This window comes from Mesorhizobium sp. PL10 (assembly GCF_053714315.1).
On the sequence record NZ_JBSKBR010000004.1, the window covers coordinates 1 to 53,276 of the forward strand.

Here is a 53,276-nt window from a genome sequence, read left to right on the forward strand (position 1 = left end):
AGCACCCCTCATCCGTCTCGGCGCTGCGCGCCGATCCACCTTCTCCCACAGGGGGAGAAGGCAGAGGCGCAGCCCTTACTCTCCCGGCCCCTTGCAAGCCACGATCTGCTCCTTCGTGTAGGTCGTCCACTCAGGGATCGAGATCGAGACAGGCCATTCCGGGCTGAGCGAAGGGTCGGCGGCGGCTTTCAGTTTGGCCTTGCCTTCGTCGGTGGCGTTGTCCCACAGCTGTGGGTCGACCAGCACGGTCTGCTGCGCCGGCTTCTTGCCGTCGAGGATCTGCAGCGCCAGCGTGACGCCCGCACCGCCGATCGAACCGGGGTTGGTGACGGCGGCGCCGACGAGGCCCTTGACCGAGCTGAGCTGGCCGACGAAGCCGGCGTTGTCGGCGCCGACCACCGGCACCAGCGGCGCCTGCGATTCGACCAGCGCGTCGACGATGACGTTGTCGATGCCGGAGGTCCAGATGCCGTTGATCGGCGTGCCCGTGGCCAGGAACGACAGCATCTGCTGCTTGGCTTGGTCCTGCTGCCAGCCGGTGAAGACCTCCTGCGCGACCTTCACGTCGGGGTTTTCGGCCAGCGCCTTCTTGAAGCCTTTGTCGCGGTCGCTATCGGCCGAGGCGCCGGCGGCGCCGCGCATGTAGAACACCTCGCCCTTGCCGCCCATCTGCTGGAACAGCCACTTGGCACCGAGATAGGCATACTGTTCCTGGTTGTTGGAGATGATGTAGGCCGACGGCTCGGTGACCGCCTGGTCGACGGCGACGACGACGATGCCGGCCTTGGTGGCTTCTTCCAGGCCTGCCTTGATGCCGGCCGGATCGGCCGGGTTGACGACGATGGCGTCGACCTTGGCGCTGATCAAATTGCGGATGTCTTCGAGCTGGCCGGCGGCGTCGGTGTTGCGGTGGGCGATGTTGAGCTTGGCGACTTCACCGGAAGCCAGCGCCTGCGCCTTCATCGCGCAGACCATTTCCTCGCGCCAGCCATTGCCCTGCACGGTGTTGGAAATGCCGATCGTGTATTTGCCTTCCGCCGACGAGACGCCCACCGAGGCCAGCAAGGCAGCGCCCGCAAGCAGCGGGACCATGGTCAGTATTTTCTTCATGTCAGTACTCCTCCACATTGTTTTCAGTTTCAGGGCCGGACCCTCGGAAGGATCAGACCAAGACGTTTTCATCATCATTTGACGAAGGGTCGCAGGACGTCGCGGGCGAGCAGAAAGCCGCGCTTGACCCGATCGTCGCTGCCTTCAAAGCGCCTGTCCTCGTGCTCGATGATGACCGAGCCGTCATAGCCGGCGCGGTAGAGGCCGGAAAAGAAGCCGCTCCAGTCGACATCGCCCAGCCCCGGCATGCGCGGCACTTGCCAGCCTATCCCGGCTGACAGGATTCCGCGCTCATACAAACCATCATGATCAATCATCAGATCCTTGGCGTGGACATGCAGCATGTAGGGGCCGAATTCCCGGATGAAGCGGCTCTGGTCGATCATCTGCCAGACCAGATGCGAGGGGTCGAAATTCATGCCGACATCGCCGCCCCAGGCCTCCAGGATGCGGCGCCAGACCTGCGGCGAGTAAGCGATGTTGTGCCCGCCCGGCCATTCGTCATAGCTGAAGATCATCGGGCAATTCTCGAAGGCGAGCTTTACGCCGTGGTCACGCGCATGAGCGACGATTTCGGGCCAGACGGTGAGGGCGTCCTGCCAGTTGACGTCGACGGCCTTCGAGGCATCGCCGCCGCAGAATGTGTTGACCACGGACACACCCATATTGGCGGCCAGCACGATGACCTTCTTCAGATGGCCGATGACCGCCTCGCGGTGTGCGGGGTCGGGATGCAGCGGGTTGGGATAATAGCCGAGGCCGGAGACTGTCAGTTGCTTCTGCGCCAACTCGGCGACGATGTCCTTGGCTTGTGCAGGGGAGGTGGAAGCGGCATCGATATGGCTGGTGCCGGCATAGCGTCGCGTGGCGCCGGAGGTTTTCGGCCAGCAGGCGATCTCCAGCGCCTCGAACCCGGCCGAGTGCGCCCAGCCGGCGACCTCACCAAGCGGCGTCTCCGCGAAGGGCGCGGTGAGCAATCCAAGTTTCATAGTGCCTCCCCTGGTCGTGGCTTCACGACCGGTACCTATAATGCCGATTGTTTGGATCGCTTCAACCTCGCGACCTCATCTTGTTCCAGACTGTGTCGGACCGCCGCCATCGGATCGTCCGAAAGCAGTTCGCCAAGCGCTGAAGTGACAGCTGCGCGGAAGGTCCCGTCAGCGGCAAGGCCGGGGTCGAATATCCCGTCGATGGCAAGGATTGCGGACGCCAGCGCCTGCGCATCATGGCCGGTGGCATCGGCGATCGCCGCGACCTTATCCGCATAGGGATCCGACACCGGCCAGCGTCTGCCGAAACGGTCCGAGGCCTGGATGAGATAGGCCATCCAGCCGGCGACCGGCACCGACAGCAGGCCGATGCTGGCGCCCTGGCTCAGCCGGTCGCGGATCGGGTTGAGCAGGCGCTGCACGATCTTCTGCGAGCTATCGGTGGCGATCTGGTGGTTGCGGTGGCGGATCGCGGTGTTCTTCAGCCTGCCGAGGCTCTGCTCGACATAGGCAAGCGGCAAGATGCCAGGCACAGGCATCAGCGTCGGCACAGTCTCTTCGACCAGCATGCGCCTGATGAAGTCCGACAGCAGCGGGTCGGCCATGGCATCCGATGTGTGCTCCAGCCCGGCCAGTACGCCTAGCGTCGCCAGCGATGTCTGGGCGCCGTTCAGCACCCGCATCTTGAGATGCTCGAAGGGCGTGACATTGTCGACGAACGTAGCGCCGACCAGATCCCAGCGCGGCATGCGGCCGGCGAATTTTTCCTCGATCACCCATTGCCGGAACGGCTCACTGACAGCGACTGCGCCATCGCGGTAGCCGAACCATTGCTCGACGCTGTCGAGGTCGGCCTGCGTTACCGCCGGCGCGATGCGATCGACCATGGCCGAGGGGAAAGCGACATTGGCCGCAATCCAGTCCGCCAGCCCATTGCCGCGCCGTTCGGCAAAGCTGCGCACGACATTGCCGAGGATGATGCCATTGGCCGGAATGTTGTCGCAGGAGAGCAGCGTGAGTGGCCTTCCATGCGTGGCCATGCGCAGCTCCAGCGCCCGCGCCAATACTCCGGGCGCGCTGCGCGGTGTCTCGGGGTTGGCGAGGTCATGGACAATATCGGGATGGTCGAGGTCGAGGTCGCCGTTCGATGGGATGTGGCAATAGCCTTTCTCGGTCACCGTCATCGTCACCAGTTCGATGTCGGGAGACACCAACACACCGAGCGCGGGTGCGGCACTTTCCTGGCTGTCGACCACCCTGACGATGCTGCCGATGACGCGCGCCTCGATGTGGCTGTTCTCGCGGATCAGTCGCGTGTAGAGGCCGCTCTGCCGTCCCAGCGTGCCGGCAAGGCTTGGCGGGCGGATGTTGATGCCGACGATGCCCCAGCGGTCGAAGCGCAGCGAGATGAGATCGTCGATGTATTCGGCCTGATGGCAGCGGTGGAAGGCGCCGACGCCGAGATGCGCCATGCCGGGCGCCAGCATCGTGCGGTTATAGGACGGCGTCTGGACCGATGCCGGCAAGCGGTCGAGCAGCGCCGGCCCAAGCGTTTCGATGGCGCTCACCGGTTCGCCCCGATCACCGCCTGCTCCTGGTCGATCACCGCGCCGGTCATCGGCCCTGCGGCGTCGGAGAGCAGAAAGACGGCGAGACTGGCGATATCGTTCGGCGTCAGCAGCCGGCCGAAAGGCTGCGCGGCATTGGCCTTGTCGAGCCAGCCGGGGCCGTTGCCCAGCGTTTCGGCCTGCATGATGCGTTCGGCCGGCGTGTCGGTCCAGCCGACATTGATGCCGTTGACGCGGATGCGGTCGAAGCGGTGGGCATTGGCGGCGTTCTTGGTCAGCGTCGCCAGCGCGCCCTTGGTGGCGGAATAGACGGCAAGCTCCGGCGAACCGCAATGGGCGTTGATCGACAGGATGTTGACGATCGCGCCGGGCTCTCCGCGCTTCTTCATGTCGGCGATCGCCGCCTGCATCAGGAAGAACGGCGCGCGCGCGTTGACGGCGAACAGCGATGCCCAATCGTCGAGGCTGGCGTCGAGGAAAGAAGCGCGGTCGGTCAGCCCGGCGGCGTTCACGAGGGCGTCGATGTGGCCGAAGCGCTCGATGCAGGCCTGCGCCAGGAGGGCAGGGGCTGCCGGATCGGCGAGATCGGCGGCAACGAAGATCGTCGGCGTGCCCAATTGTGAAAGCTCAGCCGCGACGGCATCGCCGCGCGCCCTCTCACGGCCGGTGACCAGAAGGCCAGTGGCGCTGGAACGCGCCAGCGTCTCGGCTATGGCGCGGCCAATGCCTTGCGTCGACCCGGTGATCAAAGCCACCTTGCCGTCCAGCCGGATCTCCATTCCTACTCCCGGAACAAAGTTTCTATTTTTCCGAATATGGAACGGCAATTCCCGATAGTCAATTGGACCAGCGGCGCCTCATTCGCCACGCCTTGACGCGACACCGTGGACCAGTGCCATTCCCACGGCGAGCGAGGCCGCCAGCGAGCGGAAGCCGGCAAAGTCGGATTCCACCACTTCCAGCCAGCTGTCCGAAAGCCGGATCAGCGGGCTGAAGGTGCTGTCGGTGACGGTGACGATGCGCGCCTTGCGCTCATGCGCCACCGCGACGAGGTCGGGCGTGATCGAATTGTAGGGACTGAAGGAGACCGCCAGAACCGCATCCCGCCCGCCGATGCAGCCGATCTGGTCGAGCGCCGAGGAGCCGACATTGTCGACCAGCACATTGCGCACGCCCTGCTGCGACAGGGTCAGCGACAGGTAAGCGGTGACGGGAAAGGCGCGCTTGGAGCCGATGACATAGATCAGGTCGGCCGCCGCCAGCAGCGCCACCATCTTGTCGAAACTCTTGACGTTGAAGCCGGCCTCGATGCGGCCAAGCGAGGCCTGCGATGCGCCGACCATGCCGTGCAGGAAATGCAGATTGGGCTCGGTCTCGGTGCGCGGCTCGCCGCGTCCCTCCGGCCATGATCCCTTGATGTGCTCCTTGAACAGGCCCTGGAAATCGGAAAAGCCGGAATAGCCGAAGATCTGGGCAAAGCGCACCAGCGTCGAGGGTTGCACGCCGGCCTGCGCCGCCACCTGCGCGATGGTGCCGAGCGCCACGTCGCTCGGATGCTGCCACAGGAAGATCGCCACCTGGCGCAGCCGCTTGGGAAAATGCACCGTACCCGACGACAGCACCGCGCGCAGCTCCTCATAGGTCTGCGGCTGGATGTAGCCGAGTGCCGCCAGCGAGCGTCCGCGCTTGCGCGTCGCCGCCTCGTCGGCGATCGATCGTCCGGATCCCTTGCTTGCCCCACTCATGATTTCAGGCTAGCGCGATACGATCGTTTTACAATATGAAAATTGGAACATGTGTTCGAAAGCGGTCTGCCGGGAGGAGCTTGAAAATGGTCTATGCAACATCGGACGGATCGGCGGGCAAGCGGCTCAGGGTCGGCATGGTCGGCGGGGGCCGCAACGCCTTTATTGGGGCCGTGCATCGCCTCGCCATGCGTCTCGACGATCAGATCGTTCTGGTCGCCGGCGCGCTGTCGTCCGATCCGGAGAACGCAGCCGCCTCGGCCGCCGAGATCGGCATCGCGCCGGAACGCAGCTATGCCGATTATCGCGCCATGGCAAAGGCTGAAGCGGCGCGGCCCGACGGCATCGAGGCGGTCGTTGTCGTCACGCCGAACCATCTGCACGCGCCGATCGCCACCGCCTTTCTTGAGGCCGGCATCGACGTGATCTGCGACAAACCGCTGTCGACGACGCTGACCGATGCCGAGGCTCTGGTGGCGCTGGCGAAGGCGAAAAAGCGCCGCTTCGTCGTCACGCTGAACAACACCGGCTACGCCATGGTGCGGCAGGCACGCGAGATGGTGGCGGCGGGCGCGCTCGGCCGCATCGTTTCCGTGCACGGCGCCTATATCCAGGATTGGCTGACGAAGCCGATCGACGCCGAGGGCCAGAAGCAGGCGGAGTGGCGCACCGATCCAGCGCGCGCCGGGCAGTCGGCGGTGCTGGCCGATATCGGCGTGCATGCCTTCAACCTGGCAAGCTATATCTCCGGCTGCGAGGCCGGGGCTGTTTCGGCCGATCTGTTCACCGCCGTGCCGGGACGCCGGCTCGACGACAATGCGCATGTGCTGGTGCGCTGGACCGGCGGCGCGCGCGGCACGATCCTGGCCAGCCAGACCTCGCCCGGCCACTACAATGACCTCTCCGTGCGCATCTACGGCGACAGAGCCGGGCTGGAATGGTCGGGCGGGCGGCCCGAGGAATTGCGCTTCTCGCCATATGGCGAGGAAACCCGCACGCTGGTGCGCGGCGGCCATGGCTCGACCGCCGAAAGTCAGCGGGTCTCGCGCATGCCGGCGGCGCATCCGGAAGGCTATATCGAAGCCTTCGCCAATTTCTACCGCGACGCCGCCGACATTATTCGCGCGCATCGGTCGGGCGGTGTGGTCGATGCAGCAAGGGCCGCGCAGGTGCCGGATGTTATCGATGGCGCGCGCGGGGTGAAGTTTGTTGCGGCGGCGGTGGAGTCGAATGCGGCGGGTGGCGCGTGGACGGCGGCGCGGTTTGGGTGAAGTGGACCGATGACTGCCGTGGTCTAGCGGCAGTGGCGCCACCCTATGCGATTGCTTTGGGTCCAGCAGCGAACCGATCCGCATTGCTTTGCGAATTGCGCGCTCAACGCCGCTTTGGGCGACCGCCGGGAGATTTGTTGCCGCGCGGCCCGGTCTGAACCGGCGTATTCCCCTGGTTCTCCTCGGACAGTTTGCGCCAGCGGGCAAGGCGCTCGGGATCGAGCGTACCGGCCTTCAAGGCAGCCTGCACGGCGCAGCCTGGTTCGTGGACATGGGTGCAGTCGCGGAACTTGCACAGCGGGGCGAGCTCGGTGATTTCGGCAAACAGCGTGTCGATGCCGGAAGCGACGTCACTGACATGCAGCGTGCGCATGCCGGGCGTATCGATCACCCAGCCGCCACCGGCAATGGCGTGCAACGATCGCGCCGTGGTGGTGTGGCGTCCCTTGGCATCGTGCTCCCTGATGCCGGCGGTCTGTTGCGGCGATTGCTGCGCCGAGCCGGCCAGCGTGTTGACCAGCGTCGATTTGCCGACGCCGGAGGAGCCGACCAGCGCCACCGTCTGGCCCGCGCCGCACCAGGGGGCGAGGGCCGTTGCGGCATCGGCGACGCGCGGGTTCAGCATCACCACGGCCAGTCCGCGCTGAAGGGACGCGGCCTGGCGTTGGTACGCCTCGGCGTCGTCAGCCGTATCGGCCTTGGTCAGCAGGAGCACCGGCGTCGTTCCGGCCTCGTTGGCCAGCGCTAGATAGCGCTCGAGCCGGGCGATGTTGAAATCGGCATTGCAGGAGGTGACGATGAACAGCGTGTCGACATTGGCAGCGGCCAGCTGCGGCACCCTGCCGCCCTGCGTGCGGCGCTCCAGCACCGTCTTGCGGGTCAGGCGGCGGCGCAGCAGATGCGTATGGGGTTCGACCAGCACCCAATCGCCGACGGCATAGTCGCCGGTGTTGGCATTGGGCGGTAGCGTCAGATCCGTTGGCCCTGCCAGAGACAGGCCGGCCAGGCGGTCACGATGCACCGAGGCGATGCGCGCCGGGATGAGGTCTTTCTCATCAGGTTCAAGCTGATCGCCGAAAAACTCCACCCATCCGAGGCTGGCGAGGGTAGCGCGATCTGTCACAGCCTTGACCAAGGGGACGGTGTCGCAGGCATCGGGGGTATCCTTGGCAAATGGGCCGACAACAGCCCTTTGAAGCAGGGCGATGATCTGAGCCGTTCTATGGGGGCATGGCGGTGTTTGGCAAGCCGGGCCATCAAAAGCTCGGGAGGCCAGGCATCCACAACCGCCGGCAGCCTTTCTTCCCCGCGGCGGACGTCGGGACGTGGAGCGATCTGGCGGCTACCGATCCCGATCCGTTTGCGGATGAAAGGAACGCGCCGCGGCCAAGAAAAAGAAGAAACCGCCGCAGGCGTGAGCGGAGTTCGCGCGCACCGAGGCGCGCTGTCTTCCTTGCGAGGGGAGGGGATGGCCGGCGCCACAGGGGGCGGGGGGTTGGGATGGGGTTGCCTGAAGCACCGGCCAAAGCGGGACAAGTCCCACGCCCAACAAGCTAGCAGAGGTTGGATCGGTTCATATGGTGTGATCGCGGAACTGGCGCAAAAGCGCTTTCGCATCGCCGCTTCGGCGCCGCCAAAGGCGGCGCAACCGGGGGTTTCCAGTGGGTTGCGTGGGTTGCGCAAGCGCCGGTTGAGGACGTTCGGGCAACTGCCGTTTTGAGTGTTGGTTCGAGCGCCAAGTGGGGCGCTACGAGCCGCGCGGCCCTGCATCGCCGCGCCCGGCAGATGCTAGCGGCTGATGTACTCGCGGCTGATGTATTTGACGAAGACCGGCTGCGACAGGATCTCGCGGCGGATCTCGATGCTGTCGATGGCGCGTTCCAGATCGCCGGCGAACGGGTTGGGATCGATGATCGGCGCGTCGCGCAGGTGGGCTGATTTCAGCGTGACGCTGCCGCGTGGGTGCACTATGCGATTTCACGCCGATGATGGCTCCACCAGCGATTCACCATGCCGTGGCCCCACCCCACCGCGCTATTTCAGCGGCAGAAAAAGCTCAAGCACCACTTCGCGCAGCGGCCCGTTCGGGAAGTAGGACAGATGTCGCTGGCAGTAGATCGGAAAGTCGCGGGCTTCCTCGCCGCTGGCCGGAAGCCATTCGCGGTAGAGGTAAAGCGCTGCCGGCTCGAGATTGTTGGTGTTGCCGGGATAGCGCAGCACCGCGCAGCGTCCGCCGGGTATCACGCCGGCCTTCATCTGCGGGTCCTCGATCGGCTGGTCGGTTCCGGCACAGATGTCCATGCTGTAATCGGCCGCGACCGCCGGCTCCCTTTCGGAACGGAAGATGTTGAAGGTCGGGCTTGTCTCGGGCGACAGGCCGGCGGCCTTGCGCCAGGCGATGAAGCGCTGGATGGTGTCAGGAAGCGTCGCCCGGTCGCCGCGATGTTCCATGATCGCCACCGGCGTCGGCGGTACATCGCGGATCGTCACGTCGTCGGGTTCGAAGATTATTTGCATGAGCGTTGTCCTTGCTTTTTCGAGCGGCCCGAAGGCCATGAGCCACGACCCCCAGTCGGGAGACTTCCGGAACGACGAAGGCGATTGTCCGAACCGTTGCCGAAAGGCACGGGCGAAGGCATCCGGTGCGTCGTAGCCGGCATCCATCGCTATATCGGTGACACTTTGGGCATCGCTCTCGGCAAGCCGGTACGAAGCGCGCTTCAGGCGGGCGAGCTGGACATAGCGATGCACGGACACCCCGAAGGTTGAGGTGAACTGCCGGTGGAAATGGAATTTCGAGAACGCCGCAACGCTGCTCAAGGATTCCAGATCCAGATCGTCGTTCAGATGCTGGTCGATATAGTCCAACACCCGCTGCATCCGGGCATGGTCGTGTTCAAGTGCCGCCTTCATCGTCTCGTCCTGCGTGGCGACACCAGATAGGCCCGTTCGGACATCTCGCGCTCGACCGATCTTGCGGTTTGACATGGATGGATGGGTGCGACTAGCGGGCTCACGCAGTCGAGCATGATCGGCAGCGGCTTGGCGACCGCGTTGCTGGCCGCCGCTCAGCGAGCCTTCCGGGTCGCGCCGCCTGGTGGCAAGGATCGGGAAGAAGGAGAGCATTGGTTTCGAAATCGGCCCCGACGGCTGCCTCGTCGCGGCGGGCATAGGCGCCGAGGCGGAGGTTCTCTTCGACCGTCATGTCGACGTAGATTTTTCGACCTTCCGATGAGTTTTCATAAGACTGATCCTTTGTTAGGGCACGGATGTGCGAGTGATTATCCCAGGGCGATTCAAATCCGGAATCCATCGGCCGGAGTTGCCTCACCCTGCCTTCCCTCGCGCGACGTGGCCGGCGCGGAACTTTCCGCCCGCACGTCAATTTTTCTACTGCTGGCAGACACGCCCAGCCACTCCAGAAGCTCTGCCCGCTGGCTTGCGCCAGCGGGCCTTTTTTTGCGCGCCTGGCTTTTGAAGTCGGTGGCTGGCGAGCCGGGTGTTTCGTGGCTGGTGATTGGAACTTAAATTTCCGGGACGTGTTTTGCCTCGAGCAGAAAATCCGAGAGGGCGGCACGCATGGATCTCAACTATCGAGCCCAGGTAAATCGACGCATGAACCGGTTTCTATTCCTCGCGGCTGACTTCCTCTCAAGGCCTCCCGGTTTCTATGTGATGATCTTTGCCATGATCATCTGCACGGCCCTGGTTCCGTTCGGCCTCACCAATGTGGTGACCTACGCTCTATCCGTAGCGGCCATAGTCATCACCGGCGTGGTGCTGATCCAGGGCTACCGCGATACGGCAGCCATTCATGCCAACGAAACGCGCCCTATGCCGCTTCCGCCGCGACGTTGACCGCGGACTCCGCGAGTTGGGTCAGCGTCGTATCGGTTTCCTTTTCTTCGCTCAGCGTGAGGTCGAGCAGTTTGACCGCGTCGTTGTAGCCGAGTTCCGAAGCCCAGGTGCGCAAGGTGCCGTAGCGCGAAATCTCGTAATGCTCGACGGCCTGTGCTGCCGCCAGCAGGCCGGCGTCGAGTGCCGCGGCGCCTTTGTACTCGTCCATGATCTCGGCACCTTCCTCAGTGATGCCCATGATGGCGGCGCAGGTCTTGCCGACCGGCTTCCTGCCGATGACTCCGAACACGCCCTCCAGCCGGGTCACGTGCTCTTCGGTCTGGCCGCGGTGCTTTTCGAAGGCTGCCTTCAGGTCAGAGCTTTGTGCTGCCTTGGCCATTTTCGGCAGGGTCGCGAGGATCTTCTTTTCGGCGAAATAGATGTCCTTCAGCGTGTCGTGAAAGAGGTCGCTCAGGTCTTTGGATGTCTTGCTCGGTGCCATTTGATATCTTCCTTGTTAGAGGCGCCTGTTAGGCGGGATACGGGGGGTCAACTCCTCCGCCATACACAGGTTCCTGCAACCGATGAAGAAAGGCGGCTGCCCTCACTGCCTGGGCGGCTCACCGCTTTTTGGAACGGCGACCGAGCGGCACTGTCAGACTTGGCTAAGCTCGCCGTAAAGCGCGTCTTCCTCAAAGACACCGCGCCTGAAAAGCTCCATCGCCGCCGCTGCGAGCTCGGCGGCCTCCGCGCAACCTTCGTCCAGGCTGCGCTCGGCGCGGATGCGGTCGTACACTTTTTTCAACAGCGTCAGGTCGTCCGGATATCCGATGCCGCTCTTCGATATGAAATGCTCGACCAAAACCCGCCTCCGCCCTGTGTGTGTTGGCTAGAGCAGCTCACCGTTTCACGACAATGGCGAACTACTCTATCTTTGTCCTTGCGCAGTTCCGGACGGAAAACCGTTTCACACCCTTCCTGGAATTGCTCTAGTCACGCTGCCACTGCCTGTTGCGCATCGCCACTGCCTCAACGAAAGCGCGTGCCGCCGCATCGCATGCGATCTTGGACGGCCCGTTGGCACACAGAACGATCTCCGCGGCGCGCATCGAGAGTCCAAATTTTTCTGCGAAGCTTTCCGTGTCGTAAGGCAGGTCGACCGGAATATCGTTTTCAGTTTTCATCACAAGTTTCCCAACGGCACTGATCTAGAAATCGGCGGATGTTTCGCTGTCGCCCATCGTTGGCAGGCCGCTGACGATGGCATTGCCATACCAGGCTTCGCCTGTCCTTGTGGTTATGGCAGCAACCAGCTTGGCATAAGTATCTGCGCCGGAGCCGTGCGCCCGCAGAATTTCCCACGCCAGATCGTCGCGCGGCAAAGGATCGACTATGCCGTTGGATTTGGACCAATGCCGGAAAACACGCCTGCAAAGCGCAAGCTCTTCGCTGTTCAAGACGCCGATCGGCATAGGGCTGCCCTCCTGCGGAGCGGGCGCTGCGCGCCTGCCTCGGCATGCCGCGTCCGGATTTGATCCCGTGGAGTGATTATGCCCTTATTTGGATTGTTCGCTTCAACGTATGTTAAGCTCGGGCGCTCCATTTTGCCAACCTTGCGCTGTTGGGCAAGTCATTCCCGCTTTTCGACAACCCTCATGAGAGGTGGTCCTGTTGCCGCCTTTTGGGCCACAGGTTATCATATGTTAGTGCTGCTTCCGGACCGGGCTTGAACCCTGCAGGGGATTTCACCGCAAGTTGGACTAATGGGCGTGAACTTTCTCAGTCGAAAGCTTCTCAATTTCGGGCGCCTCGACGAAGCCGATCTTTCTCTGCTTGACTCGATCGTGAGCGAGACCCGCACCGTCCGGGCCTATGTCGATCTGATCTCGGAAGGAGACAGGCCGGGCGACGTCCATCTGGTGCTGAGCGGATTTGCCTGCCGCTACAAGATCTTGCAGGACGGCCGGCGCCAGATCATGGCTTACCTCGTGCCTGGTGACCTCTGCGATCTGCATGCCTATCTGCTCGATCACATGGATCATTCCGTCGGAACGCTTGCCGCATGCCAGGTTGTGGATGTCAGCCGCTCGGCCATCCAGCAACTGCTTGACCGCCCGGCGATCGCCAGAGCCATGCTGATGAGCACGATGGTCGATGAGGGTACCTTGCGCGAGTGGCTGGTCAACATCGGCCAGAGACAGGCCGAGCCGAGAATTGCGCATCTGCTGTGCGAATTGCTGGCGCGGTTGCGGTCGGTCGGCCTGGTGTCGGACGACAGATACACGCTGCCGCTCACGCAGGTCGAGTTGGCCGACACAATGGGCGTCACGCCGGTGCATATGAACCGGGTCCTGCAGTCGCTTCGCCGCAAATCCTTGATCAGCCTCGAAGGCGACCAGCTGACGGTGCTCAACCCCAAGGGGCTCGAGCAGGAGGCCGGGTGGAACCCGAACTACCTGCATCTGCGCAAAAAACCTGCGTTCAGCGACTGAGCCTTTGCGCGGGGCCTCAATGCATAGGGGCCTTAACGCATGTGAATGCGGGTGCGGCAAATTTGCTGTCTTATGGCAAGACCAGCCCATCCCGGGTTGCGGATAGAACTTCGAGGCAGTCCCGATGCCCAGATATTTCTTCGACACCGGTTATGAACCGCTGCTGCGCGACGAAGACGGCGTCGTACTGGTCGATATCGAGGCTGCCTGGGAACAGGCAACACAGACCACCGGACACATATTACGCGATCTGGACGGCAACTTTGAACGCGATCGGGAATGGCGCATGGAAGTCAGCGATGGCGAGGGCCGGAGGCTGTTTACCCTGCACATCTCGACCACAGTCCACAGGGACTGGGCGCCGGCCGTCAGAGGGTGAAGGGATTCGGGGACGCTAGGGGTTCGCGCAGTCCCGTCAACCGGGGAATCGTGTACCTGGCCGGTCTTGATTCACATATGTGGTTGACCGCGCCATCAGAAAGCGGAGGATCGCTTGTCGCCCGCCTCTAACGGCATACGGGTGCTTGGTAGCCACATCAGGTGCTCCCGCCACAATGCGGGGCTCCCATGGCAAAACTCCACTTCCGCGATTCCGTTTCCGCCTTCGACTGCGATGTGATCCGCGAGGCGTTCAAAGCCTGGGTCCTGCAGGAGAATATTCCAGAGCATAAATGGCGCGACGGCGCCGCGCAGATGGTGCGGTCGATGACCGACCACGATGACGCGGATCCTGCCATGCTCGACTGGATTGTGCGGAAGTAGGCGCTACCCAAACTAAGCGCGTCGGGTCGAACCGGATTCATGCGACGCGCTTGAGGTCTTTCGTTTGATGCATGTCGTTGCCGCAAAACCGAGCTCATTTTGCCCGACGTGCAACAAGGGACTTGCCGACGCGCCTATTTTTTGTCCTGGCGCTTTTCGATCTCGTAGGTGAGCCAGCGGCAGAACATGCCGACGATCGATGCCACGGCACCGCCGAGCAGGCAGGCGACCAGCAGTGGATTTTGTGAAGCGCTCGACCAGCTCACGATGGCCAGCAGGACGACACTGGCGGTCGAAATCAGATAGCCGACGCCCTTGAGCAGATGCAGAGCAGCTCTTGTCATTCCCCTGAAATCTCCCTGTCAGAATCTCCTTAGCGGCGGCCTGTCCTCCGGAACATTCTTCCTGTCCTGAAGTTCCATCCAAGCGAACCGGATTCGAGAGAAGCACGCCGATGCCCGACTACCTGAAACTGCCGACCACGACCAAGGGTATGGTCAGAGTGGTGATCGAGACCCCGCGCGGGGCTGCCGCCAAAATGGCCTATGACCCGGCCATCCAGGCTTTCGCCTATGTTCGCCCGTTGCCGGTCGGTATGACCTATCCCTACGACTGGGGCTTTATCCCTTCGACACTCGGCGAGGATGGCGATCCCCTCGACGGGCTGGTCATCCACCAGGCGGCCACAGCCCCCGGCATCGTCATCAATTGCGATCTGCTGGGCGCCTTGCGGTCAAGCAAAAGGAGAAGGGTGGAGCGGCCCTGCGCAATGACCGCTACATCTTTTGCCCACGCAAGGAGGATGCCGAAGACGAGCCGGTCGCCGCGGACCAGGTGCCCGAGCATCTCAGGCGCGAGATCGAACAGTTCTTTCTGTCGTCGGTGCTGGGAACGGGCAAGACGATCAGATTCAAAGGCTGGCAGGACGCCAACGCGGCGCGCAAGTCCATCAAAAAGGGAATGAAGGCCTTCACGACCCGCAAATGAACACCGCCCTCGGTGGCCTATCGAGGTTCAGCGATCGTTGCGTTCGAGGCTGCGCGCGACCTCGGTCTGGGCGACCTGCAGCAGCGTGTCTATTTCGAACATCGCCACGGCATGCCCGCTATCGCGGATGACAATCCGGGCGCGGTGGACCAGGTCCGAGACCGCTCGCAGCGTTTCAGAATGGCTCGATGGATTCGACAACGGCGTGCCCTCCATCAGACACAACCTTTGGATCGGGAGACTGTTCCCAAAAAGCATGTCGCTGTCGTTTTGCAGGGGCTCGGCCGCCAATGAGGGAAGTGTCTTCGTGCCGATCAAGCATTCGCAGCCAATGCTAAATCCGCGTCACCGCCTCCAATCCCAGCCGCATTCGCTGGCCTTCGGCGAAAGTCAGGGCGAACGCCTTGAGTTCGAACGACGTTGTGGTTGCCTTGCCGTCTTCGACCACACGGACGAACCATTCGCCGCAGGCTTCGACCACTTCGATGGCGGATGGCTCAACTTTGTTGCTGTGGACGTTGTCCATCGCAATTCTCCTCAAGAGCAATGGGAAACGTCTATTTTTATAAGTCTCGCGCGAAGCGTTTTTCAATATCAAAAGTTAGCGGTGGCCAAGCGAATAGCGGTGAGCGCGGGCAGCGGAACCATCCTTGTCCGTTGGCCGTTCAACTTACTTCAATGAAAGGAACAGCCATGGCCGACAACGAAACCCCGAAGATTTCCACCCGAGAAGCCCAGGAAGCCCTGGAGAAGCAGGTCGCATCGCTGAAGCGCGAGATCAGCAAGATAAACAGGACGCTTGCCGACCGTGCCGAAGAAGCCGTCGAAGAGGCAGGCGGCTGGTATGGCGGCGCCACCGAACGCGCGGCACGAGCAGCCCAGCAACTGAGATCGCAGGCGCAGACAGTGTCCGAAACCGTCCAGCAAAATCCCGGTACCATCAGCAGCGCTTTCGTACTCGGTGGCATTGCCGGGCTGCTAATCGGCCTGCTGCTGGGGCAAACCCAGGAACGTGACCGCCGCTGGTTCTAGCGGGGCAGCCGGAGGTGAATTTGGCGCGGTCTGTCCCGTTGCGGGATGGACTGCGGGATTATCGCACCTGCCGGCTTAGCCGGCGGGCTTTCATTCTGGGGTGGATTGCCAGATCGGTCGCAGGCCTTGGCGTATATTTCCTTGCTTTGAAATTCGGGATTGACAGCTGTCCTACTAGTAGGTAGGTAAGCGCCATGACCAATCTTGTGATGACCTCCGATCAAATTCTGGCGTCGGCGCGAAACTTCATCGTGTCGGGCGGCTACAACGGATTCAGCTATGCCGACATCGCCGGCGAGGTGGGAATCCGCAAGGCGAGTATCCACCATCATTTCCCCAGCAAGGTCGATCTCGTCCGGACGCTTGTTGCCCGCCATCGCGAGCGTACCGAACTCGCCATGGCAGATCTGGAAAGTAAGGTCCCTGACTCGCTTGCACTGCTTCGAGCCTATGCCGGGCACTGGGCAAGATGCATTGAAGACGCGAGCGTCCCGTTTTGCGTTTGCGCGCTGCTTGCCAGCGAACTCCCGGCACTCCCGCCTGAAGTTGCCGTCGAGGTGCGGACTTACTTTCGCTTTCTGTCGTCCTGGTTGACCAAGGTCATGGAGCAGGGCGCTGAACAGGGGGTTCTCAGATTCGCCGGCTCTGCCGGGCTGGAGGCCGAGGGGTTCATGGCGACTGTCCATGGCGCGATGCTGTCGGCGCGTGCCTATGGCAACCCTGCCGTCTTTGACGCCATCCTGACGCCGACCGTGCAACGTCTATCGGCGAAGGTTCACTAACAGGGAATTCGCGCCGACAGAGGAGCGAAACCTCCACCGAATTATTCCCGCAACTCATCCATCATGCCTACCTTCTAGTAGGTATACTACGTCAAACACGAAGGAAATCAGAATGCTTGCCAAGACAAATGAAACCAACCAGTCCACCTGGCTCAAGAGCTACTATTTCATACGCTTTGCCGTCGCGGCCGCCTGGGTCCTCCTGGCGTTCACGGTCGCCAAGGCAATGCCGTCCCTGGCCGCCATCATGCTGGTCGCCTATCCCGCCTGGGATGCGCTGGCCAATTTCGTCGACGCCCAGCGCAGCGGCGGCTTGAGCCGCAACAAGACGCAGCTGCTCAACTTCGTCATCAGCGTCGTCACCACGGTGGCGGTCGCCATTGCCCTCGGCAAGTCCATGAATGCGGTCCTGGCGGTGTTCGGCGTCTGGGCGGTCCTGTCTGGCCTTTTCCAGCTCGCCACCGCGATTCGACGCTGGAAGTCCGGCGCGCAGTGGGCGATGGTGCTGAGCGGCGCCCAGTCGGCGCTGGCCGGCATCTTTTTTGTGAAGATGGCGGGCACTGCGGCGGTGATCGACATCACCAACGTCGCGCCCTATGCCGCGTTCGGCGCCTTCTACTTCCTGGTCTCCGCGGTCTGGCTGACGGTGAGCGACGCGCGGCGCAAGTCGGCACCGGCCGCTGGCTGAGGGCCTCACCGGTCCGAAGCGGTATTGAGATCCGCGCCGCCTGACGGCGGCCCCCAACAGTTCAGTTGAGTTTCCTGGCCGCGGTCGTATGTTTGTTGACCGCGGTGGAGGATCACACGTGACCATTCGAAGCAAGGCCACGGAGGCTGGAATTCTCCGGCCATCCGAACTCGACCTGTTGGGGCGTGTATTTCAGCAGCTCAAGCGCGACGGTCAATCGCCGGAAGCACGCGATGCTCTCGCATCCCGGATTATCGCGAACTATATGGCCGGCGTGATCGACGAAGCCGAGCTCGTCAGTCTTTCGAGGCAACCGCTGGGCCGGTAGCGCCTTCCAACCCGCGTTCCAGAATGATGGGTTTCAGTTCGTCAAATCAGAGGAATAAGCCAGTGCCGACTGACCCACCAGTAGAGCGACGGTCGCATATCCGGGACCTTGTTCTGAAGGAAGCGACGATCCAATCCGGCGACGCCACTATCAATTGCCTGGTCTGTAACCAGCACGCCCACGGTGCGGAGTTACGGGTGAAGGCCGATATCGCAATTCCCGACCGTTTCGTGCTTCACGTGCCCGTGGATCAAACCAGTTATCGCGCCGTGGTGCGGTGGAGAAGGAAGGAGCGACTTGGGGTGCAACTCGATTCGGGAAGGCAGACGTAGAGGCGGTAGCCACCAGCCATGCCTGCATGCACCGCCTCGGGTGGATGTCATCCGCTTCCGCGCAATCGCCGCTCGGATTGGCCAGCCGTAATCACAACCGGCTACGCTGATGCGAACGCGATTGCCGATCGACCCAATGTCCACGCCGGCCCCAGCCAATCAATTAGGCCGGGGTTACCTCAACCGGCTGACTTGGCACCGGCAAAAGCCGCCACTCCTGAGGTGACCAGTGCCCGTCGCACTGAAAAGGCTCGCCACATCGACGTGGCGACCCTTTCCATAAGATTTGCCGATGAAATCAGCTGTCGGCGAACGGAACCAGAAAGGCCGTTCCGCGTCATAAGGGAGGTCCTGTGCAGCTCCGGAGTTGACTCGATGTTTAGGCTCCTTCTTTTCGCCGCCGCGCTCGCCCTCGCTTGCGACGGGGCGGAGGCGGCCAAGCTGGACCAAACCGCCGTCAATCAGGCCCAATTCGGCGTCGGCCAACCCAAAGGTGACAATCCAACTATACTGAAAGCGCAGATTCTTCTGGATCGCGCCCGATTCTCGCCGGGCCTGATCAACGGCCGCCTCTCCGAGAACTTCGCCAAGGCGGTTAGCGCCTTTCAGACGGCGAACGGATTCCAGTCCGATGGCAAGCTCACGCGGGAGACCTGGGATAAGCTGATGACAACCTCCGCCAGCCCGGTTCTGGTAGCCTATGAGGTGACACGTAAGGATGTGCGCGGACCATTTACCAAGCGGATTCCGGCCCGCATGGAGAGGATGGCCCGGCTGCCGCGGCTGGGCTACCGCAACGCGGTAGAGAAGCTGGCGGAGCGCTTCCATATTAGCGAACAATTGCTGAGAAGACTTAATCCCCGCGCCGGTTTCGGGAGGGCCGGCGTGACCTTGATGGTGCCAGATGTTGGCCGGGGCGATGCTCCTGCGGGCGTTGCCAGTGTCGAGGTCGACAAGGGCGCCCGCCAGGTGCGCGTGCTCGATCCTTCCGGCAGATGGCTCGCAGTCTACCCCGCATCGATCGGGAGCGACGAGAAGCCGGCGCCAAGCGGCATGACAGAGATCAAGCGCGTAGCGCATAATCCTACCTATCACTATGATCCGGACTTCGCCTTCAAGGGAGTAAGGACCAAGCGGCCCTTCACCATTGCCGCAGGGCCGAACAACCCCGTTGGGTCGGTCTGGATCGATCTCTCTATCGAAAGCTACGGCATTCACGGCACGCCCGAACCCGGCAAGATCGGAACGACGTTCTCGCATGGCTGCATCAGGCTGACCAACTGGGATGCCGAAGACCTCGCCTCCATGGTGCAGAAGGGCACGAAAGTCAATTTCAAGGACGAGACAGCGGACGCAGAAGTCAAGCGCGCCGATTAGACCATGCGCACCGCGATGGGCTGCCTAAGGGGCTTGAGCTCTTGAGGGCGGCAACCCCTCAAGAAGCCGTAGTTGCCGACGGCTTCACTGCTGTCTCGGTAACACACCTGGTCGGTCACTGCTTCGACTTCGGAGTAACTCTTTGATCCGGACCTTGTCGCCGATCGACGCGCTCACCTCGCCACCCACCAAACGATGACGGCACACAGCAAAAACACGAGCGCGGCACACGTAATCAATATACCTCTTCGTGATTGCCATCTCGGCGGCTCAGCGGGCACAGGCGTGAACTGCTGGGCATGCTCCGTAGCGATTTTCAGGAGGGAGGAAGCCGTTTCGTGCGGCGTCCACCCTTGCGCTTCCGACGCAGTCACCAGCGCTGCGAATGCGGCTTCCAAGGCGACTTCACAGTTGGCCGCCCGGTCTGGGCTATCCTTTGGCAATATGGGTGGTTCGACGGCTCGGGACATGCAGACAAATCGACTCGCCGATAAAAGGTTCCCGCGTGATCAGGGCAACCTGTCGATCAGCTGGCAAGGGTCAGCGCGTTGACCCAGCGCAGAGGCCTTTTTTGTTTTTCGCCCCCCAGCTGGCTAGTGCATACAGGCCTGCCAGTGGCCAATGCCCCTCTATCACCTTGGGGAGGCGTCCAGCCGTTTGCCTGATACAAGGCTACAGGTGTCTACAATCGCCTGAAGTCCGCAAGCCCCAACCGTATGCGCTGACCTTCCGCATAGGCCAGTGCGAACGATTCCAGATCGAATGATCGGGTCAGTTCCTGGTCATCCTCGACCACGCGGACGAACCATTCGCCGCAGGCCTCGGTCACTTCAACACAGGGGCAAGCCCAGACGTTGAATGTTACATCATCCATTTCGCACTGCCTCCCGCGCAATGTGGACAATCACGAATTTATGGGACCGCCGAAATCAGTTCTTCAAGTCACAAAAGTCTTTAGGGCCCCGACCAAACTTAACCGAGGACCCGCGCCTTCTCCCTATACGGAAGAAGCGCGCAGGCCGCCGGCTACCCACCCCCGCCAAGCAAAGGGATTATCTGCCGGGGGACCGTTGCCAGCAATAAAGTTTGACATAGTGGCGCGAAAATCCTGCGACGAGGCAAATCTCGCGATAACCCACCCACCTTTGCGATCAGCGGGTCCAGCGCCTGCGGGACGACTGCGGACGAACATCGCAACATCGCACGCGGCAGGAGCATGGTCGCGGGTCAAGCAACCGCTTGCCAAGTTGCGTTGTCGGTCCGGCGGTCAAGCTGACCTTGGTTTGATCACGGTGGCAAGTACGATGCCGGCGACGATGAAGGCGGCACCGACCAGATCGTAATCGTGCAACTCCTCGCCCAGCAGAAGATAGGCGAGCACAGCGACGAACACCGTCTGAAGGTAAAGCAGCATGCTCGCCCGGCTCGCGCCGAGCGTTTCCACGCTTTTGTTGTAGAGATAGTACATCAAGGCGCCGCCGGGGCCTGCCAGATAGGCGAGCGCGAGAATGCTGTGGACGTTCATGGCGGAGCGTTCGTCGTTGAACAATTCCCACACATGGAAAGGCAAGGCGACCAGCGCACCGGCGCCGAGCAGCAGCACGACCATCGGCAGGAGTTCGATGCCGAATTTGGCGCGGCGCAAAAGCACGGTGTACAGGCCCCAGCAGAAGGCGCTGCCGACGATCCACAACTCACCGGCGTTGAACTTGAGTTGCAGCAGCGCCGTCAGGTTCCCGTGCGCAACGATGAAAATCATCCCGGCGAGCGCAACCAAGGCGCCAAGCGACTTCCACAGCCCGAGCGGCTCGCCAAGCACGAAACGGGCGAGCACCATCGTCATGACAGGCGACAGCGCCATGATGATACCGGCTGTGGTGGCGTCGGTGTCGTCGAGGCCATGGTAGATCATACCCTGGCACAGCGTGAGGCCGATCGCCCCCACGGCGACGACCTCCACAGCGCGCGTGCGCAAAAGCCCTATCATCGCGTCGTGATGACGGTGCACAATCGGCAGCAGGATCGCGCAAGCAAGCGTCAGCCGCCACAAGCAGAGGCCCCAGGGCGGCATTTCAGGCGCCACCCATTTGGCCGCGATATAGACACCGGCCGAGAGCAGCCAGCACAGGACGGCGGCCGGATAGCCGGTCAAGGAGGATATGGGCCTGACCTCGGGTTGCGCGGCTTGATGCGCTATCGGCATTGCCTGCATGTCATGCCCTCCCCTTCGATGACGTAGGCCCGACGGGGCAACATAGCCTGCGTTGTTGGGTTGTGCATCCGTTTTGAAAGGATGAGGCCAAAAGGAAACTGCGCTCGGCCACCACATGTCTTTGATGGAGCGAGGAGGTTCTTTCGGGCGAGGGGATGCGACGACCGGAACGCGTCAACTCACGACACTGGAAGTTCAACGTCCGTTAGTTGTTCACTCCACTACAAGCGTGCCTACTGCCTCAAGGCTGATCGAATAACGATGTCAGTCCGCCTTGTCGCCGGAAGGCATGGCGGAAACATCCATCCACATCGCGCCCACGGCATGGCCATCGGGATCAGCGAGGTCGCGCGTATACATGAACCCATGATCTTCGATTGGATTGATGTCGGCGGTGCCACCGTTCGCAGCAGCTGCAGCGGCCATCGCATCGACCGCCTCGCGGCTGTCCAGGGATAGCGCCAGCATTACCTCGCTGGACGTTGATGGCGGGATGGGGCGAGTGGTCATGGTCTGCCATTTTTCACGGCTCAGCAGCATGAAGTTGATTTCTTCACTCCACACCATCCCGGCAGCCGTCTCACTGGTAAACCCGGGATTGTTCTTGAAGCCGAGAGATTCATAGAACGCCATGGATGCCTTCACGTCGGTCACCGGCAGGCTCACAAAAATCTTCTTGCTCATCGATCATTCCTTGGGTTGTTGAGATCCGGCGAGTCTCGCCTTCTTCAAGACGGTTGGCCGCCCACAGACCCGACACAGCATCTCAACTTTTTTAGATCGCCATGCGGCGCTCCAGATCGGCAGAGAGTTCGGCCGCAAGGAGACCGAAGTCATGCTCCTGCCGTCCGTTGACTACGAGCGGCACCCGATGCCAAGGAACGAAGCTGAGTTCGGGGAGGTATAGGACTGCTCAATCTGTTTGGTCGATCCGGCCCCATGCGAATAGCGACGCACCTGCCGCTAGGCATCGGGTGAGGGTCCGGGACGAAAAAAGGATCGCCCGCTTCCAGCATCGAATGCAAGGAAGGAGCCTGCCCTGCGCACACGTATGGACGTTCCTGCCGAGGCCAGGCGCCAGATTGTTGCAGCTTTGCGGTCAGCCCTGCGTTATCTGATTAATGACGGTGTTCGACAGGGAGTTTTGACCAATTGAGCGTAGCATTTGCAAAGGAGGAAAGCGCAGAGGCAGCGGCGGAAACCATATTGCCGGCTCGGCCTATCTCCGATCGGATCAACCTCGTCACTGAGGCGGGGCTCAAGATGTTGCAGGATGAATTGGCTCACGCCCAGCAGGCTCTCGAGGCCGCCAACGCGCTGGACGATGTCAACGAAAGGCGGCGGCAGTCGGCGGTTCCGGTCCGAGATATACGCTATTATACCGAACGCGTCCGTACAGCCCAGCTTATGTCTGCACCGACCTCCTATGAAGTGATCACCTTCGGTCACACCGTTACCTTCGAGCGGGACGATGGCCGCACTCAGACCTTCCGCATCGTCGGTGAGGATGAGGCCAACCCATCTCAGGCCTCCATGTCGCATGGTTCACCGGTTGCCATCGCGCTGATTGGCAAAACCGTTGGAGATGTTGTCCATCTAGGGCAGCGCGAACTCGAGATCCTGTCCATCTCCTAGCTGGACATCGGGGGAAGTGCAGATGTTTTGCCCCTTCGGGTGATGCGCAGGGAGTTCTGCGTAGGCAGCGTCAACTCGGGGCCACCAAGGGCTAAGAGCAGCTATTTGTGGGCTCCGATGAAGCGCAAAAGCGCGGTGCGCGTCCCGCACTTCAAGCAAACAGCCTGTTGGCGAGCCATAAAGTGGGTCTCTACTAACAGTTTTCTATCAGGTTGATTTTAATCAGTTTTATTGAATAGCTGGCGGAGAGAGCGGGATTCGAACCCGCGTTACGGTCTCCCGTAAACACACTTTCCAGGCGTGCGCCTTCAACCACTCGGCCACCTCTCCGTCCTTGCATTCGCGCCGGCCGGTTTTGCCGCGCGGGTTGGGGAGATGCATCCCTTTGGGAAGTGCGGGGAGACCCGCGTCACGGGCGCCGCCAACCAGCGGATGCCCTTCCCGGCGCCCGTCAATCAAACAGGCGCGGGGCTCATCTAGTCGATCCGGCGGCGAATGCCAAGCCATAACGGCAGTCTATTCGCTTTGCCGGCATGCATTGTTTCGCGGGACAGCCAACGCCTCGGCTTCAACGGCGCCTCGGTTGCAAATGGTGTGCACAGGCAAGGCCGTGGGGACGGCTTCGCTTGACTTCGCCCCGGGCCAGTTGTCGAGTGAGGCGGAGGCTTTGCGGGGGCAACGTCCGGACATGACATCGAGCAATGAACAGCCGGCCAGCGGAACGCCGGCCGGAGGCGTGCAAGGCAGCGGCGTGCCGGGCGGGCTGCCGCCGCCCGGGCGTTCGGACCTGTCCTTCATCCCGGTGGTCTGGCTGGCCTTCGTCATGGCGTTGTCGGTCTATGGGCTGGTCTCGGCCTGGTGGCTGGTGGGCAGTTCCGGCCTGCCGGACACGGTCTTCTATTTCGTCCTTGGCGCGCTGGCCTTCGACATCATCACCATCCTGTGGGGGCTTTATCTGCTCGGCCTCGCCTTCGGCCGTTCGGCGCACTTCCCTCGCCAATTCACCTTCTGGCAGATCGCCGTCATCGTCTTTCTGCTGGCAAGGCAGGCCTATGTGCTGGCCGTGCCGGAATTCGTCTTCTCCGCCAGAAGCCTGGCCATCACCGCAGCCGAAATCGGCATCGGCCTGTTTTGCATCTACCTGCTGCGCCGCGATGCCGGACCCGCGGCCGTCTATACCGCGCGGCAAGGGCAAGCACCGTCAGCCTTCGCCTCGATTGCCGCAGCCCTGCTCGGCATCATTCTTGGCGCGGTCGTCGGCGCCGTCGCCGGCTTCGGACTGGGCGCGGGGATTGCCGAACTCACCGACATCAGCTGTTTCGAGGGCGGCTGCGGCTATTTTGCCGTGTTCATCGGCCTTGCCGGGCTGGTGGTCGGCGCCATTGCCGGCGGCATCCTTGCCGTCTGGCTCGTCCACCGGCGCAGCCGAAAGGCGGCGATATAGGCGGACGGGGGCTTCAAATTCGCGTAGGCCGATTGCGCGCTGGGCCTACGCATTCTATTCCTCGTCTTGACCGGAAGGTCCTCGGGAGGAGCTTGAGGACCGGAGGAAGATTTCGATGTTCCGTTTTCTGTTTCGCCTCGCGGCCATGGTCGCACTTTCGGTCGCCGTCATCATGGCGGTGCTTGATGCGACGCGCTCGGTGGCGGCCTCCACACTGGTCATGACCCCGCTCAATTCGAGCTGGCTCGCCGTTTCGCCCGACACTCGCGCCGCCTTCGAGACCTTCGTGCGCGCCAAGGCCAATCCGATGGTCTGGGATGGCGGCATCGCCTGGGTGCTTGCCCAGCCTGGCTTTGCCGTGTTCGCAGTACTTGCCTTGCTGCTCTACGCGATCGGCTACCGGCGCCGGCGGCGAGGCGGAGAATTCGCCCCGGGATGACGGCTTGTTCCCGCGGACTTGCGACGCCACCGGGGCAACCGTCGATGACCGTCACTGCCTTGGGCAATGCTTTTCCAAAAGGTCAAAATTCCGCGTGAATTTTGTTTCGGGCCGTGCCAGATTGCCTGGAGCGGGAGGGGAGTACGCTCCTGGCTGATGTCGCATGCCTGCCGGAGAACCGGGCAGGCGGGCGGCGCGTAACGGAAAAAAATAACCGACAGGGTGTGGATCACATGAAACGTATCGTTCTCGGCCTCCTGGCCGCTACCGCAATGGTTCTTCCGGCTTTCGCCGCGGATGTCCAGCCGGCCATCCTCTACGATCTCGGCGGCAAGTTCGACAAATCCTTCAACGAGGCTGCCTATCACGGCGCCGAAAAGTTCAAGACCGAGACCGGCACTCCCTATGTCGAGTTCGAAGTGTCCAATGCCTCGCAGCGCGAGCAGGCGTTGCGCCGCTTCGCCGAGGACGGCCGCAACCCGATCGTCATGGCAGGCTTTGCCTGGGAGGATGCGCTGAAGGTGGTCGCGAAGGAATATCCCGATCTCAACTTCGCCATCATCGACGATGCTGTCGATATGCCCAATGTCCGCTCGCTCGTCTTCAAGGAAAACGAAGGCTCCTATCTCGTCGGCATCATGGCGGCGATGGCCTCGAAGTCCAAGAAGGTCTCCTTCATCGGCGGCATGGACATTCCGCTGATCCGCAAGTTCGAATGCGGCTATGTCGGCGGCGCCAAGTCTGCCGGCGCGACCGACGTCATCCAGAACATGACCGGTGACACGCCGGCGGCGTGGAACGATCCGGCCAAGGGCGGCGAGATCGCCAAGACGCAGATCGACCAGGGCTCCGACGTGGTCTATGCCGCGGCCGGCGGCACCGGCGTCGGCGTGCTGCAGGCGGCGGCGGATGCCGGCAAGCTCGGCATCGGCGTCGATTCCAACCAAAACGGCCTGCAGCCCGGCAAGGTGCTGACCTCGATGCTGAAGCGCGTCGACGTGGCCGTCTACACCGCCTTCATGGACGGCAAGAACGGCACCTTCAAGGGCGGCCTGCAAAATCTCGGCCTCAAGGAAGGCGGCGTCGACTACGCCATGGACGACAACAACAAGGCGCTGGTCACCGACGAGATGAAGGCGGCGGTCGAAAAGGCCAAGGCCGACATCATCGCCGGCACGATCCAGGTGCACGACTACACCGCAGATAATGCCTGCCCGTATTGATCGGTAACCACTGACGTTTCGAACCGCCGGGTGCAAGCCCGGCGGTTTTGTTTTGGGGGGTTCAGTTGTCATGCCGACGACAATCGAAGCTATGGAGGAGGGCGACGTGGAGGCGGTCGCAAGGCTGCGGCTTGCCGCGTTCTTCGCTGGTAGCGGACGAACATTCGCGGAAGACGCGGCCGGGCTTCGCGAATTGATGGCCAGCGACGGGTTCGAGGCCGCGTTCGTTGCGCGAGACCAGGGCCAACCGATCGGCAGTTGTCTGCTGGTCCGTAACGAGATCGATCCGGCGCACGATTTGACGCCATGGCTTGCCGGGCTGATCGTTGACCAAGACCATCGACGGCGCGGTATCGGCACGGCGCTGGTCGGAGCAGTCGAAGCCCATGCGATATCGGCTGGTGTGGCCAAACTCTATCTCTACACCTGGCAAGCGCGCCGCTTCTACGAAGCGCTCGGCTGGGTGGAGGTGCAGACCTTCGCGCAGGATGGCGAACCGATGGCTCTGATGTCGCGCGCGCTATAAAGTGCCCACGAGATAACCCAGCGCAAACACCACGATCAGTGCAATGGCGATGGCGAAGCCTCGTCGGCCGCCAAGCGAATGCACGCCGACACCGTAGGGGCGGCGCTCCAGCCTGCTGATCACCGGCGTGGGCTTTATCTCGTCCTGGCCGACAACGCGCATTTGCGGCATTTCGGCGATGCGCTGCGAGATCAGTCGCCAGCGGTCGCTGCCGCCCGACGGCCGCCCCGTGCGATCGAAGACATGCATGCGCTCGGCCAGCCGCATCACCGTGTCGCGGAAGGCAGGATCGATCTCGAGGTCGCGCTCGGCGCGTTCCCGGTCGCGCTCGTTCATCAGGCCAAGCACATAGTCGCCGGCACGCGCAACGCGATCGCTTTCACTGGCCATCGGCCTTCTCCTTGCTACCAGTGCGGTGGTCTGGTTATCGGCACATCAGGCGCCGACTGTTCCTCCAGCGCCATGAAGCGCTCGGTCAGGACATCGAGCTTGCGCTGCATGCGCTCGATCACCTGCCACTGCTCGGCGATCTGGCCCGACAGTTCCTCGATGGTCTTTTCCTGTTCAGTGGCGCGGATTTCCAGCGTCGTCAGCCGGTCGGCAGGCATGATCATTTAAAAAATCCTTCGGTCCTGGCGTACACGGTTGCAGAATGCTGCGGACATTGAGCCTTGTATATTAGTGAATGCGAAGGTCTCCGGCCACGTTCGAAATTGACAATCGCACCGGGATTTGTCGAGAGTGGTCACTGCGCCGCCAATTGGCACAGACGGGGCATCATGCTAGGCGTTTTGACCAAGCGATAAAAAAATAAGAGTGGGACAGGCTGCATGGCGCAAGCCGCAATCGAACTGATCGGCATCAACAAGAGTTTTGGCGCCGTGCGCGCCAATCGCGACATCAATCTGGAGATCGCGCGCGGCACCATCCACGGCATCGTCGGCGAGAACGGCGCCGGCAAGTCGACGCTGATGTCGATCCTCTACGGCTTCTACCAGGCTGACAGCGGCGAGATCCGCGTCGGCGGCAAGCCGGCGTCGATCAAGACCTCCAATGATGCCATCGCGCTCGGCATCGGCATGGTGCACCAGCACTTCATGCTGGTCGACAATTTCACGGTACTGGAAAACATCATCCTCGGCGCCGAGAGCGACGCGCTGCTGAAAAAGAGCATCGCCAAGGCGCGCTCCGAACTGGAGCGCCTCGAACGCGAATACGGGCTGGAAGTCGATCCCGACGCCATCATCGAGGAATTGCCGGTCGGCCTGCAGCAGCGTGTCGAAATCCTCAAGGCGCTCTATCGCGGCGCCGAGATCCTCATCCTCGACGAGCCGACGGGCGTGTTGACGCCGGCCGAGGCCGACCATTTGTTCCGCATCCTCAAGCAGTTGAAGGACCAGGGAAAAACGGTGGTGCTGATCACCCACAAATTGCGCGAGATCATGGCCATCACCGACAATGTCTCGGTCATGCGCCAGGGTACGATGGTGGCGACGCGCGAGACAGCAAAGACAACTGTGGGGGAACTCGCCGAACTGATGGTCGGCCGGCGCGTGCTGCTGCGGGTCGAAAAGGGCGAGGCGGAAGCCGGCGCCGTCAAGCTCGCGGTCAAGAACCTGACGGTGAAGGATTCCCGCGGCGTCACCATGGTCGACGACATCTCCTTCGATATCAAAGCCGGCGAGATCGTCGGCATTGCCGGTGTGGCCGGCAACGGCCAGTCCGAACTGCTCGAGGCGATTTCCGGCATCAGGCACGCCGTGTCAGGCTCGGTCATGCTCGACGGCAAACCGATCGACTTGACCGGCAAGGCCGATCCCGGCGAATTGCGCGATCGGGGCTTGGCGCATGTGCCGGAGGATCGCCACCATGTGGGGCTGGTGCTGGCCTTCGAGGAGAACGAGAATTCGATCCTCGGCTATCATGACGACCCGCGCTATCTCAAAGGGCCGTTCCTGAACATCGATGCGATCATGGCCGACGCCAAGGACAAGATCGAGAAATACGACATCCGGCCCGGCAATCCGCGCTTGAAGACGGCGAATTTCTCCGGCGGCAACCAGCAGAAGATCGTGCTGGCGCGGGAAATGGAACAGGACCCGGGTGTTCTCATCGTCGGCCAGCCGACGCGCGGCGTCGATGTCGGCGCCATCGAATTCATCCACAAGCGGCTGATCGCCATGCGCGACCAGGGCAAGGCGGTGCTGGTGGTGTCGGTCGAACTCGACGAGATACGCTCGCTGTCCGACCGCATCCTGGTGATGTTTGCCGGCCGCATCGTCGGCGAGCGCGGCCCCGAGGCGACCGAAGGCGAGCTTGGCCTGCTGATGGCCGGTGTCGAGCGCCAGGAGGCGGCAGAATGAGCACGCCTTACGCCAAATTGCCCGCCTGGGCCGATTATGGGCTGATCCCGCTGATCAACCTGTCGGTGGCCTTCATCGTTGCCGGCTTCGTCGTCATGCTGGTCGGCGAAAACCCGTTCCGCGCCGCTGTCATCCTGGTCGAAGGCGCCTTCGGCAAGGGAACCGGCATTGCCTTCACGCTGTTTTATGCCACTACCTTCATCTTCACCGGCCTGTCGGTGGCGGTGGCTGCGCATTGCGGCCTGTTCAACATCGGCACCGAGGGCCAGGCCTACATTGCCGGCCTTGGCGTTGGCGTGGTCTGCCTCGCCTTCGACAGTGTGTTGCCATGGTGGCTGACCTTCCCGCTGGCGATCGCCGCCGGGGCCGCGGTCGGCGCGTTGTGGGCGCTGATCCCGGCCTATCTGCAGGCCAAGCGCGGCTCGCACATCGTCATCACCACCATCATGTTCAACTTCATCGCCGCCTCGATCATGGTCTACCTCCTGGTCGGACCATTGAAGCCGACTGCCTCGCAGGCGCCGCAGACGCGCAACTTCCTTGCCGGGGCCGAGTTGCCCAAGCTCAACTGGATCATCGAACTGTTCGGCGCCAAGATACGGTCGGCGCCGTTCAACATCTGCTTCCTGCTGGCGCTGGTGATGGCCTTCCTGGTCTGGCTGCTGATCTGGCGCACCAAGCTCGGCTACGAGATGCGCACCTACGGCCACAGCCCGAAAGCGGCGCGCTATGCCGGCATTTCGGAGACGCGCATCATCATCATCGCGATGATGATCTCGGGCGCGCTGGCCGGTATGATGACCCTGAACCCGGTGATGGGCGACCAGCACAATGTGGCGATCGACTTCGTCTCCGGCGCCGGCTTCGTCGGCATCGCCGTGGCGCTGATGGGCCGCCTGCATCCGGTCGGCATCGTGCTGGCGGCGATCCTGTTCGGCATGCTCTACCAGGGTGGCGCCGAACTTGCCTTCGAGATGCCGGCGATTTCCCGCGACATGATCGTCATCATCCAGGGCCTGGTCATCCTGTTTGCCGGTGCGCTGGAGCACATGTTCCGGCCCTACGTCCAGGCGCTGTTCGCCTCGTTCAGTCCAAGGTCGGTCGGCATTGAAGCCGTCAAAGGGAAGGGCGCCTGAGATGGATGTCTTCATCGCCATCGTGCAGATCCTGGACTCGACCATACGTCTGTCGGTGCCGCTGCTGCTCGCCTGCCTTGCCGGCCTCTATTCCGAACGCGCTGGCGTCTTCGACATCGGGCTGGAAGGCAAGATGCTGGTCGGCGCCTTCGCAGGTGCGGCTGCAGCTTCGGTGTTCCATTCGGCCTTCCTCGGTCTGGGCATGGCGATCGTGATGTCGGTCGCCTTTGCGCTGGTGCACGGCTTCGCCTCGATCACCCACCGCGGCAACCAGATCGTCTCCGGCGTGGCAATCAACTTCGTCGCCGCCGGCTCGACCATCATTCTGGGCCAGGCCTGGTTCCAGCAAGGCGGGCGCACGCCGGCGCTGCAGCCGGGCGAGCGCTTCGAGGCCATCACTCTGCCAGGTGCTGCCGCCATCCACGACGTGCCAATTATAGGGCCGATCTATTCCGAGCTTCTGTCCGGGCACTCGATCCTTGTCTATCTCGCCTTCGCCATGGTGCCGTTCACCTGGTGGGTGCTGTTTCGGACGCGCTTCGGGCTCAGGCTGCGCGCCGTCGGCGAAAACCCGGCCGCCGTCGACACCGCCGGCATCTCGGTCGCTTGGCTGCGCTACCGGGCGCTGATTTGCACCGGTATCCTCACCGGCATCGCCGGCGCCTATCTGTCGATGGTGCAGAATGGCGGCTTCGTGAAGGATATGACCGCCGGCAAGGGCTACATCGCGCTGGCGGCACTGATCTTCGCCAAATGGCGGCCGGTCAACGCCATGTTCGCCTGCCTTCTGTTCGGCTTCCTCGACGCGGCGGCGATCCGCCTGCAGGGCTCGCCGCTGCCGCTCATCGGCAAGGTCCCGGTGCAGTTCATGCAGGCGCTGCCCTATGTGCTGACCGTGATCCTGCTGGCCGGCTTCATCGGCAAGGCGATCCCGCCACGCGCCGGCGGCGTGCCCTATGTCAAGGAACGGTGATCCAGGCACGCTAGTCCGAGACCGCTGAGCCGAACCTGCGGCTCAGCGCTTGAAAGGCGCCAGGAAAACGCAAAGCGCCGGGTTTTGACCATGATCGTCGGAGAGAACACCTGAATGTCGCATGATCTGTTCGAAGCCGCGCAGGAGGCCATGGCCAAGGCCTATGCGCCCTACTCGAAGTTTCCGGTGGGGGCGGCGTTGCGCACCGACGACGGTCGCGTCTTTACCGGCGCCAACATCGAGGTCGCGTCCTATCCGGAAGGCTGGTGCGCCGAGACCACTGCGCTCGGCCATTACATCATGGGCGGCGGCGGCAAGATCGTGGAAATCGCCGTCATTGCCTCGCGCATGGCCAAGTGCTCGCCCTGCGGCGGCTGCCGGCAAAGGCTGGCGGAGTTCTGCCGGCCGGATACGAAACTCTACCTCTGCGACAATGGCGGCGTGGTCGAGACCGTGACCATGGGCGACATGCTGCCCTACGGGTTCCGTGGCGACATTTTGAAATGAAGATTGGCTGACATGAAAGAAGCTCTGGACCATCTTGTTGAGAAGCTGGACGGGTTGGCGCCCACCACTGCTATGGTGCTGGGGTCGGGCCTTGGCGGGCTTGTCGACCAGGTCGAAAATGCCGTGCGCGTTTCCTATGCGGACTTGCCGGGTTTCCCCAGAAGCGGGGTTACCGGCCATGCCGGCGAGGTGGTGGCGGGGCTGTTTGCCGGCACGCCGGTGCTGATGCTGTCGGGCCGCGCCCACTATTACGAGCACGGCGTTGCTGCGGCGATGCGGCCGGCGCTGGAAGTGCTTGCCGGCATCGGCATCACCAAGCTGATCCTCACCAATGCCGCCGGCTCCGTCGATCCCGACATGCCGCCGGGATCGGTGATGCTGCTCACCGACCACATCAATTTCTCCGGCTCCAACCCGCTGATCGGCGAGCCGAGCGATCGCCGCTTCGTCGGCCTGACCGAAGCCTATGATGCCGGTCTGCGCGCGGCCATCGAACGCGCCGCAAAAGCTACGGGAACCAAGCTGCATCAGGGCGTCTACATGTGGTTTTCCGGCCCGTGCTTCGAAACGCCGGCCGAGATCCGCATGGCTCGCATCATGGGCGCCAATGCGGTGGGCATGTCCACCGTGCCGGAGGTCATCCTCGCTCGCTTCCTCGGCCTGCGCGTTGCCGCCTGTTCGGTGATCACCAACCTTGCCGCCGGGATGACCGGGGCGGAGCTGTCGCACCAGGAGACCAAGGACATGGCGCCGATCGGCGGCGCGCGGCTGGCGACGATCCTTGCGCATGTGTTCCAGGACGGGTTGCCGGAGCCGAAGGGCCACGGCGCCTGATGCTTCCGCAGGAAATCATCCGCCGCAAGCGCGACGGCCAGAAACTGTCGGGTGAGGAGATAGCGGTCTTCGTTGCCGGTGTGACCTCGGGCAACGTCACGGACGGCCAGGTCGGCGCCTTTGCCATGGCGGTGTTCTTCAACGGCATGAGCCGCGACGAGGCGGTGGCGCTGACGCTGGCGATGCGCGATTCCGGCGACGTGCTCGACTGGTCGGACCTGCCGGGTCCGGTCACCGACAAGCATTCGACCGGCGGTGTCGGCGACAATGTCTCGCTGATGCTGGCGCCGATCGTCGCCGCCTGCGGCGCCTATGTGCCGATGATCTCAGGTCGGGGCCTTGGCCATACCGGCGGCACGCTGGACAAGATGGACGCCATCCCGGGCTATATCAGCCAGCCGGACATCGCGCGTTTCCACAAGACGGTGCTCGAGACCGGCTGCGCCATCATCGGCCAGACCGCGGACCTCGCGCCCGCCGACCGCCGGCTCTATGCGATCCGCGACGTCACCGGAACGGTGGAATCGGTGCCGCTGATCACCGCCTCGATCCTGTCGAAGAAGCTGGCCGCCGGGCTGCAGTCGCTGGTGCTCGACGTCAAGGTCGGCAACGGCGCCTTCATGGAGAAGTCGCGCGACGCGACCGCACTGGCCAACAGCCTGGTCGAGGTCGCCAATGGCGCCGGCCTGAAGGCCTCGGCGCTGGTCACCGGCATGAACGAGCCGCTGGCGTCGGCGGCCGGCAACGCAGTCGAAGTGCGCAACGCCGTCGACTTCCTCACCGGACGGTTCCGCGACAAGCGGCTGGAGGATGTGACACTGGCGCTGGCCGCCGAGATGCTGCAATCGGCGGGGTTGGTATCGTCGCAGCAGGACGGTCTCAGGCGCGCGACTGAGACGCTTGCCGGTGGCCGCGCAGCGGTCGCCTTCGGCCGCATGGTCACTGCCCTTGGCGGTCCCGCCGATTTCGTCGAGAAGCCGGAAAAATACCTGCCCAAGGCGGCAGTGGAGTTTGCAGTCAAGGCGACCGGCAATGGTTTTGTCACCGGCATTGCCACACGCGATATCGGCCTTGCCGTGGTGGGGCTCGGCGGCGGGCGGACGCGGCCGGACGACCGGATCGATCATGCGGTCGGCATCACCAGGCTGCTGCCGCTCGGCGCCGAGGTGCGGGCGGGCGAGCCGCTGGCGCTGGTCCATGCCCGGACGGAAACGGAGGCCGAAGCGGCCGCGGCTGCCATACTCTCGGCCTATACAGTTGGGGGTTCAAAGCCGGCCGCCGACAAGACCGTCATCCGGCGGGTGCTGGCGCGCGGCTAGTGGAGGGCGCTACTGCACGAGCAGCAAGGTGCCGTTTTCGACCTGGTATCTTGCCAGCCGCTGCAAAAAGCTCATGCCGATCAGGTTGGTGCGAAGCGCCCTGTCGTCGAGGACGACGGCCTGGATGTTGTCGACGCTGATCTTGCCGATCTGCAGGCGATCGATGCTGACGACGGCGGCCCTGATCGTGCCGTTGGCGGTGTTGACCTGATGGCTGAAATCCGACGGGCTGAGCGAGATGCCGATGCGGCGCGCCGTCGAGGTGTTGATGGCGACCAAAGTGGCGCCGGTGTCGATCATGCCGTCGACCTGGCGGCCGTTGAGCTTGAAGGCGGAGGTGAAATGGCCGCGCTCGTCAGCCCCCACCATGACCTTGCGGCCGGTGGGCAGGGGTGGTGCCGGTTTGTCGGGAACCGAGGCAAGGTTCAGCTCGGGCTGCGGTTCGGCGGCCGGCTTGCTGGCGACGGTCGACTTCAGCAGGCCGTCGAGGATCTGCGGGTTCTGCTGGTAGACGATCGGGATCGACGCCGATGTTCCGGCGAAAACGCCCAGAATGAGAAGCTTGCGAAGCATGAATGGACCTTCGTGAAGGCCCATTCTCGCGCGTCCATGGTGTTTGCCGCTTTAATGTCGGCCCGAAACCGCGGCTTTGCGTAAACGGTTGGTAAACGACGGAATGTCAGCTGGCTTTGGCAGCCGTCGTCATTTGGTTCCGTACATGCGGTCGCCGGCGTCGCCGAGGCCGGGCATGATGTAGCCCTTCTCGTTGAGCTGGCGGTCGATGGAGGCGGTGAAGACCGGGACATCCGGATGCGCCTTGGTGAAGCGCTCGATGCCTTCGGGCGCCGCCAGCAGGCACAGGAAGCGGATGTTGGTGGCGCCGCGCCCTTTCAGCTTGTCGATGGCCGCGATGGCCGAATTGGCGGTGGCCAGCATCGGGTCGACGACGATCACCAGCCGGTCGGCGAGATCGCTCGGGGCCTTGAAGAAATATTCCACCGCCTCCAGCGTTTCGTGGTCGCGGTAGAGGCCGATATGGGCGACGCGCGCCGCCGGCACCAGGTCGAGCAGGCCTTCGAGCAGGCCGTTGCCGGCGCGCAGCACCGAGGCGAAGACCAGCTTCTTGCCCTCCAGCGTCGGCGCCTCCATGGTCTCGATCGGCGTCTCGATGGTGGTCGTCGTCAGTTCGAGGTTGCGGGTGACCTCGTAGCCGAGCAGCAGGGAAATCTCGCGCAGCAGCCGCCGGAAGCCGGCAGTCGACGTCTCCTTCTTGCGCATGATGGTCAGCTTGTGCTGGACAAGCGGGTGGTCGACGACGGTGACGCCCTGCATGGGTTGCTCCGAGCTGGGTGGTGAATGGTGAATAGTGAATAGTGAATGGTAAGCCGGTTTGCGAGTCTTTTGCGAGTTGTCCAACGGCGATGCTTGACGGGCAGGTCCAGCCCCCGACCATTCACCATTCACCATTCACCATTCACTTCTTCGCATCGAGCCGTGCCAGCAATGCGCTCTTCGTCTTCCTGTCGACGAAAGCCGCCTCGATCGCCGTTCGCGTGACGGCGGTCTGTGCCTTTTCGTTCATGGCGAAATGTTCGGCGGCAATGTCGTATTCGCGCTTCAGCGAGGTCCAGAAGTAGGGCGGATCGTCGGAGTTGAGCGTCACCTTGCAGCCGGCTGCCTGCAGCGCCGGGAAGGGGTGGTCGGCGAAACTGTCGTAGACTTTGAGCGCGATGTTGGAGCCGGGGCAGCATTCCAGCACCACGCCTTCGTCGGCGATGCGCCTGACAAGGTCGGGGTTTTCGATGGCGCGCACGCCATGGCCTATGCGCGAGGGGCGGATGTGGTCGAGCGCGGCCTGCACGGTCTCCCAGCCGGTCAGTTCGCCGGCATGGATGGTGATGCCGAGGCCGGCCTCGCGGGCGATCTCGAAAGCCCGGACATAATCCTCCATCTCACCCATGCGCTCGTCGCCGGCGACGCCGAAGCCGGTGACCAGCGGGTGGCCGCAGCGCGCCGCAAAGCGCGCCGCCCGCTCGATCGATTCGAAGCCGACATGACGCACGCCGGTGACGATCATGCGGCCCTCAATGCCGGTCTTGGCCTTGGCGCGCAGCATGCCTTCGCCGAGCGCGTCGGTATAGGCCTTGGGCGACAGCCCGGCCCTGACGGCATGGTCGGGCGAGGTGAAGACTTCGGAATAGATGGCGCCGTCGCGGGCAAGGCTGGTCAGATAATGGTCGGCGAGGCGGGCATAATCCTCCTCGGTGCGGAACAGGTCGGCGGAAAAATCGTAAGCCGCGAGGAAAGAGGTGAAATCGTGCCAGACGAAGGAACCGTTCTGGATATAGGGCGAGGTGTCCTTGCCGTATTTCTGCGCCTGGCGGATGACAAGCTCTGGCGCCGCTGCCCCTTCAATGTGGCAGTGCAGTTCTGCTTTCAAAGGCATTCAAACATCCCGTCGGTCAGTCCAGGTCTTGAAAAGCCCGCCACCTGGAAGCGCGGCTGAACACCGCGCCTTAAACAATAGCGCCCGCACCATCGATCGGCTATGGTCCCGCCGGTTTTATGACGGATGAAAATAATGTCAGTTGAGAGAACCACGGCCGCGGGCGGCATGGAAACCTCCTATGGTTTCAAGAGCGTAGGGCCAGGCGACAAGCAGCCTTTGGTCAACGACGTTTTCCACAAGGTGGCGAACCGCTACGACCTGATGAACGACCTGATGTCGGCCGGACTGCACCGGCTGTGGAAGGATGCCATGGTGACATGGCTCAACCCACCGAAACGTCCGGGCTGGAAAGTGCTCGACGTGGCCGGCGGCACCGGTGACATCGCCTTTCGCATCGTCGACGCCAGCCATGGCAACGCGCATGCCACGGTGCTCGACATCAACGGCTCGATGCTGAGTGTCGGCCGCGACCGGGCCGAGAAGAAAGGCCTGTCCGGCAATACCGACTTCGTCGAGGCCAATGCGGAAGAATTGCCTTTCGCCGACGGCACGTTCGACGCCTACACCATCGCTTTCGGCATCCGCAACGTGCCACGCATCGATGTGGCGCTGACCGAGGCTTTCCGCGTCATAAAGCCGGGCGGGCGGTTCCTGTGCCTCGAATTTTCCGAGGTCGAGATGCCGCTGCTCGACAAGGTCTACGAAGCCTGGTCGTTCAACGCCATCCCGCAGATCGGCAAGATGGTGACCGGCGACGGCGAGCCCTATTCCTACCTCGTCGAATCGATCCGCAAATTTCCCAACCAGGCGAACTTTGCTGCCATGATCACCCGCGCAGGCTTCGAACGCGTGTCGTTCCGCAACTATTCCGGCGGCATTGCCTCCCTGCATTCGGGCTGGAAGCTTTGAGGCAGGCAAGCTTGAAGCAAGACGCTTTGCATCGGGTCGGGTCATGAGCAGCGTCGGCGCCGCCTTTCGGCTCGTACGGGCCGGCTGGGTGCTGGTCCGTGAAGGCGTGATCGCCGCACTTCCGGGCGACGAACTCGCCGGCCTGCCGAAATTCGGCTGGCGCATGGCCAGGCTGCTCACCCGCCGCCGCGCGCTCGCCTATCAACGAAGCGACCGGCTGGCCAAGGCTGTGGTCCGGCTTGGGCCCTCCTATGTCAAGCTCGGCCAGTTCCTGGCGACTCGGCCCGACGTCGTCGGCAACGACATGGCGCTCGACCTTGCCATGCTGCAGGACAAGATGCACACCTTCCCGCAGGCTGAGGCCGTGGCGGCGATCGAGGGCTCGCTCGGGCGCAGGATCGGCGAGCTCTACAACGAGCTCGGCGATCCGGTCGCGGCGGCCTCCATCGCCCAAGTTCACCCGGCAGTAGCCATCCACGATGGCACGGCCACCAAGGTGGCGGTGAAGGTGATCCGGCCGGGCGTGCGCCGCCGCTTCTTCCAGGATCTCGAAAGCTATTTCCTCGCCGCCCGGCTGCAGGAGAAATACATCCCCTCATCGCGCCGGCTGCGGCCGGTCGAGGTGACGGAGACCCTGGCGCAGACCACCAAAGTCGAGATGGATCTCAGACTAGAGGCGGCAGCGCTCTCGGAACTCGGCGAGAACACCAAGGATGATCCGGGCTTCCGCGTGCCGTCGGTCGACTGGGAGCGCACCGGCCGCGACGTGCTGACCATGGAATGGGTCGACGGCATCAAGATGAACGACCTGGCCGGCCTCGCGGCGGCGGGCCACGATCTCAAGGCGATCGCCACCAACCTGATCCAGTCGTTCCTGCGCCACACGCTGCGCGACGGCTTCTTCCATGCCGACATGCATCCGGGCAATCTGTTCGTCGAGGCCAATGGCGATATCGTCGCCGTCGATCTCGGCATTGCCGGGCGGCTCGGCAAGAAGGAGCGCCGGTTCCTCGCCGAAATCCTCTATGGCTTCATCACCCGCGACTATCTGCGCGTCGCCGAAGTGCATTTCGAGGCCGGCTATGTGCCGCGCCAGCACAATGTCGCGGCATTCGCCCAGGCGATCCGCGCCATTGGCGAGCCGATCCATGGCCAGCCGGCCGAGACGATCTCGATGGCCAAGCTTTTAACGCTGCTTTTCGAGGTCACCGAACTTTTCGACATGGCGACGCGGCCGGAACTGATCCTGCTGCAGAAGACCATGGTGGTGGTCGAGGGCGTGGCGCGCACGCTCGACCCGGCCTTCAACATGTGGAAGACGGCCGAGCCGGTGGTCGGCGGCTGGATCGCCGGCAATCTCGGCCCGAGCGGCCTTCTCATGGATGCGCGCGACGGCGCCAAGGCCCTGCTGGCGCTCGCCCGCCAGGCGCCGGACCTTGCCGCCCGCACCGATCGGCTGTCGCGCGAGATCGACCTGATGGCCGAACACGGCCTGCGCTTCGACGAGGCGACATCGCGCGCCATCGGCAAGGCCGAAGCTCGTTACACACGCTCCGGAAGGCTGGCGTTGTGGGTGATCGCGCTGACACTGGTCTATATCGCTTGGCGGATTTTCTAGCGCCTAGGCGGAACAGCTTGCCCTGAAATGATTGCATTGCTATCGTTGCAAGCGCATCGGTCGCTCGGAGTGCAATCATATGGCCAGCATCACCATTCGCAACCTTGACGACGAGGTCAAGGACCTGCTGCGGCAGCTTGCGGCGGAGAATGACCGCTCGATGGAAGAGCAGGCGCGGGTGATGATCCGTGAAGCGGTCGAGGGCCAGCTTGGCCCTTCCGGCCGCATCGACCAGATCGAACAGACGCTGCGCGAACTGGCGAACGCACGCAGCCCGATAGCGCCGACTGCTGCTGCGGCCAGCAAGGTCGCGGCGCGGGGCGGCCTTTCCGGCAAGCGCATCCTGCTGATCATCGGTGGTGGCATCGCCGCCTACAAGGCGCTCGATCTGATCCGCCGGCTGCGCGAGCGCGGCGCGGCGGTGCGCGTGGTAATGACGTCAGCGGCGCAGGAATTCGTTACCACGCTATCGGTCGGCGCGCTGTCGGCCGACCATGTCTTTACCGAACTGTTCGACCGCAATGACGAGCATGATGTCGGCCATATCAGGCTGTCGCGCGAGGCCGACCTTTTGGTGGTCGCGCCGGCCACCGCCGATCTGATGGCCAAACTTGCCAATGGTCATGCTAACGATCTGGCATCGACCGTGCTGCTCGCCACCGACAAGAAGGTGCTGATGGCGCCGGCGATGAACCCGAAAATGTGGTCGCATGCCGCGACCCGCCGCAACCGGGCGACGCTTGGCAAGGACGGTATCGCCTTTGTCGGCCCGGCCAAGGGCGAGATGGCGGAAAGCAACGAGGCAGGCGAAGGCCGCATGGCCGAGCCGCTGGAGATCGTCGCCGCGATCGAGGCAATGCTCGACAGCAAGCCCAAGCCGCTGGCCGGTCGCCGGATCATCGTCACCTCCGGGCCGACGCATGAGCCGATCGATCCGGTGCGCTACATCGCCAACCGCTCGTCGGGCAAGCAGGGCCACGCGATTGCGGCGGCACTGGCGAGGCTGGACGCTGATGTGCGCCTGGTCTCCGGTCCGGTCAGCATTGCCGATCCGGCCGGCGTCGCCACGGTGCATGTCGAAACGGCGGCTGAGATGAAAGACGCGGTCGAGCAGCTTTTGCCGGCGGACGCCGCGGTCTTCGTCGCGGCGGTCGCGGACTGGCGCAGCGCCAGCGCCGCCGACGAGAAGATCAAGAAGGTGGCGGGCGAGGGGCCGCCCGCGCTGCAGATGGTGGAAAACCCCGATATTCTGGCCGGCGTCGGCCATCACAAGCAACGGCCGGGGCTGGTCGTCGGCTTCGCCGCCGAGACGCAGGATTTGATTGCCAATGCCGAGGCCAAGCTGAAGAAGAAGGGCGCCGATCTCATCGTCGCCAACGACGTCTCGCATGAAAGCGGGGTCGGCCCTTCGGGCGTGATGGGCGGCGACCGCAACAAGGTGCGGATCGTTTCGAAAACCGGTGTCGAGGAATGGCCTGAAATGACCAAAGACGAGGTGGCGGCGCGGCTCGCCGCGCTCATCGCCGAGCGGCTGAAGACCGTCGTGGTCTGAGGCGGCCACCCGGCCGCCGGCCTTACTCCGCTGCGATGCCTGGTGCGCTTGCGCTCGCGGCGAGCGAGGCTTCAATCGACTCCGAAATGATCCGCAGGCCGAGATCCAGCTCTGGTTCGGAGATGGTGAGCGGCGGCGCGATGCGGAAGACGCCGCCCATGCCGGGAAGCTTGACGATGTTCATGCTGAGGCCGCGCCGGAACGCTTCCGCTGCAATCGAGGCGCCGAACTGGTGATCGGGCTGCTTGCCGTCCTTGACGATCTCGACGCCAAGCAGAAGGCCACGCCCGCGCACGTCGCCGACACATTCATAGCGCTGCTTCAGCCGCAACAAGCCGTCGAACAATCGCATACCCATATGCCGGGCGCGGTCGACCAGTTTTTCTTCTTCCACCACATCGAGCACGGCGAGGCCGACGGCCGCCGGCAGCGGGTCGGAGACATGGGTGGTGTAGAACAGAAAACCTCTTTCGTGCGCGGCGTCTTCGATGTCGGCTGTCGTCATGACGGCCGATAGCGGCAGGCCGGCACCGATGGTTTTCGACAGGGTCAGGATATCCGGGGTGACGCCGTCCCTCTGGAAGGCGAACATGTCGCCGGTGCGGCCAATGCCGGTCTGTGCTTCGTCGAGGATGAGCAGCATGCCGCGCTCGCGGCACTTCTGTTTGAGCGCCGCCAGATACCCCAACGGCAGTTCCAATATGCCGCCGCTCGACAGGATCGGCTCGGCGACAAAAGCCGCCAGGTTCCCCGTCGACTGGCTGTCGATGAGATCGAAGGCATCGTCGAGTTCCGTCAGCCAGTCCAGCGAGCCGTCGGCGTGCTTGAAGCGCGGCCGGAAACTGTTGGGGGCCGGGATGGCGAGCGACCCGACCGTTGCCGGTCCGTAGCCCTTGCGGCCGGCGCTGTAGGTCGCTGACGCCGCAGCACCCGTCATGCCGTGCCAACTCTTCAAGAAGGCAACAACCTCGTGCTTGCCGGTCACCAGTTTGGCCATGCGGATCGCGGCTTCATTGGATTCGGCGCCCGTCGAGAGCAGCATTACCCGGTCGAGCCCCGGCGCCAGCGCCGCAAGGCGTTCAGCGAGCTCGACCACGGGACGCGAGAGCATGCCGCTGAAGAGATGCGCGACCTTTTCGACCTGGCGGCTGACGGTCGAAACGATCCTGGGATGAGAATGGCCGAGCAGCGCGCTCATCTGCCCGGAGGTGAAGTCCAGAATCGGCCTGTCATCCGCATCGTAGACGAAGGAGCCCGCGGCGCTCGATGATGGCGGGCTCGAAGCTGCCGCCATAGCGTATCAAATGCTTCTGCGCCGCCGTCCAGAATTCGCGATCCAAGTTTTTCGACATGCCGCTGCTCCACCAAACCGATCAGGGGAAAAATAGCCGATGGCAGGGATGCAGTAAAATTGATAGTGGTCGGATTCCGATATCAATGGAATTGATATGCAGGCACCACTCGATCTCAAGCTGCTGGCGACCTTCGTGCGTGCGGCGCATTCGGGAACGCTGAGCGCGGTAGCGATGCAAGTTGGGCGCACGCAGTCGGCCGTTACCATGCAGATACAGAGGCTCGAGGAGGCGCTGGGCCAAAACCTGTTTCATCGCAGCGGCAGCGGCGTTCGGCTCACCGGCAGCGGCGAGCGGTTCCTCGCCTATGCCGAGCGCATTCTCAAAATCCATGACGAAGCGATCTCGGCGCTGTCCGACAAGGGCCCGCACGGCTCGATCATTTTCGGCAGCCCGGAGGATTATCTCAGCGCGTTCTTTCCGGCGCTGCTGAAGAGTTTTGGGACGATGTATCCCGATGTGGAGATCAAGGTCGTCTCGGCACCGACGGTCGAATTGCGGGCGCTTCTCAACGGGCGCCAGGTCGATCTCGCGCTGGTTTCGGATGCAGACGACGCACAAGGCGTGGTGCGCACGGAACGGCTGGTCTGGGTCGGCAGCAAACCGGCGCTCGACCTCTACGATTTTGGCGACACCGTGCCGCTGGCTCTATCGGCGTCGAATGCCGTCGACCACAAGGCGGCTTGCGAAGCCATGGCCAGCGCCGGGCTGCGCTACAAGATCGCCTACGCCAGCAACAGCCTTGCGGGTTTGATCGCGGTGGCGCGGTCGGGCCTGGCGATCAGCGTCATGGCACAGGAGGCGGTGCCATCCGACCTGCATATTCTGCCGCTGCCTCCGTTGCCGCGTCTTGGCATTCTCATCGCCTTTGCCGACACGGAGCGATCCCCGGCGGTGGAGGCGTTCGCCAATCATATACGCAGCGTGCTTCCGTCGCTTTGAGAGGGTGGCCGGTCAGGCGCATGTCCGGACCGGCCAGCGTCGAGCTATAGCTTCAGCCTGTCGCCAATTGCGGCCGGCTTGCCGTTAAAGCCATCCTCAACGCCGCCAGGCAGCCGATAATGCCGAGCGGCACGAAGGCGAGGAACAGCCAGCCGGCGACGCTGGCCGCGGCATCGCGGTTGAGCCCCGCGGAGAAGCCGCTGGCATTGGCGATGATGCCGGCGACGGCGGCGCCCACGGCGTAGCCGATGCGCTGCATGGTCGGCACGGCGGCCGAGGCAATTGTCTGCTCGCCATCGCGGGCCGAGGCGACGATGATCCGCGTCAGGAACGGCCAGGTGACGCCGAAGCCGCCGCCTTGCAGCAGCGCGCAGGCCAGGATCAGCGGGATCGACCCCGACGGGATCGACCAGGCGAAACCGACGAGGCCGGATGCAATCATCAGCGCGCCGATGACGATGATCTGCCGCTCACGCTCCAGCGGCGCGTTGGCGACGACAATCGACAGGACCGACCAGGCGATCGATTCGGCGGCGATGATGTAGCCGGTGGTCAGGATCGGGATGCCGTGCAGCGTGGTCAGAAGCAGCGGCCCGTAGATCGAGAAGGAGACCGTCGCCACCGAAAACGCGGCGACCACGGTCATGCCGCTGCCGACCGGAGAGCGCCACGAAAACAGCTGCGAGGGAAACAGCCGCGAGCGCGGCTTCATGGCGTCGACGAAGACGAACAGCGCCAGGCCGGCGAGGCCGAGGATGAGCAGCAGCGACGAGCGCAGCAAGGCGACATCGACGCCGGCGGTGGCGATCAAAATGACGGCGATGGCGAGACAGCCAAGCGCGGCATAGGGGAAGGGCGGCGAGGTGCCGGCAGCGGCTTGCGGCCTAGTCGCTTCGGGTGTGTTCAGGAAGATAAAGCTCGCCAGCGCCATAGCAATGCCGCCCAACACGAAGACGCCGAAGGCCCAGCGCCAGGACAACAGTTCGACCATGATGGCGCCGAGCATTGGGCCGCTGAAGGCGGCAACGCCCCAGATCGCCGACATGATGCCGAACAGCTGCGGCCAGATGTTGCGGTCAAACAGCCGTTCCACCGAGACGAAGGCCAGCGACACCAGCGCGCCGCCGCCCACTCCCTCGACCAGCCGGCCGGCAAGAAACACCGGCATGGATGGCGCAGTGGCGCAGACCAGCGCGCCCGCGGCATAGAGCAGAGCGGCGACCGTGACGTTGGAGCGGAGCGCGACATAGCTGACCAGGCGGCCTGCGGCAGCGCCGGCGACGATGGCGCCGAGCTCATAGACCGCCAGCGACCATCCGACGAACTGCACGCCGGCGATATCGCCGACCATGGCCGGCATCACCGTCGCCACCATCGTTTCGTTGGTGGCGTGCAGCAGGATGCCGAGGCTTATGAAGCAGAAGCGCGCGAGGTCGCCGCTTGCCCACAATGCCTGCCAGTCGACTTTGTTGCCGGTGATTTCAGTCATTCTTTTTACCCTGCCTTTGCATATCGCGATGCCGGCGCATGGCACCAGAAGCCAGTGGGGATTTCCGGCGGGGCCATGCGCGTTGTCTCAGTCAGGGCAGGCTTCTAGAACCTCAAGTGCAGTTGAGTTCAAGCGGGTTTTTTTGTCGAGATGCCACGAAGCGGCGGGTGGCTCCTTCTGCTGCTCAATTCTCGGTGCTGCGCAGCTGGAACTGGCTGACGCCGATGGCGATGTTGACGCCGGTCTGCGTCTGCAGGCTGAGCGGCTGCAGCGTGAAGGCCTGCGAGGAGCCGCCGACCAGGAGATTGGCGCCGGCGCCGACCGCCGCCGTCACTTCGGCGCTGGCGCCGACATAGTCGCCGGCCAGTGCACCCGGCGCATAGATGTTCTTCAGCGGCGTCAGCACCAGCCACTGCATGACCGTCTGCTTGGTGGTGCCGATATCGAGCCCGTATTTGTTGACGGCGCCGAAATAGGCTTCCGGCGAAAAGCTTTTGTCGGCCGGCGTGAAGGTGCAGCTCAGATCCTTGCTGGAGCCGAAGATGAAGCCGGTGCCACCGCCGATGGCGCATTCGAGCACGCCGAGTTCGATGCCCTGATCCTGGGCCCGGGCCTGCCCCGTCCAGGCAATGGCAACGATGGCGGCGGCAAAGATCGTCTTGAGCACGGCGGTTCCCCCAAAAAGCATGCGGCGCGAAACAGTATCCTGTTCCGCGCCGCACGTAGAGGGATCAGTCGATGCCTATTTGCCGATGCTTACTTGAACGAGTGGATCAGCTCCAGCGAGGTCACGGCGACAGCCACGTTGACGCCGGTCTGTGCCTGCACGCTGAGCGGCTCGAGCACAAAGGCGCCGTCCAGCCCGCCGACCAGCAGGTTGGCGCCGCCGCCGGTCACGACGCTGGCCTCGGCATTGACGCCGTAATAATGGCCGGCAAGATCGCCCTCGTCATGGCCGCGGGTGGCGGCCAGAACCGCCCACACCAGCTGACCCTGATGGGTCTGGCCGACATCCACGCCGAGCTTGGAAATCATCCCCGTGTACTGCTCGGCCGGCCCATGATGATAGGGACGGAATGTGCAGGCGACGCCCTTGTTCGACGTGACAATGTAGCCGACGCCGCCATCTATTGTGCAATCCAGCGTGCCCAGCCGGAGCGTGCCGGCGTTGACGGGCGTGGCAAGAGCGGTGGCGGCGAGTGCCGCAGCACAGATGATTTTCTTGATCATGGTCGGTCCTTTCAGAAATTGCCTTCAACAACGGTTGAATGGCCCGGAGCGTTCCGCTGAAAACTTGGCGCGATCAAGGCAAGGGTTAACGCTTTGCCCTCGGTGGTCAAGATTGGGTGATGGCGTGTCGGCCAGAGCTCAGTGGCGCCACAGGCGCCCAGGCGCCGACCAGGCCTTGTCCAGTGGGCCTTTCCAGTGGGTCTTTGCTGCTGCGCAGCCCCCCTTGCGGCGACCTGCACAAGGAAGGGAACACTGTCGGATAAAACGTTGCCGGCGCGCGGCGAACCGGCTGGGTTATCAGCCGGCGGTGGCGCCTGACGTGCGCGACAGGCCGTCCTTGGCCGGCTGGTAGGTCGGGTCGAGATGGACGGCTTCGCGATAGGCTTTCGACGCCTTGACCTTGTCGCCGCGGCGCTCGTAGATCAGCGCCTGATTGGACCAGGCCTCGGCGTTCTTGCCGTCGAGCTTGATGGCCATGTTGAAGTCGGAGAAAGCGTTGTCCTCGTCGTTCATGGCGAGATAGGACAGGCCGCGGCCGTTGTAGGGTTCGGCGGCATCCGGCGCCAGCGAGATGGCAGTCGAGAAGTCCTCGATGGCAAACTTGTGCTGGCCCTGGCTCTGATAGATCAGGCCGCGATTGTGGTAGGCGCGGGCGTCGGTCGTGTCGAGCTGGATCGCCTTCTGGAAATCGTTGAAGGCCTGCTGGGTCTGGCCGGCCTTGCGATAGAGATTGCCGCGGCCGATATAGGCGGCGTCATAATTGCCATTGATCTGGATCGAGCGGTTGTAGTCGGCGAGGGCGGCGGCCTGGTTGCCGAGGAAGCGCTGGATCAGCGCCCGGTTCGAATAGGCCTGGTAGAAATTCGGGTTGAGCTGGATGGCGGTGTCGAAGTCCTTCAGCGCCGCCTGGTACTGGCCGCCACGGCCATAGGCCGAGCCGCGCACATTGTAGCCTTCCGGATCCTGCGGATTGCGCTGGATGACCGCCGACAGCGAGGAGATGTTCTCGGTCGAGCCTTGCGCCTTGTCGATGTTGTTGAACTCGCCTGTCGGGACGCTCTGGCAACCGGCAAGCATCAGGCCGGAGATCAGGGCTGCCGTCAGGGCGAAACCGCGCATTGTGGTTCTGCGCTCTACGCTGATTGCGTTCATGTCTGCCCTGTCCTCACTTCAGCCGCGTCGCTCAGTCCAGTCCCCCTCCGGGCCGGGTCACAGATTGTCGTAACAAAATCTAGAGCGTCGTTTGCGCGTTCAAGGGAACGCCCTCCAACAAAAAGGGCGGCGCTCTAAACAAAAAGGTGGCGGCGATTCCGCATCGCGCCACCTCAAGGTATCCTTCGAAAAGGACGAAAAATTGGCGTCAGAACCGCGGCGGGCGCGGAGCACCACCAGGACCACCGGCGGCGCCGGCAGCGACCGGGCGCGGCGTCATCGGCAGCAGGCCCTCGCGCTGGGCGCGCTTGCGGGCCAGCTTGCGGGCGCGGCGAACGGCTTCGGCCTTTTCACGGGCGCGCTTCTCGGAAGGCTTCTCGTAATGGCCGCGCATCTTCATTTCGCGGAAAATGCCTTCGCGCTGCATCTTCTTCTTGAGAGCGCGAAGCGCCTGATCAACGTTGTTGTCGCGGACGAGTACCTGCACGGGCAATCCTGTCTTTCGGGTTTGATATCAACAGGCAAGCGGCCATAGCCACATGCCTCCGCGGCGATTTACACCACGAATTGTGGCGGCTGATAGCAGAATCAGGCCGCGCTGTCCACACTCGAAATGAAGGACGACCGCCAATTTGCCACGGTCGCCCCGAGATAGGGCGCCAACTAGGCGCCGGCCAGATGAAGCCGGGCGAAATCCTCGAAGAATTCGCCGTAGTCGCAGGTGATTTCCTCGCCGGCTGATATATCGCGGGTGGCGGTGGCGCCGCCATATTGCGAAAAATCCGTGTTCGGCCGTTCGGCGTGATTCATGAAGCGGCCATTGTCGACCTCATAGACCATGAACCCGGGGCGGTCCGGGCTCGGATAGGCGTAGCGGTCGAGCAATTCCCTGAGATGCGGCGGTGCCGCCTCGTATTTGTCCATCGGGATCAGCCGGTCAAAATCCGGATCGAGCCGCCAGATCGAGGCGCCCTTCCTGATCGGCTCGGCAGCGAACACGCCGACGCCTTCGATTGCGCTCTGGGTGACATAGGTCCTGATCAGCAGCATGTCCGTCCTCGAAGTCCTCTCTCCAAACCGAATCGCCAAATCGCTTGGAAAAAGCAAGTCCGGTTTCGCGCTCTATGCTGATCGATGCGGGCAATGACCGCGAAATGCTTCACGTCCGGGTGATCGAGATGCCGCCATCGGCAAACAGCGCCGCGCCGGTGGTGAAGCTCGACGCGTCCGACGCCAGGAAGAGCGCCGCGCGCGCGATCTCTTCAGGCTCTGCGACGCGCTTCAAGGCATGCAGGTTTTCGACGAAACTACGCGATTCCGGCGTCTTGAATGTTGCCGACGGCGTGTCGGTGCCGCCTGGCATCAGCGCGTTGACCCGCACGCATTTAGGCCCATATTCGGCGGCCAGCACCTGCGTCAGGCCGATCAGCCCGGCCTTGCTCGCGGCATAGCTGGTCATGCCCGGCATTCCGACGGTGTTGCCGACGAAGGTAGAGGTGAATATCAGCGATCCGCCACCGTGCTCGACCATAGCCGGCACCTGATACTTCGCGCCGAGAAAGGCGCTGGTCAGATTGGCGTCGAGCGTCTCGCGCCAACCCTCGAGCGACAATTCTGAAATCGGACCCATCGTGCCGACGGCGCCGACATTATTGAAGGCGATATCGAGCCCGCCGAATTTCTCGACGGCCAGCTCGACAAGGGCTTTTGCATAGGCCTCGTCGGTGACGTCGCCGGCCAGCGCGACTGCGCTGGCGTCGGCCTCCTCGATTTCAGCGACCAGCGCGTCAAGCTCGGCCTGGCGGCGGGCCGCGACAACGACCTTGGCGCCTTCCTCGGCAAAAAGCTTTGCCGTGGCGCGGCCGATGCCGGAACTGGCGCCGGTGACGATGGCGACCTTGTTGGCGAGTGCGAACATTATCTGCATCCTTTGCTTCGCGCCGGCTTTGCCAGCGATCGGACGCTTGGTCGCAAATCGAGACAGGGGCGAGCCACCCGATACATGCGAAGGCTCGACCGGGATTACTGCTTCAGCAGCCATCCCAGACGGTCGAGCGAAAAGGCGTAGCTGATGACGATGAGCGCAACGACGACGATGCTTGTGGTGGTGTACCCGGCCAGATGGAACCCGGCTCCGCCGCCGAACAGGATGACCAGCTCCAGCGCCAACCTGAGAGCGCCCGGCACAGGCACCGGCGCGCGGCCCGACCGGCTCGGGTCATTGGGCACCGCGAAAGTCCCCCATAGCACGGCCGCAATGAGCGGCAGCCCGACGGCGAAGGTCCAGCGCGACCATCCCTCCGACAGGTTCCAGCCGGCCATGCCGAGGCCAAGCAGAGCGGCGAGCTCGAGCAGGAAGCGCAATGTCAGGTTCCACCATGCGTTGCCCAACCATCGTCCTCCGAATCCTCAGGCGATGGGAGTGTGACCCAAGCCGGCACTGGTAGCCAGTGTTGATCCACTTTATGTCGCGGCGCAAAACGGCAAGCGCCGTCGCAAACAGCGCAAGGGTGGAAGCGCTGTTTCGCTAGTGATACACCTCGCGCGCCGGGGCTGAGTGAACACCCTGCCGCCATTTGCGAGGCTGGAACGTTGAAAAAATATTCGGTATTCGCCATCGCCCGCGAGGCCATGCGCGGCCACAAGGGCTGGGAGGAACAATGGTCCTCGCCAGAGCCGAAGAAGGAATATGACGTCATCATCGTCGGCGCCGGTGGCCATGGCCTGGCCACCGCCTACTATCTCGCCACCGTGCACGGCATCACCAATGTCGCGGTGCTGGAAAAGGGCTGGCTCGGCGGCGGCAATACGGGGCGCAACACCACCATTATCCGCTCCAACTATCTCTATGACGAGAGCGCCGGCATCTATGACCATGCGCTGAAACTGTGGGACGGGCTCTCCCAGGAGCTCAACTACAACGTCATGTATTCGGCGCGCGGCGTCATGATGCTGGCGCATAATGTGCACGACATCCAGGTGCTGAAGCGCCATGTCCACGCCAACAGGCTGAACGGCATCGACAATGAGTGGCTGACGCCGGAGCAGGCGAAGGAATTCTGTCCGCCGCTCAACATTTCCAGGGAGGCGCGCTATCCCGTGGTCGGCGCTGCACTTCAGCGCCGCGGCGGCACGGCGCGCCATGATGCGGTCGCCTGGGGCTATGCGCGCGGGGCCTCGGCGCGCGGCGTCCACATCATCCAGAATTGCGAGGTCACGGGCGTCAAGCGGGCGGCCAATGGCGCGGTCATGGGCGTCGACACGACACGCGGCTTCATCGGCGCCAAGAAGGTCGGCGTGGTCGCTGCGGGCCATTCCTCGGTCATCATGAACATGGCCGGCGTGCGCATGCCGCTGGAAAGCTATCCGCTGCAGGCGCTGGTGTCAGAGCCCGTCAAGCCGGTGGTGCCTTGCGTGGTGATGTCGAACACGGTGCACGCCTACATCTCGCAATCCGACAAGGGCGAGCTGGTGATCGGCGCCGGCACCGACCAATATGTTTCCTATTCGCAGACCGGCGGCCTGCACATTTTGCAGCACACGCTCGATGCCATCTGCGAGATGTTCCCGATCTTCACGCGCATGAAGATGCTGCGCTCGTGGGGCGGTATTGTCGACGTCACGCCCGACCGTTCGCCGATCCTGGCCAAGACGCCGGTGCCCGGCCTCTATGTCAATTGCGGCTGGGGCACGGGCGGCTTCAAGGCAACGCCCGGATCGGGCCATGTCTTTGCGCACACGATCGCCAAGGATGATCCGCATCCGATCAACGCGCCCTTCACCATCGAGCGCTTCCGCACCGGCCGCCTCATCGATGAGGCGGCGGCGGCGGCGGTGGCGCACTGATGATGGCCTTAACGCCACTTGGCCACAGCGAATTTTAGGGAACAAGAAAATGCTTCTCATCCGCTGCCCCTATTGCGAGGAAGAGCGCCCGGAGCTCGAGTTCCGCAACGCCGGCGAGGCGCATATTGCGCGCTCGGCCAATATGGCGGGCGAGAGCGATGACGACTTCGAAAAGTTCTTCTTCATCCGCTCGAACCCCAAGGGCGTGATCTATGAGCGTTGGCGGCATATCCACGGCTGCGCGCGCTTCTTCAACGCGGTGCGCGACACCGTCACCGACAAGTTCGTCATGACCTACAAGGCCGGTGAGCCGAAACCTGCGAAGCTGCCGGGAGCATCCAAATGAGCGGCGCGTTCCGTATTCCGAGCGCGGGCCGGCTCAGCCAGGCCAAGACCGCGCGGTTCTCGTTCGACGGCCAGTCCTATACCGGCATCGAAGGCGACACGCTGGCTTCGGCGCTGCTGGCCAATGGCGTGCATCTGGTCGGCCGTTCGTTCAAATATCACCGGCCGCGCGGCTTCCTGTCGGCAGGCGCGGAAGAACCCAATGCGCTGGTCGAGGTCAGGCGCGACGCGGCGCGCAAGGCGCCGAACATCCGCGCCACGGTGCAGGAGCTCTATGACGGGCTCGATGCCCAATCGCAGAACCGCTGGCCCTCGCTTGCCTTCGACGTCGGCGCGGTCAACGATCTGGCTTCGCCGCTGTTTTCGGCGGGCTTCTACTACAAGACCTTCATGTGGCCGAAGGCAGCCTGGAAGAGCCTGTATGAGCCGAAGATCCGCGCCGCGGCCGGCCTCGGCGTTTCCCCCGACAAGCCGGATCCCGACCATTATTCGTCGCGCTATGCGCATTGCGACGTGCTGGTGCTGGGCGGCGGTGCCGCCGGCGTTTCGGCAGCGCTTGCCGCTGCCGAAACAGGAGCGCGCGTCATCCTCGCCGACGAGCAGGCGGATTTCGGCGGCAGTTTGCGGTTCGAAAGCGGTGCGAAGATCGACGGCCAAGACGGCTATGCCTGGGCGCAAGGCGTGGTGGCCAAGCTCAAGGCGATGGACAATGTCCGCGTGCTCTCCCGCACCACGGCGTTCGGCTACTACGCGCAGAATTTCGTTGCCCTGGTCGAGCGCGTCAGCGACCATCTGCAGAGCCCAGGCCACGATTTGCCGCGCGAGCGGCTGTGGCAGGTGCGTGCGAAGCGCGTCGTGCTCGCGACAGGCTCCATCGAACGCCACATGGTGTTTGCCGACAATGACCGGCCCGGCATCATGCTTGCCTCGGCGGCACGGATCTTCCTCAACCATTATGGCGTGGCGGTCGGCAGGAATGTCGGCGTCTATACTGCCAACGACTCGGCTTATTCGGCGGCGATCGACCTAAAGAAGGCCGGCGTCAATGTGGCGGCGATCGTCGATCTGCGCGACAACCCGACCGGACCGGTGATCGACGAGGCAAGGGCGCTCGGCATCGAGATCAATTTCGGCCGCGCGGTGATCCGCGCCGGCGGCAAATTGCGCGTGACCTCGATGACCGTGCAGCCGAAGAATGGCGGCGGCGAGCGCACCATTCCGGTCGACGCCATCCTGATGTCGGCCGGCTGGACGCCGTCGGTGCATCTGTTCTCGCAGTCGCGCGGCAAGGTCGCCTTCAACGACGAGACCAAGCGCTTCGTGCCCGGCACCTATGCGCAGGATTGCGTCTCGGTCGGCGCCTGCAACGGCACGGACGGTCTGTCGGCGAGCGTCGACGAGGCCTATGCGGCTGGCGCCAAGGCGGCGAAAGACGCCGGCGCGAAGGATTCCAGCGTTAAGACGGGCAAGGGCACAAAGCCGAAGGTCGATGCCTCGGAAAGCTGGTCGCGGGGCATGCTGGGGGCAGCGCCCGGCGCCGGGCCGGACAAGACGGTCAAGGCCTTCGTCGATTTCCAGAACGACGTCACCGCCAAGGACATCCGCCAGGCGGTGCATGAAGGCATGCGCTCGATCGAGCACGTCAAGCGCTTCACCACCAACGGCATGGCGACCGACCAGGGCAAGACGTCCAACATGCACGGCCTGGCAATTGCCGCCGAGACGCTGGACAAGCCGATCCCCGAAGTCGGCCTGACCACCTTCCGCGCGCCCTATACGCCGGTGACCTTCGGCGCGATCGTCAGCCATGCGCGCGGGCCGCTGTTCGACCCGACGCGCAAAACCGCGATCCATCCTTGGGCCGAAGCGCAAGGTGCGGTGTTCGAGGATGTCGGCCAATGGAAGCGCGCCTGGTATTTCCCCAAGGGCGGCGAGGACATGCACGCGGCGGTCGACCGTGAATGCGTCGCTGTTCGCACCAATGCCGGCCTGTTCGATGCCTCGACGCTGGGCAAGATCGAAGTGGTCGGGCCGGATGCGGCCAGGTTCATGGAGTTGCTCTACACCAACCCGTGGGAGAAGCTGGAGCCCGGCCGCTGCCGATACGGCATCATGCTGCGCGAAGACGGTTTCATATACGATGACGGCGTCGTCGGCCGACTGGCGCCGGACCGCTTCCATGTGACGACGACGACGGGCGGCGCGCCGCGCGTCATGCACCACATGGAGGATTACCTTCAGACAGAATTCCCGCACCTCAATGTCTGGCTGACCTCGATCACCGAGCAGTGGGCGGTCATTGCCGTGCAGGGGCCGAAGTCGCGCGACATCATCGCGCCGCTGGTTGAAGGCATCGACATGTCGGATGAGGCGCTGCCGCATATGTCGGTGCGCGAAGGCAAGATCTGCGGCGTGCCGACAAGGCTGTTTCGCATGTCGTTCACCGGCGAGCGCGGCTTCGAAGTCAACGTGCCGGCTGAT

60 protein-coding genes, 1 tRNA gene and 3 pseudogenes (1 of these 64 running past the window's edge) are annotated in these 53,276 nt (G+C 63.3%); 31 read left to right on the forward strand and 33 right to left on the reverse strand.

What is annotated here, in order from left to right; all coding sequences use genetic code 11:
• Positions 1–75: 75 nt before the first annotated feature.
• The 5 genes from ACWGTO_RS08330 to ACWGTO_RS08350 form a co-directional block, all read right to left on the reverse strand.
• Positions 76–1,110 carry an ABC transporter substrate-binding protein gene (locus ACWGTO_RS08330; RefSeq protein ID WP_454574389.1) on the reverse strand — a complete coding sequence of 345 codons (1,035 nt, stop codon included), beginning with the start codon at positions 1,108–1,110 and terminating at the stop codon, positions 76–78.
• A gap of 74 nt (positions 1,111–1,184) precedes the next feature.
• Entirely contained in the window at positions 1,185–2,099 is a 915-nt protein-coding gene (locus ACWGTO_RS08335; RefSeq protein ID WP_454574390.1) for a sugar phosphate isomerase/epimerase family protein, read from the reverse strand.
• 35 nt (positions 2,100–2,134) lie between these two features.
• Positions 2,135–3,667: a mannitol dehydrogenase family protein gene (locus tag ACWGTO_RS08340; RefSeq protein ID WP_454574391.1), complete on the reverse strand. Its 1,533-nt coding sequence runs from the start codon at positions 3,665–3,667 to the stop codon at positions 2,135–2,137.
• Positions 3,664–4,446 (reverse strand): SDR family oxidoreductase, encoded by a 783-nt coding sequence (locus tag ACWGTO_RS08345; RefSeq protein ID WP_454574392.1) that lies wholly within the window; start codon positions 4,444–4,446, stop codon positions 3,664–3,666. Before ACWGTO_RS08345 ends, ACWGTO_RS08340 begins: the two co-directional genes overlap by 4 nt.
• 78 nt (positions 4,447–4,524) lie before the next feature.
• Positions 4,525–5,412 carry a MurR/RpiR family transcriptional regulator gene (locus ACWGTO_RS08350; RefSeq protein ID WP_454574393.1) on the reverse strand — a complete coding sequence of 296 codons (888 nt, stop codon included), beginning with the start codon at positions 5,410–5,412 and terminating at the stop codon, positions 4,525–4,527.
• Positions 5,413–5,498: 86 nt separating this feature from the next.
• Between ACWGTO_RS08350 and ACWGTO_RS08355 the strand changes: the two genes are divergently transcribed.
• Complete coding sequence (locus tag ACWGTO_RS08355; RefSeq protein WP_454574394.1) at positions 5,499–6,683, forward strand: Gfo/Idh/MocA family protein; 1,185 nt, start codon at positions 5,499–5,501, stop codon at positions 6,681–6,683.
• Between the two features lie 103 nt (positions 6,684–6,786).
• Here the strand turns inward: ACWGTO_RS08355 and rsgA are convergent, their stop codons facing one another.
• The 3 genes from rsgA to ACWGTO_RS08370 all read right to left on the reverse strand — a co-directional run bounded on the left by rsgA (position 6,787) and on the right by ACWGTO_RS08370 (position 9,596).
• Positions 6,787–7,806, reverse strand: a complete 1,020-nt coding sequence (rsgA, locus tag ACWGTO_RS08360) for a ribosome small subunit-dependent GTPase A (RefSeq protein ID WP_454574395.1) — start codon at positions 7,804–7,806, stop codon at positions 6,787–6,789.
• 665 nt (positions 7,807–8,471) lie between these two features.
• A complete protein-coding gene (locus ACWGTO_RS08365; protein ID WP_454574396.1) occupies positions 8,472–8,651 on the reverse strand; it encodes a hypothetical protein in 180 nt (59 codons plus the stop codon).
• Between the two features lie 66 nt (positions 8,652–8,717).
• Entirely contained in the window at positions 8,718–9,596 is an 879-nt protein-coding gene (locus ACWGTO_RS08370) for an AraC family transcriptional regulator (RefSeq protein WP_454574397.1), read from the reverse strand.
• Between the two features lie 702 nt (positions 9,597–10,298).
• Here ACWGTO_RS08370 and ACWGTO_RS08375 point away from each other — a divergent pair.
• A pseudogene (locus ACWGTO_RS08375) lies at positions 10,299–10,502 on the forward strand (low affinity iron permease family protein); the annotation flags it as partial.
• Between the two features lie 13 nt (positions 10,503–10,515).
• Here ACWGTO_RS08375 and ACWGTO_RS08380 read toward each other — a convergent pair.
• The 4 genes from ACWGTO_RS08380 to ACWGTO_RS08395 all read right to left on the reverse strand — a co-directional run bounded on the left by ACWGTO_RS08380 (position 10,516) and on the right by ACWGTO_RS08395 (position 11,992).
• A complete protein-coding gene (locus ACWGTO_RS08380; RefSeq protein ID WP_454574398.1) occupies positions 10,516–11,022 on the reverse strand; it encodes a YciE/YciF ferroxidase family protein in 507 nt (168 codons plus the stop codon).
• A 153-nt stretch (positions 11,023–11,175) separates the two neighbouring features.
• Entirely contained in the window at positions 11,176–11,382 is a 207-nt protein-coding gene (locus ACWGTO_RS08385; RefSeq protein ID WP_454574399.1) for a hypothetical protein, read from the reverse strand.
• A gap of 127 nt (positions 11,383–11,509) precedes the next feature.
• The gene (locus tag ACWGTO_RS08390; RefSeq protein ID WP_454574400.1) at positions 11,510–11,704 is read right to left on the reverse strand and encodes a hypothetical protein; all 195 of its coding nucleotides are present in this window, start codon (positions 11,702–11,704) and stop codon (positions 11,510–11,512) included.
• Between the two features lie 24 nt (positions 11,705–11,728).
• Positions 11,729–11,992 (reverse strand): hypothetical protein, encoded by a 264-nt coding sequence (locus ACWGTO_RS08395; protein ID WP_454574401.1) that lies wholly within the window; start codon positions 11,990–11,992, stop codon positions 11,729–11,731.
• 297 nt (positions 11,993–12,289) lie between these two features.
• On the opposite strand from ACWGTO_RS08395, the gene ACWGTO_RS08400 reads away from it, so the two are divergent.
• From ACWGTO_RS08400 to ACWGTO_RS08410, 3 genes are all read left to right on the forward strand, one after another.
• Complete coding sequence (locus ACWGTO_RS08400) at positions 12,290–13,012, forward strand: Crp/Fnr family transcriptional regulator (protein WP_454574402.1); 723 nt, start codon at positions 12,290–12,292, stop codon at positions 13,010–13,012.
• Between the two features lie 124 nt (positions 13,013–13,136).
• Positions 13,137–13,391 (forward strand): DUF6894 family protein, encoded by a 255-nt coding sequence (locus ACWGTO_RS08405; RefSeq protein WP_454574403.1) that lies wholly within the window; start codon positions 13,137–13,139, stop codon positions 13,389–13,391.
• Positions 13,392–13,579: 188 nt separating this feature from the next.
• Positions 13,580–13,774, forward strand: coding sequence for a hypothetical protein (locus ACWGTO_RS08410; RefSeq protein ID WP_454574404.1), 195 nt, complete (start codon positions 13,580–13,582; stop codon positions 13,772–13,774).
• A 134-nt stretch (positions 13,775–13,908) separates the two neighbouring features.
• On the opposite strand, the gene ACWGTO_RS08415 is transcribed toward ACWGTO_RS08410, so the two are convergent.
• Positions 13,909–14,118, reverse strand: coding sequence for a hypothetical protein (locus tag ACWGTO_RS08415; protein ID WP_454574405.1), 210 nt, complete (start codon positions 14,116–14,118; stop codon positions 13,909–13,911).
• Positions 14,119–14,312: 194 nt separating this feature from the next.
• Here ACWGTO_RS08415 and ACWGTO_RS08420 point away from each other — a divergent pair.
• Both ACWGTO_RS08420 and ACWGTO_RS08425 read left to right on the forward strand, forming a co-directional pair.
• A pseudogene (locus ACWGTO_RS08420) lies at positions 14,313–14,450 on the forward strand (inorganic diphosphatase); the annotation flags it as partial.
• Positions 14,451–14,482: 32 nt separating this feature from the next.
• On the forward strand, positions 14,483–14,761 hold the full coding sequence (locus ACWGTO_RS08425; protein ID WP_454574406.1) for an inorganic diphosphatase: 279 nt from the start codon (positions 14,483–14,485) through the stop codon (positions 14,759–14,761).
• Between the two features lie 27 nt (positions 14,762–14,788).
• Here the strand turns inward: ACWGTO_RS08425 and ACWGTO_RS08430 are convergent, their stop codons facing one another.
• Together ACWGTO_RS08430 and ACWGTO_RS08435 are read right to left on the reverse strand one after the other, a co-directional pair.
• Entirely contained in the window at positions 14,789–15,079 is a 291-nt protein-coding gene (locus ACWGTO_RS08430; RefSeq protein WP_454574407.1) for a hypothetical protein, read from the reverse strand.
• A 16-nt stretch (positions 15,080–15,095) separates the two neighbouring features.
• Entirely contained in the window at positions 15,096–15,287 is a 192-nt protein-coding gene (locus ACWGTO_RS08435) for a hypothetical protein (protein WP_454574408.1), read from the reverse strand.
• Positions 15,288–15,454: 167 nt separating this feature from the next.
• Between ACWGTO_RS08435 and ACWGTO_RS08440 the strand changes: the two genes are divergently transcribed.
• The 6 genes from ACWGTO_RS08440 to ACWGTO_RS08465 all read left to right on the forward strand — a co-directional run bounded on the left by ACWGTO_RS08440 (position 15,455) and on the right by ACWGTO_RS08465 (position 19,300).
• The gene (locus tag ACWGTO_RS08440; protein ID WP_454574409.1) at positions 15,455–15,793 is read left to right on the forward strand and encodes a hypothetical protein; all 339 of its coding nucleotides are present in this window, start codon (positions 15,455–15,457) and stop codon (positions 15,791–15,793) included.
• A gap of 194 nt (positions 15,794–15,987) precedes the next feature.
• The gene (locus ACWGTO_RS08445; protein WP_454574410.1) at positions 15,988–16,575 is read left to right on the forward strand and encodes a TetR/AcrR family transcriptional regulator; all 588 of its coding nucleotides are present in this window, start codon (positions 15,988–15,990) and stop codon (positions 16,573–16,575) included.
• A gap of 112 nt (positions 16,576–16,687) precedes the next feature.
• Positions 16,688–17,263: a DUF308 domain-containing protein gene (locus ACWGTO_RS08450; RefSeq protein ID WP_454574411.1), complete on the forward strand. Its 576-nt coding sequence runs from the start codon at positions 16,688–16,690 to the stop codon at positions 17,261–17,263.
• Between the two features lie 118 nt (positions 17,264–17,381).
• Positions 17,382–17,591 carry a hypothetical protein gene (locus ACWGTO_RS08455; RefSeq protein ID WP_454574412.1) on the forward strand — a complete coding sequence of 70 codons (210 nt, stop codon included), beginning with the start codon at positions 17,382–17,384 and terminating at the stop codon, positions 17,589–17,591.
• Between the two features lie 26 nt (positions 17,592–17,617).
• Positions 17,618–17,923, forward strand: a complete 306-nt coding sequence (locus ACWGTO_RS08460) for a PilZ domain-containing protein (RefSeq protein ID WP_454574675.1) — start codon at positions 17,618–17,620, stop codon at positions 17,921–17,923.
• 192 nt (positions 17,924–18,115) lie between these two features.
• On the forward strand, positions 18,116–19,300 hold the full coding sequence (locus ACWGTO_RS08465; RefSeq protein ID WP_454574413.1) for a L,D-transpeptidase family protein: 1,185 nt from the start codon (positions 18,116–18,118) through the stop codon (positions 19,298–19,300).
• Positions 19,301–19,982: 682 nt separating this feature from the next.
• Here ACWGTO_RS08465 and ACWGTO_RS08470 read toward each other — a convergent pair.
• The 3 genes from ACWGTO_RS08470 to ACWGTO_RS08480 all read right to left on the reverse strand — a co-directional run bounded on the left by ACWGTO_RS08470 (position 19,983) and on the right by ACWGTO_RS08480 (position 22,196).
• Positions 19,983–20,174 carry a hypothetical protein gene (locus ACWGTO_RS08470; protein WP_454574414.1) on the reverse strand — a complete coding sequence of 64 codons (192 nt, stop codon included), beginning with the start codon at positions 20,172–20,174 and terminating at the stop codon, positions 19,983–19,985.
• A 393-nt stretch (positions 20,175–20,567) separates the two neighbouring features.
• A complete protein-coding gene (locus tag ACWGTO_RS08475; RefSeq protein WP_454574415.1) occupies positions 20,568–21,512 on the reverse strand; it encodes a DMT family transporter in 945 nt (314 codons plus the stop codon).
• A 264-nt stretch (positions 21,513–21,776) separates the two neighbouring features.
• Positions 21,777–22,196 (reverse strand): VOC family protein, encoded by a 420-nt coding sequence (locus tag ACWGTO_RS08480; RefSeq protein WP_454574416.1) that lies wholly within the window; start codon positions 22,194–22,196, stop codon positions 21,777–21,779.
• A 468-nt stretch (positions 22,197–22,664) separates the two neighbouring features.
• On the opposite strand from ACWGTO_RS08480, the gene greA reads away from it, so the two are divergent.
• A complete protein-coding gene (gene greA / locus ACWGTO_RS08485; protein ID WP_454574417.1) occupies positions 22,665–23,147 on the forward strand; it encodes a transcription elongation factor GreA in 483 nt (160 codons plus the stop codon).
• 240 nt (positions 23,148–23,387) lie between these two features.
• Here greA and ACWGTO_RS08490 read toward each other — a convergent pair.
• Positions 23,388–23,477, reverse strand: a tRNA-Ser gene (locus ACWGTO_RS08490).
• A gap of 358 nt (positions 23,478–23,835) precedes the next feature.
• Between ACWGTO_RS08490 and ACWGTO_RS08495 the strand changes: the two genes are divergently transcribed.
• The 4 genes from ACWGTO_RS08495 (at position 23,836) to ACWGTO_RS08510 (ending at position 26,779) form a co-directional block, all read left to right on the forward strand.
• Entirely contained in the window at positions 23,836–24,591 is a 756-nt protein-coding gene (locus tag ACWGTO_RS08495) for a hypothetical protein (RefSeq protein WP_454574418.1), read from the forward strand.
• A 115-nt stretch (positions 24,592–24,706) separates the two neighbouring features.
• Entirely contained in the window at positions 24,707–25,030 is a 324-nt protein-coding gene (locus ACWGTO_RS08500) for a hypothetical protein (RefSeq protein ID WP_454574419.1), read from the forward strand.
• 233 nt (positions 25,031–25,263) lie between these two features.
• The gene (locus ACWGTO_RS08505; protein WP_454574420.1) at positions 25,264–26,253 is read left to right on the forward strand and encodes a BMP family lipoprotein; all 990 of its coding nucleotides are present in this window, start codon (positions 25,264–25,266) and stop codon (positions 26,251–26,253) included.
• 70 nt (positions 26,254–26,323) lie between these two features.
• Positions 26,324–26,779: a GNAT family N-acetyltransferase gene (locus ACWGTO_RS08510; RefSeq protein ID WP_454574421.1), complete on the forward strand. Its 456-nt coding sequence runs from the start codon at positions 26,324–26,326 to the stop codon at positions 26,777–26,779.
• On the opposite strand, the gene ACWGTO_RS08515 is transcribed toward ACWGTO_RS08510, so the two are convergent.
• Both ACWGTO_RS08515 and ACWGTO_RS08520 read right to left on the reverse strand, forming a co-directional pair.
• Complete coding sequence (locus tag ACWGTO_RS08515) at positions 26,774–27,169, reverse strand: hypothetical protein (protein WP_454574422.1); 396 nt, start codon at positions 27,167–27,169, stop codon at positions 26,774–26,776. The genes ACWGTO_RS08510 and ACWGTO_RS08515 overlap by 6 nt on opposite strands.
• A gap of 14 nt (positions 27,170–27,183) precedes the next feature.
• Complete coding sequence (locus tag ACWGTO_RS08520) at positions 27,184–27,393, reverse strand: SlyX family protein (RefSeq protein WP_454574423.1); 210 nt, start codon at positions 27,391–27,393, stop codon at positions 27,184–27,186.
• Between the two features lie 216 nt (positions 27,394–27,609).
• Here ACWGTO_RS08520 and ACWGTO_RS08525 point away from each other — a divergent pair, with 216 nt between their 5' ends.
• The 6 genes from ACWGTO_RS08525 (at position 27,610) to deoA (ending at position 33,911) form a co-directional block, all read left to right on the forward strand.
• Complete coding sequence (locus tag ACWGTO_RS08525) at positions 27,610–29,142, forward strand: ABC transporter ATP-binding protein (RefSeq protein ID WP_454574424.1); 1,533 nt, start codon at positions 27,610–27,612, stop codon at positions 29,140–29,142.
• Positions 29,139–30,278, forward strand: a complete 1,140-nt coding sequence (locus tag ACWGTO_RS08530) for an ABC transporter permease (protein ID WP_454574425.1) — start codon at positions 29,139–29,141, stop codon at positions 30,276–30,278. Before ACWGTO_RS08525 ends, ACWGTO_RS08530 begins: the two co-directional genes overlap by 4 nt.
• 1 nt (position 30,279) lies before the next feature.
• Positions 30,280–31,251, forward strand: a complete 972-nt coding sequence (locus ACWGTO_RS08535) for an ABC transporter permease (protein WP_023671125.1) — start codon at positions 30,280–30,282, stop codon at positions 31,249–31,251.
• 114 nt (positions 31,252–31,365) lie between these two features.
• On the forward strand, positions 31,366–31,758 hold the full coding sequence (cdd, locus tag ACWGTO_RS08540; protein ID WP_454574426.1) for a cytidine deaminase: 393 nt from the start codon (positions 31,366–31,368) through the stop codon (positions 31,756–31,758).
• Positions 31,759–31,770: 12 nt separating this feature from the next.
• Positions 31,771–32,592, forward strand: coding sequence for a purine-nucleoside phosphorylase (locus tag ACWGTO_RS08545; RefSeq protein ID WP_454574427.1), 822 nt, complete (start codon positions 31,771–31,773; stop codon positions 32,590–32,592).
• Positions 32,592–33,911 carry a thymidine phosphorylase gene (gene deoA, locus ACWGTO_RS08550; protein WP_454574428.1) on the forward strand — a complete coding sequence of 440 codons (1,320 nt, stop codon included), beginning with the start codon at positions 32,592–32,594 and terminating at the stop codon, positions 33,909–33,911. The genes ACWGTO_RS08545 and deoA overlap by 1 nt, the downstream gene beginning before the upstream one ends.
• A gap of 9 nt (positions 33,912–33,920) precedes the next feature.
• Here deoA and ACWGTO_RS08555 read toward each other — a convergent pair whose 3' ends face one another.
• The 3 genes from ACWGTO_RS08555 to ACWGTO_RS08565 all read right to left on the reverse strand — a co-directional run bounded on the left by ACWGTO_RS08555 (position 33,921) and on the right by ACWGTO_RS08565 (position 36,357).
• Positions 33,921–34,484 carry a TIGR02281 family clan AA aspartic protease gene (locus tag ACWGTO_RS08555; protein ID WP_454574429.1) on the reverse strand — a complete coding sequence of 188 codons (564 nt, stop codon included), beginning with the start codon at positions 34,482–34,484 and terminating at the stop codon, positions 33,921–33,923.
• Between the two features lie 129 nt (positions 34,485–34,613).
• A complete protein-coding gene (gene upp, locus ACWGTO_RS08560; RefSeq protein ID WP_095084682.1) occupies positions 34,614–35,243 on the reverse strand; it encodes a uracil phosphoribosyltransferase in 630 nt (209 codons plus the stop codon).
• A 142-nt stretch (positions 35,244–35,385) separates the two neighbouring features.
• Entirely contained in the window at positions 35,386–36,357 is a 972-nt protein-coding gene (locus tag ACWGTO_RS08565; RefSeq protein ID WP_454574430.1) for an adenosine deaminase, read from the reverse strand.
• A 135-nt stretch (positions 36,358–36,492) separates the two neighbouring features.
• Here ACWGTO_RS08565 and ubiE point away from each other — a divergent pair, with 135 nt between their 5' ends.
• From ubiE to coaBC, 3 genes are all read left to right on the forward strand, one after another.
• The gene (ubiE, locus tag ACWGTO_RS08570; RefSeq protein WP_454574431.1) at positions 36,493–37,269 is read left to right on the forward strand and encodes a bifunctional demethylmenaquinone methyltransferase/2-methoxy-6-polyprenyl-1,4-benzoquinol methylase UbiE; all 777 of its coding nucleotides are present in this window, start codon (positions 36,493–36,495) and stop codon (positions 37,267–37,269) included.
• A 43-nt stretch (positions 37,270–37,312) separates the two neighbouring features.
• Positions 37,313–38,887, forward strand: a complete 1,575-nt coding sequence (gene ubiB, locus ACWGTO_RS08575) for a 2-polyprenylphenol 6-hydroxylase (RefSeq protein ID WP_454574432.1) — start codon at positions 37,313–37,315, stop codon at positions 38,885–38,887.
• A 79-nt stretch (positions 38,888–38,966) separates the two neighbouring features.
• Positions 38,967–40,439 (forward strand): bifunctional phosphopantothenoylcysteine decarboxylase/phosphopantothenate--cysteine ligase CoaBC, encoded by a 1,473-nt coding sequence (coaBC, locus tag ACWGTO_RS08580; RefSeq protein WP_454574433.1) that lies wholly within the window; start codon positions 38,967–38,969, stop codon positions 40,437–40,439.
• Between the two features lie 22 nt (positions 40,440–40,461).
• Here the strand turns inward: coaBC and ACWGTO_RS08585 are convergent.
• A pseudogene (locus ACWGTO_RS08585) lies at positions 40,462–41,791 on the reverse strand (aspartate aminotransferase family protein).
• A 96-nt stretch (positions 41,792–41,887) separates the two neighbouring features.
• Here ACWGTO_RS08585 and ACWGTO_RS08590 point away from each other — a divergent pair.
• Positions 41,888–42,733 carry a LysR family transcriptional regulator gene (locus ACWGTO_RS08590; RefSeq protein ID WP_454574434.1) on the forward strand — a complete coding sequence of 282 codons (846 nt, stop codon included), beginning with the start codon at positions 41,888–41,890 and terminating at the stop codon, positions 42,731–42,733.
• A gap of 52 nt (positions 42,734–42,785) precedes the next feature.
• Here the strand turns inward: ACWGTO_RS08590 and ACWGTO_RS08595 are convergent, their stop codons facing one another.
• The 8 genes from ACWGTO_RS08595 to ACWGTO_RS08630 form a co-directional block, all read right to left on the reverse strand.
• Positions 42,786–44,222, reverse strand: a complete 1,437-nt coding sequence (locus ACWGTO_RS08595) for an MFS transporter (protein ID WP_454574435.1) — start codon at positions 44,220–44,222, stop codon at positions 42,786–42,788.
• A gap of 184 nt (positions 44,223–44,406) precedes the next feature.
• Positions 44,407–44,910, reverse strand: coding sequence for a DUF992 domain-containing protein (locus ACWGTO_RS08600; RefSeq protein ID WP_454574436.1), 504 nt, complete (start codon positions 44,908–44,910; stop codon positions 44,407–44,409).
• Between the two features lie 68 nt (positions 44,911–44,978).
• Positions 44,979–45,452: a DUF992 domain-containing protein gene (locus tag ACWGTO_RS08605; RefSeq protein WP_454574437.1), complete on the reverse strand. Its 474-nt coding sequence runs from the start codon at positions 45,450–45,452 to the stop codon at positions 44,979–44,981.
• A 297-nt stretch (positions 45,453–45,749) separates the two neighbouring features.
• Positions 45,750–46,604: a tetratricopeptide repeat protein gene (locus ACWGTO_RS08610; RefSeq protein WP_454574438.1), complete on the reverse strand. Its 855-nt coding sequence runs from the start codon at positions 46,602–46,604 to the stop codon at positions 45,750–45,752.
• Positions 46,605–46,812: 208 nt separating this feature from the next.
• A complete protein-coding gene (gene rpsU, locus ACWGTO_RS08615; RefSeq protein ID WP_023671138.1) occupies positions 46,813–47,091 on the reverse strand; it encodes a 30S ribosomal protein S21 in 279 nt (92 codons plus the stop codon).
• A gap of 176 nt (positions 47,092–47,267) precedes the next feature.
• On the reverse strand, positions 47,268–47,654 hold the full coding sequence (locus ACWGTO_RS08620; protein ID WP_454574439.1) for an SET domain-containing protein: 387 nt from the start codon (positions 47,652–47,654) through the stop codon (positions 47,268–47,270).
• Positions 47,655–47,763: 109 nt separating this feature from the next.
• Positions 47,764–48,522: an SDR family oxidoreductase gene (locus tag ACWGTO_RS08625; protein WP_454574440.1), complete on the reverse strand. Its 759-nt coding sequence runs from the start codon at positions 48,520–48,522 to the stop codon at positions 47,764–47,766.
• Positions 48,523–48,626: 104 nt separating this feature from the next.
• Positions 48,627–48,995 carry a YrdB family protein gene (locus tag ACWGTO_RS08630; protein WP_454574441.1) on the reverse strand — a complete coding sequence of 123 codons (369 nt, stop codon included), beginning with the start codon at positions 48,993–48,995 and terminating at the stop codon, positions 48,627–48,629.
• 201 nt (positions 48,996–49,196) lie between these two features.
• Between ACWGTO_RS08630 and ACWGTO_RS08635 the strand changes: the two genes are divergently transcribed.
• The 3 genes in view from ACWGTO_RS08635 to ACWGTO_RS08645 are tightly spaced (at most 49 nt apart) and all read left to right on the forward strand, a layout consistent with a single transcriptional unit that may run on beyond the window.
• Positions 49,197–50,450, forward strand: a complete 1,254-nt coding sequence (locus ACWGTO_RS08635; RefSeq protein ID WP_454574442.1) for a sarcosine oxidase subunit beta — start codon at positions 49,197–49,199, stop codon at positions 50,448–50,450.
• 49 nt (positions 50,451–50,499) lie between these two features.
• On the forward strand, positions 50,500–50,796 hold the full coding sequence (locus tag ACWGTO_RS08640; RefSeq protein ID WP_454574443.1) for a sarcosine oxidase subunit delta: 297 nt from the start codon (positions 50,500–50,502) through the stop codon (positions 50,794–50,796).
• On the forward strand, positions 50,793–53,276 hold the 5' portion of the coding sequence (locus ACWGTO_RS08645) for a sarcosine oxidase subunit alpha (protein WP_454574444.1). Its footprint extends 525 nt past the window's final position; 2,484 of the gene's 3,009 nt are visible here — the first part of the coding sequence; it begins with the start codon at positions 50,793–50,795; its stop codon lies beyond the right edge, outside the window. The genes ACWGTO_RS08640 and ACWGTO_RS08645 overlap by 4 nt, the downstream gene beginning before the upstream one ends.

What these genes read in the sequence shown, in the direction of transcription:
- ACWGTO_RS08330 (WP_454574389.1), bottom strand. Translation starts at nt 1,110, where the DNA reads ATGAAGAAAATACTGACCATGGTCCCGCTGCTTGCGGGCGCTGCCTTG.
- ACWGTO_RS08335 (WP_454574390.1), bottom strand. Translation starts at nt 2,099, where the DNA reads ATGAAACTTGGATTGCTCACCGCGCCCTTCGCGGAGACGCCGCTTGGT.
- ACWGTO_RS08345 (WP_454574392.1), bottom strand. Translation starts at nt 4,446, where the DNA reads ATGGAGATCCGGCTGGACGGCAAGGTGGCTTTGATCACCGGGTCGACG.
- ACWGTO_RS08350 (WP_454574393.1), bottom strand. Translation starts at nt 5,412, where the DNA reads ATGAGTGGGGCAAGCAAGGGATCCGGACGATCGATCGCCGACGAGGCG.
- ACWGTO_RS08355 (WP_454574394.1), top strand. Translation starts at nt 5,499, where the DNA reads ATGGTCTATGCAACATCGGACGGATCGGCGGGCAAGCGGCTCAGGGTC.
- ACWGTO_RS08370 (WP_454574397.1), bottom strand. Translation starts at nt 9,596, where the DNA reads ATGAAGGCGGCACTTGAACACGACCATGCCCGGATGCAGCGGGTGTTG.
- ACWGTO_RS08380 (WP_454574398.1), bottom strand. Translation starts at nt 11,022, where the DNA reads ATGGCACCGAGCAAGACATCCAAAGACCTGAGCGACCTCTTTCACGAC.
- ACWGTO_RS08390 (WP_454574400.1), bottom strand. Translation starts at nt 11,704, where the DNA reads ATGAAAACTGAAAACGATATTCCGGTCGACCTGCCTTACGACACGGAA.
- ACWGTO_RS08395 (WP_454574401.1), bottom strand. Translation starts at nt 11,992, where the DNA reads ATGCCGATCGGCGTCTTGAACAGCGAAGAGCTTGCGCTTTGCAGGCGT.
- ACWGTO_RS08405 (WP_454574403.1), top strand. Translation starts at nt 13,137, where the DNA reads ATGCCCAGATATTTCTTCGACACCGGTTATGAACCGCTGCTGCGCGAC.
- ACWGTO_RS08410 (WP_454574404.1), top strand. Translation starts at nt 13,580, where the DNA reads ATGGCAAAACTCCACTTCCGCGATTCCGTTTCCGCCTTCGACTGCGAT.
- ACWGTO_RS08415 (WP_454574405.1), bottom strand. Translation starts at nt 14,118, where the DNA reads ATGACAAGAGCTGCTCTGCATCTGCTCAAGGGCGTCGGCTATCTGATT.
- ACWGTO_RS08435 (WP_454574408.1), bottom strand. Translation starts at nt 15,287, where the DNA reads ATGGACAACGTCCACAGCAACAAAGTTGAGCCATCCGCCATCGAAGTG.
- ACWGTO_RS08440 (WP_454574409.1), top strand. Translation starts at nt 15,455, where the DNA reads ATGGCCGACAACGAAACCCCGAAGATTTCCACCCGAGAAGCCCAGGAA.
- ACWGTO_RS08445 (WP_454574410.1), top strand. Translation starts at nt 15,988, where the DNA reads ATGACCAATCTTGTGATGACCTCCGATCAAATTCTGGCGTCGGCGCGA.
- ACWGTO_RS08450 (WP_454574411.1), top strand. Translation starts at nt 16,688, where the DNA reads ATGCTTGCCAAGACAAATGAAACCAACCAGTCCACCTGGCTCAAGAGC.
- ACWGTO_RS08460 (WP_454574675.1), top strand. Translation starts at nt 17,618, where the DNA reads ATGGGTTTCAGTTCGTCAAATCAGAGGAATAAGCCAGTGCCGACTGAC.
- ACWGTO_RS08470 (WP_454574414.1), bottom strand. Translation starts at nt 20,174, where the DNA reads ATGGATGATGTAACATTCAACGTCTGGGCTTGCCCCTGTGTTGAAGTG.
- ACWGTO_RS08475 (WP_454574415.1), bottom strand. Translation starts at nt 21,512, where the DNA reads ATGCAGGCAATGCCGATAGCGCATCAAGCCGCGCAACCCGAGGTCAGG.
- ACWGTO_RS08480 (WP_454574416.1), bottom strand. Translation starts at nt 22,196, where the DNA reads ATGAGCAAGAAGATTTTTGTGAGCCTGCCGGTGACCGACGTGAAGGCA.
- ACWGTO_RS08495 (WP_454574418.1), top strand. Translation starts at nt 23,836, where the DNA reads ATGACATCGAGCAATGAACAGCCGGCCAGCGGAACGCCGGCCGGAGGC.
- ACWGTO_RS08500 (WP_454574419.1), top strand. Translation starts at nt 24,707, where the DNA reads ATGTTCCGTTTTCTGTTTCGCCTCGCGGCCATGGTCGCACTTTCGGTC.
- ACWGTO_RS08505 (WP_454574420.1), top strand. Translation starts at nt 25,264, where the DNA reads ATGAAACGTATCGTTCTCGGCCTCCTGGCCGCTACCGCAATGGTTCTT.
- ACWGTO_RS08510 (WP_454574421.1), top strand. Translation starts at nt 26,324, where the DNA reads ATGCCGACGACAATCGAAGCTATGGAGGAGGGCGACGTGGAGGCGGTC.
- ACWGTO_RS08515 (WP_454574422.1), bottom strand. Translation starts at nt 27,169, where the DNA reads ATGGCCAGTGAAAGCGATCGCGTTGCGCGTGCCGGCGACTATGTGCTT.
- ACWGTO_RS08520 (WP_454574423.1), bottom strand. Translation starts at nt 27,393, where the DNA reads ATGATCATGCCTGCCGACCGGCTGACGACGCTGGAAATCCGCGCCACT.
- ACWGTO_RS08525 (WP_454574424.1), top strand. Translation starts at nt 27,610, where the DNA reads ATGGCGCAAGCCGCAATCGAACTGATCGGCATCAACAAGAGTTTTGGC.
- ACWGTO_RS08530 (WP_454574425.1), top strand. Translation starts at nt 29,139, where the DNA reads ATGAGCACGCCTTACGCCAAATTGCCCGCCTGGGCCGATTATGGGCTG.
- ACWGTO_RS08535 (WP_023671125.1), top strand. Translation starts at nt 30,280, where the DNA reads ATGGATGTCTTCATCGCCATCGTGCAGATCCTGGACTCGACCATACGT.
- cdd (WP_454574426.1), top strand. Translation starts at nt 31,366, where the DNA reads ATGTCGCATGATCTGTTCGAAGCCGCGCAGGAGGCCATGGCCAAGGCC.
- ACWGTO_RS08545 (WP_454574427.1), top strand. Translation starts at nt 31,771, where the DNA reads ATGAAAGAAGCTCTGGACCATCTTGTTGAGAAGCTGGACGGGTTGGCG.
- deoA (WP_454574428.1), top strand. Translation starts at nt 32,592, where the DNA reads ATGCTTCCGCAGGAAATCATCCGCCGCAAGCGCGACGGCCAGAAACTG.
- ACWGTO_RS08555 (WP_454574429.1), bottom strand. Translation starts at nt 34,484, where the DNA reads ATGCTTCGCAAGCTTCTCATTCTGGGCGTTTTCGCCGGAACATCGGCG.
- upp (WP_095084682.1), bottom strand. Translation starts at nt 35,243, where the DNA reads ATGCAGGGCGTCACCGTCGTCGACCACCCGCTTGTCCAGCACAAGCTG.
- ACWGTO_RS08565 (WP_454574430.1), bottom strand. Translation starts at nt 36,357, where the DNA reads ATGCCTTTGAAAGCAGAACTGCACTGCCACATTGAAGGGGCAGCGGCG.
- ubiE (WP_454574431.1), top strand. Translation starts at nt 36,493, where the DNA reads ATGTCAGTTGAGAGAACCACGGCCGCGGGCGGCATGGAAACCTCCTAT.
- ubiB (WP_454574432.1), top strand. Translation starts at nt 37,313, where the DNA reads ATGAGCAGCGTCGGCGCCGCCTTTCGGCTCGTACGGGCCGGCTGGGTG.
- coaBC (WP_454574433.1), top strand. Translation starts at nt 38,967, where the DNA reads ATGGCCAGCATCACCATTCGCAACCTTGACGACGAGGTCAAGGACCTG.
- ACWGTO_RS08590 (WP_454574434.1), top strand. Translation starts at nt 41,888, where the DNA reads ATGCAGGCACCACTCGATCTCAAGCTGCTGGCGACCTTCGTGCGTGCG.
- ACWGTO_RS08595 (WP_454574435.1), bottom strand. Translation starts at nt 44,222, where the DNA reads ATGACTGAAATCACCGGCAACAAAGTCGACTGGCAGGCATTGTGGGCA.
- ACWGTO_RS08600 (WP_454574436.1), bottom strand. Translation starts at nt 44,910, where the DNA reads ATGCTTTTTGGGGGAACCGCCGTGCTCAAGACGATCTTTGCCGCCGCC.
- ACWGTO_RS08605 (WP_454574437.1), bottom strand. Translation starts at nt 45,452, where the DNA reads ATGATCAAGAAAATCATCTGTGCTGCGGCACTCGCCGCCACCGCTCTT.
- ACWGTO_RS08610 (WP_454574438.1), bottom strand. Translation starts at nt 46,604, where the DNA reads ATGAACGCAATCAGCGTAGAGCGCAGAACCACAATGCGCGGTTTCGCC.
- ACWGTO_RS08620 (WP_454574439.1), bottom strand. Translation starts at nt 47,654, where the DNA reads ATGCTGCTGATCAGGACCTATGTCACCCAGAGCGCAATCGAAGGCGTC.
- ACWGTO_RS08625 (WP_454574440.1), bottom strand. Translation starts at nt 48,522, where the DNA reads ATGTTCGCACTCGCCAACAAGGTCGCCATCGTCACCGGCGCCAGTTCC.
- ACWGTO_RS08640 (WP_454574443.1), top strand. Translation starts at nt 50,500, where the DNA reads ATGCTTCTCATCCGCTGCCCCTATTGCGAGGAAGAGCGCCCGGAGCTC.